This window comes from Adhaeribacter aerolatus (genome assembly GCF_007991635.1).
GTDB classification, from domain to species: domain Bacteria; phylum Bacteroidota; class Bacteroidia; order Cytophagales; family Hymenobacteraceae; genus Adhaeribacter; species Adhaeribacter aerolatus.
Genome location: NZ_BJYS01000022.1, coordinates 1 through 57671 on the forward strand (window position 1 = coordinate 1; position 57671 = coordinate 57671).

At 45.2% G+C, this 57671-nt stretch carries 41 protein-coding genes and 3 tRNA genes (1 of these 44 running past the window's edge); 10 read left to right on the top strand and 34 right to left on the bottom strand.

Annotation, left to right across the window (positions count from 1 at the left end; translation table 11 throughout):
* Positions 1-23: 23 nt before the first annotated feature.
* The 10 genes from AAE02nite_RS14780 to AAE02nite_RS14825 all read right to left on the bottom strand — a co-directional run bounded on the left by AAE02nite_RS14780 (position 24) and on the right by AAE02nite_RS14825 (position 10998).
* Positions 24-278: an acyl carrier protein gene (locus tag AAE02nite_RS14780; RefSeq protein WP_146898880.1), complete on the bottom strand. Its 255-nt coding sequence runs from the start codon at positions 276-278 to the stop codon at positions 24-26.
* Positions 279-291: 13 nt separating this feature from the next.
* Entirely contained in the window at positions 292-3708 is a 3417-nt protein-coding gene (locus AAE02nite_RS14785) for an efflux RND transporter permease subunit (RefSeq protein WP_170252610.1), read from the bottom strand.
* A gap of 54 nt (positions 3709-3762) precedes the next feature.
* The gene (locus AAE02nite_RS14790) at positions 3763-4905 is read right to left on the bottom strand and encodes an efflux RND transporter periplasmic adaptor subunit (RefSeq protein ID WP_146898883.1); all 1143 of its coding nucleotides are present in this window, start codon (positions 4903-4905) and stop codon (positions 3763-3765) included.
* 31 nt (positions 4906-4936) lie between these two features.
* Positions 4937-6433, bottom strand: coding sequence for a TolC family protein (locus AAE02nite_RS14795; protein WP_146898886.1), 1497 nt, complete (start codon positions 6431-6433; stop codon positions 4937-4939).
* A gap of 14 nt (positions 6434-6447) precedes the next feature.
* A complete protein-coding gene (locus tag AAE02nite_RS14800; RefSeq protein ID WP_246151061.1) occupies positions 6448-7041 on the bottom strand; it encodes a TetR/AcrR family transcriptional regulator in 594 nt (197 codons plus the stop codon).
* A gap of 640 nt (positions 7042-7681) precedes the next feature.
* Positions 7682-8716 carry a glycoside hydrolase family 5 protein gene (locus tag AAE02nite_RS14805; protein WP_146898892.1) on the bottom strand — a complete coding sequence of 345 codons (1035 nt, stop codon included), beginning with the start codon at positions 8714-8716 and terminating at the stop codon, positions 7682-7684.
* A gap of 75 nt (positions 8717-8791) precedes the next feature.
* Positions 8792-9178: a type II toxin-antitoxin system VapC family toxin gene (locus AAE02nite_RS14810; RefSeq protein WP_146898896.1), complete on the bottom strand. Its 387-nt coding sequence runs from the start codon at positions 9176-9178 to the stop codon at positions 8792-8794.
* Complete coding sequence (gene vapB, locus AAE02nite_RS14815) at positions 9178-9381, bottom strand: type II toxin-antitoxin system VapB family antitoxin (protein ID WP_146898899.1); 204 nt, start codon at positions 9379-9381, stop codon at positions 9178-9180. The genes AAE02nite_RS14810 and vapB overlap by 1 nt, the downstream gene beginning before the upstream one ends.
* 131 nt (positions 9382-9512) lie before the next feature.
* Positions 9513-9589, bottom strand: a tRNA-His gene (locus AAE02nite_RS14820).
* 74 nt (positions 9590-9663) lie between these two features.
* Positions 9664-10998 (bottom strand): dihydroorotase, encoded by a 1335-nt coding sequence (locus AAE02nite_RS14825; RefSeq protein WP_146898902.1) that lies wholly within the window; start codon positions 10996-10998, stop codon positions 9664-9666.
* A gap of 225 nt (positions 10999-11223) precedes the next feature.
* Between AAE02nite_RS14825 and AAE02nite_RS14830 the strand changes: the two genes are divergently transcribed.
* On the top strand, positions 11224-12705 hold the full coding sequence (locus AAE02nite_RS14830; protein WP_146898905.1) for an arylsulfatase: 1482 nt from the start codon (positions 11224-11226) through the stop codon (positions 12703-12705).
* Between the two features lie 409 nt (positions 12706-13114).
* Here the strand turns inward: AAE02nite_RS14830 and AAE02nite_RS14835 are convergent, their stop codons facing one another.
* The 9 genes from AAE02nite_RS14835 to AAE02nite_RS14875 all read right to left on the bottom strand — a co-directional run bounded on the left by AAE02nite_RS14835 (position 13115) and on the right by AAE02nite_RS14875 (position 29021).
* Complete coding sequence (locus AAE02nite_RS14835; protein WP_146898908.1) at positions 13115-13921, bottom strand: 3-keto-disaccharide hydrolase; 807 nt, start codon at positions 13919-13921, stop codon at positions 13115-13117.
* Positions 13922-14102: 181 nt separating this feature from the next.
* The gene (locus tag AAE02nite_RS14840; RefSeq protein WP_246151063.1) at positions 14103-15473 is read right to left on the bottom strand and encodes a vanadium-dependent haloperoxidase; all 1371 of its coding nucleotides are present in this window, start codon (positions 15471-15473) and stop codon (positions 14103-14105) included.
* Between the two features lie 60 nt (positions 15474-15533).
* Positions 15534-19001: a VCBS repeat-containing protein gene (locus AAE02nite_RS14845; protein ID WP_246151065.1), complete on the bottom strand. Its 3468-nt coding sequence runs from the start codon at positions 18999-19001 to the stop codon at positions 15534-15536.
* A 531-nt stretch (positions 19002-19532) separates the two neighbouring features.
* Complete coding sequence (locus tag AAE02nite_RS14850) at positions 19533-21014, bottom strand: RagB/SusD family nutrient uptake outer membrane protein (RefSeq protein WP_146898911.1); 1482 nt, start codon at positions 21012-21014, stop codon at positions 19533-19535.
* A 58-nt stretch (positions 21015-21072) separates the two neighbouring features.
* Positions 21073-24141 carry a SusC/RagA family TonB-linked outer membrane protein gene (locus AAE02nite_RS14855; RefSeq protein WP_146898914.1) on the bottom strand — a complete coding sequence of 1023 codons (3069 nt, stop codon included), beginning with the start codon at positions 24139-24141 and terminating at the stop codon, positions 21073-21075.
* Between the two features lie 1096 nt (positions 24142-25237).
* Positions 25238-26488: an FG-GAP-like repeat-containing protein gene (locus tag AAE02nite_RS14860; RefSeq protein ID WP_146898918.1), complete on the bottom strand. Its 1251-nt coding sequence runs from the start codon at positions 26486-26488 to the stop codon at positions 25238-25240.
* Positions 26489-26714: 226 nt separating this feature from the next.
* Positions 26715-27470: a DUF6503 family protein gene (locus AAE02nite_RS14865; RefSeq protein ID WP_246151066.1), complete on the bottom strand. Its 756-nt coding sequence runs from the start codon at positions 27468-27470 to the stop codon at positions 26715-26717.
* A 258-nt stretch (positions 27471-27728) separates the two neighbouring features.
* Positions 27729-27953 (bottom strand): hypothetical protein, encoded by a 225-nt coding sequence (locus AAE02nite_RS14870; RefSeq protein ID WP_146898922.1) that lies wholly within the window; start codon positions 27951-27953, stop codon positions 27729-27731.
* Between the two features lie 612 nt (positions 27954-28565).
* Positions 28566-29021, bottom strand: a complete 456-nt coding sequence (locus AAE02nite_RS14875) for a DUF1801 domain-containing protein (RefSeq protein ID WP_146898925.1) — start codon at positions 29019-29021, stop codon at positions 28566-28568.
* Positions 29022-29715: 694 nt separating this feature from the next.
* Here AAE02nite_RS14875 and AAE02nite_RS14880 point away from each other — a divergent pair.
* Both AAE02nite_RS14880 and AAE02nite_RS14885 read left to right on the top strand, forming a co-directional pair.
* On the top strand, positions 29716-30138 hold the full coding sequence (locus tag AAE02nite_RS14880) for a nuclear transport factor 2 family protein (protein WP_146898929.1): 423 nt from the start codon (positions 29716-29718) through the stop codon (positions 30136-30138).
* Between the two features lie 489 nt (positions 30139-30627).
* Positions 30628-32799 (top strand): polysaccharide lyase family 8 super-sandwich domain-containing protein, encoded by a 2172-nt coding sequence (locus AAE02nite_RS14885; RefSeq protein ID WP_146898933.1) that lies wholly within the window; start codon positions 30628-30630, stop codon positions 32797-32799.
* 146 nt (positions 32800-32945) lie between these two features.
* On the opposite strand, the gene AAE02nite_RS14890 is transcribed toward AAE02nite_RS14885, so the two are convergent.
* A complete protein-coding gene (locus AAE02nite_RS14890; RefSeq protein ID WP_146898937.1) occupies positions 32946-33149 on the bottom strand; it encodes a cyclic nucleotide-binding domain-containing protein in 204 nt (67 codons plus the stop codon).
* 735 nt (positions 33150-33884) lie between these two features.
* Between AAE02nite_RS14890 and AAE02nite_RS14895 the strand changes: the two genes are divergently transcribed.
* Entirely contained in the window at positions 33885-35066 is a 1182-nt protein-coding gene (locus AAE02nite_RS14895) for a parallel beta-helix domain-containing protein (protein WP_146898941.1), read from the top strand.
* 223 nt (positions 35067-35289) lie between these two features.
* On the opposite strand, the gene AAE02nite_RS14900 is transcribed toward AAE02nite_RS14895, so the two are convergent.
* Complete coding sequence (locus AAE02nite_RS14900) at positions 35290-35526, bottom strand: hypothetical protein (RefSeq protein WP_146898946.1); 237 nt, start codon at positions 35524-35526, stop codon at positions 35290-35292.
* Between the two features lie 289 nt (positions 35527-35815).
* Between AAE02nite_RS14900 and AAE02nite_RS14905 the strand changes: the two genes are divergently transcribed.
* A complete protein-coding gene (locus AAE02nite_RS14905; protein WP_146898949.1) occupies positions 35816-36622 on the top strand; it encodes a hypothetical protein in 807 nt (268 codons plus the stop codon).
* Positions 36623-36846: 224 nt separating this feature from the next.
* Here AAE02nite_RS14905 and AAE02nite_RS14910 read toward each other — a convergent pair whose 3' ends face one another.
* Entirely contained in the window at positions 36847-37590 is a 744-nt protein-coding gene (locus tag AAE02nite_RS14910; RefSeq protein ID WP_146898952.1) for a DUF4468 domain-containing protein, read from the bottom strand.
* A gap of 668 nt (positions 37591-38258) precedes the next feature.
* Here AAE02nite_RS14910 and AAE02nite_RS14915 point away from each other — a divergent pair.
* Positions 38259-39212, top strand: coding sequence for a hypothetical protein (locus AAE02nite_RS14915; protein ID WP_146898955.1), 954 nt, complete (start codon positions 38259-38261; stop codon positions 39210-39212).
* Between the two features lie 139 nt (positions 39213-39351).
* Here the strand turns inward: AAE02nite_RS14915 and AAE02nite_RS14920 are convergent.
* The 3 genes from AAE02nite_RS14920 to mutS form a co-directional block, all read right to left on the bottom strand.
* Positions 39352-39435 (bottom strand) — tRNA-Leu (locus AAE02nite_RS14920).
* Positions 39436-39505: 70 nt separating this feature from the next.
* Positions 39506-39581 (bottom strand) — tRNA-Gly (locus AAE02nite_RS14925).
* 382 nt (positions 39582-39963) lie between these two features.
* Positions 39964-42546 (bottom strand): DNA mismatch repair protein MutS, encoded by a 2583-nt coding sequence (gene mutS, locus AAE02nite_RS14930; RefSeq protein WP_146899168.1) that lies wholly within the window; start codon positions 42544-42546, stop codon positions 39964-39966.
* Positions 42547-42755: 209 nt separating this feature from the next.
* On the opposite strand from mutS, the gene AAE02nite_RS14935 reads away from it, so the two are divergent.
* Positions 42756-43289, top strand: coding sequence for an RNA methyltransferase (locus AAE02nite_RS14935; RefSeq protein ID WP_146898958.1), 534 nt, complete (start codon positions 42756-42758; stop codon positions 43287-43289).
* A 912-nt stretch (positions 43290-44201) separates the two neighbouring features.
* Here the strand turns inward: AAE02nite_RS14935 and AAE02nite_RS14940 are convergent.
* Together AAE02nite_RS14940 and AAE02nite_RS14945 are read right to left on the bottom strand one after the other, a co-directional pair.
* Positions 44202-44978 carry a TerC family protein gene (locus AAE02nite_RS14940; protein WP_146898962.1) on the bottom strand — a complete coding sequence of 259 codons (777 nt, stop codon included), beginning with the start codon at positions 44976-44978 and terminating at the stop codon, positions 44202-44204.
* A 101-nt stretch (positions 44979-45079) separates the two neighbouring features.
* Complete coding sequence (locus AAE02nite_RS14945; RefSeq protein WP_146898965.1) at positions 45080-45571, bottom strand: YajQ family cyclic di-GMP-binding protein; 492 nt, start codon at positions 45569-45571, stop codon at positions 45080-45082.
* Positions 45572-45818: 247 nt separating this feature from the next.
* Between AAE02nite_RS14945 and AAE02nite_RS14950 the strand changes: the two genes are divergently transcribed.
* Positions 45819-46256: a GNAT family N-acetyltransferase gene (locus tag AAE02nite_RS14950; protein ID WP_146898967.1), complete on the top strand. Its 438-nt coding sequence runs from the start codon at positions 45819-45821 to the stop codon at positions 46254-46256.
* Positions 46257-46261: 5 nt separating this feature from the next.
* Here AAE02nite_RS14950 and AAE02nite_RS14955 read toward each other — a convergent pair whose 3' ends face one another.
* Positions 46262-46732 carry a DUF4174 domain-containing protein gene (locus tag AAE02nite_RS14955; RefSeq protein WP_146898970.1) on the bottom strand — a complete coding sequence of 157 codons (471 nt, stop codon included), beginning with the start codon at positions 46730-46732 and terminating at the stop codon, positions 46262-46264.
* A 2-nt stretch (positions 46733-46734) separates the two neighbouring features.
* Complete coding sequence (locus tag AAE02nite_RS14960) at positions 46735-47343, bottom strand: hypothetical protein (RefSeq protein ID WP_146898973.1); 609 nt, start codon at positions 47341-47343, stop codon at positions 46735-46737.
* A 178-nt stretch (positions 47344-47521) separates the two neighbouring features.
* On the opposite strand from AAE02nite_RS14960, the gene mfd reads away from it, so the two are divergent.
* Positions 47522-50881 (top strand): transcription-repair coupling factor, encoded by a 3360-nt coding sequence (gene mfd / locus AAE02nite_RS14965; RefSeq protein WP_146898976.1) that lies wholly within the window; start codon positions 47522-47524, stop codon positions 50879-50881.
* 177 nt (positions 50882-51058) lie between these two features.
* On the opposite strand, the gene AAE02nite_RS14970 is transcribed toward mfd, so the two are convergent.
* Together AAE02nite_RS14970 and AAE02nite_RS14975 are read right to left on the bottom strand one after the other, a co-directional pair.
* Positions 51059-51448 carry a hypothetical protein gene (locus AAE02nite_RS14970; RefSeq protein WP_146898979.1) on the bottom strand — a complete coding sequence of 130 codons (390 nt, stop codon included), beginning with the start codon at positions 51446-51448 and terminating at the stop codon, positions 51059-51061.
* A gap of 126 nt (positions 51449-51574) precedes the next feature.
* A complete protein-coding gene (locus AAE02nite_RS14975) occupies positions 51575-51967 on the bottom strand; it encodes a hypothetical protein (protein WP_146898982.1) in 393 nt (130 codons plus the stop codon).
* A gap of 203 nt (positions 51968-52170) precedes the next feature.
* On the opposite strand from AAE02nite_RS14975, the gene AAE02nite_RS14980 reads away from it, so the two are divergent.
* Positions 52171-52710, top strand: coding sequence for an LEA/WHy family protein (locus AAE02nite_RS14980; protein WP_146898985.1), 540 nt, complete (start codon positions 52171-52173; stop codon positions 52708-52710).
* Positions 52711-52744: 34 nt separating this feature from the next.
* On the opposite strand, the gene AAE02nite_RS14985 is transcribed toward AAE02nite_RS14980, so the two are convergent.
* The 3 genes in view from AAE02nite_RS14985 to AAE02nite_RS14995 are tightly spaced (at most 25 nt apart) and all read right to left on the bottom strand, a layout consistent with a single transcriptional unit that may run on beyond the window.
* The gene (locus tag AAE02nite_RS14985) at positions 52745-54082 is read right to left on the bottom strand and encodes an OmpA family protein (protein ID WP_146898988.1); all 1338 of its coding nucleotides are present in this window, start codon (positions 54080-54082) and stop codon (positions 52745-52747) included.
* A 25-nt stretch (positions 54083-54107) separates the two neighbouring features.
* Complete coding sequence (locus AAE02nite_RS14990) at positions 54108-55139, bottom strand: PorP/SprF family type IX secretion system membrane protein (protein ID WP_146898991.1); 1032 nt, start codon at positions 55137-55139, stop codon at positions 54108-54110.
* A 12-nt stretch (positions 55140-55151) separates the two neighbouring features.
* Positions 55152-57671: the 3' portion of a PKD domain-containing protein gene (locus tag AAE02nite_RS14995; protein WP_146898994.1), read on the bottom strand. 1458 nt of this gene lie beyond the right edge of the window; 2520 of the gene's 3978 nt are visible here — the last part of the coding sequence; the start codon falls outside the window, past its right edge — the gene reads right to left on this strand; the stop codon is at positions 55152-55154.

Consider the following 57671-nt stretch of genomic DNA (forward strand, 5'->3'; position numbering starts at 1 on the left):
TTTGCTTACAAATTGAAGTTAAACTAACTGGCCGGTTCCGGGGTATGCGACGATACGTAATTCACAAAATCGCCTACGGTATCTATCTTTACTTCGTCGGGAATTACGATATGAAAGTTCTTCTCCAACTCCAGAATAATATCTACCACGTCTACGGTATCAAAGCCAAATTTGCTGAGGTTGGCATTGGTGTGTAAACGCGAAGGTTTAATTTCTTTGGTACGGCTGATTATTTTTATTACTTCGTTTTGTATAGCGGAGGCAGGTTGTGTTCTCATGGTATTCTTTGAATTAGGCAGGTTGTTCTTCATAAGTAGGATGCATAATTGGGCCAGAAGGTTGCATGGCTTTGTTACCTTTTAACTTTAATTTTATACTTTCACTAATCAGGTACATGGCTGGTACTACCAGCAAAGTTAAGAACGTAGCAAAAGCCAGGCCGAAAATAATGGTCCAGGCTAAAGGCCCCCAGAAAACGGCACTTTCGCCGCCCAGGAAGAAATGAGGTTCAAATTCGGAGAATAAAGTAAAGAAGTTAATATTTAAGCCAATGGCCAGTGGTATCAGGCCCAGTATAGCGGCAGTGGCCGTCAATATCACTGGTGTCAGACGGGTTTTACCCGCCATTACCACGGCTTCGTGCAACTCATAGCCTTCACGTTCGCGCAGTACATCGGCAAATTCTACGAGTAATATACCATTTTTCACCACAATACCGGCCAGCGCAATAATCCCCACGCCCGTCATTACCACCGAAATATTCATGCCGAAAATGGAGAAACCCAGCAATACTCCAATTAAGCTGAATATAATCTCCGACATAATAATTAATGGTTTAGAGATAGAGTTAAACTGCGTTACCAGAATTAAAAAGATTAAACCAACCGATGCAACCAGCGCAATACTTAAGAAGTCGCTGGTTTCCTGCTGATCTTCCTGCGCGCCGCCAATTTTTACTTCGTAGCCTTCGGGCGCTTTAAATTGCTGCAGGTTCTGCCGGATGGTTTCGTTTATTTCGTTGGCGTTAAAACCCGCCAGCACGTTCGACGACAAGGTAATTACCCGTTTCACGTTTTTGCGGCGAATACCACCGTACGTAGTAGAATAATCGATTTTAGCCACCGACGACAATGGAATTTGCTTAATCTGGCCCGAAACCATGTCGCGGAAAGTTAAACGCATATCCATCAGGGCATCAATATTAGAGCGGTAAGGCTCGGCGTAACGCACCTGAATCGGGTATTCGTCCTCGTCGCGCTTTAGTTTAGAAGCTTCGTAGCCAAAAATGGCCGTTCGAATTTCCGAACCAATTTGAGCGGTGCTGATACCTTCGCGGTTAGCCCGTACCCGATCAATTTCCACGCTTATCTGCGGATTTTTGTCTTGCAAGTCCGAACGCAAATCTTCAATGCCACCAACCTGCAACGAATCGATTAACTGCTCTACTTTGCGCGCCACTTTAATCAGGGTGCCAAAATCTTCGCCGGCTACTTCAATCTGTACGGGTTTGCCTACCGGCGGGCCGCCTTGCTCCTGATCGACGGTAATTTCTACACCCGGAATATTTTTAACTTTTTCCCGGATTTTATTCAGGTACGTGCGCGAACTCGGCCCGGTGCGGTACTGGAACTCCCGGAAAGCCACGGTTACTTTACCTTTGTTCGATTCGGCCTGGTAAGAAGCTTCCATGGGGTCGCCGGCACCAATCGCTACGTTCGAAATAATAGATTCCACATCCGGATTATTCTCCCCCACTACATCGTGCACCCGTTTTTCTACCAGCTTGGTAACCGAATCGGTAACGGCCTGGTCGGTACCCACCGGCATTACCAAATAGGTATAAATAAAGTTCGGATCGCCCTGCGGGAAAAAGTCTACTTTTGGCTGCCGCAAAATGGTGGCAAATATCGATAATACTAATAAACCCACCACGGCGGCTAACACCCCAAACGGACGCCGGCCCACTAACAGGCTGCGCAGCACCCGCTCGTAAACATTCATAAACCGCGGCAATACTTTTGTCTGGAAACTATGAATCCAGCGGGTAAACACGTATTTATTTAAAGCGATAAACAGCATAATAAATACAGTCAGGTTGGCCAGTCCTGTCCAGCCGGCCAGGTAGCAGATGCCGGCAAAAACGCCCAGGCCAATCATCCAGTACAGAAAAGTTTTGCGGGCTTTTGCCGGATTGGGGTTTTCATCTTTGCCCATAAACGACACCGCAAAAACCGGGTTAATAATAAAGGCTACCAGCAACGAAGCCATTAAAGTAAGAATAAGCGTTACGGGCAAAAAGTACATAAACTTACCAATAATGCCGGGCCAGAATAACAACGGCACAAAAGGCGCCACTGTGGTTAAGGTACCCGCCAGCACCGGTACAAACACCTCGCCAGCCGCTGCTTTGGCCGATTTTACAATATTCCAGCCAAACTGATGGTGAATGCGGTGCGTGTTTTCGATTACCACAATGGCATCGTCTACCACAATACCCAGGGCCAGCAAAAACGAGAACAGCACAATCATGTTTAAAGAGAACCCGAGCGCCGGCATTACCAAAAACGCCAGGAACGCCGAGATAGGCACCGACAAAGCCACGAAAATTGCGTTGGTGGTTCCCATAAAGAACATGAGAATAAAAGTTACCAGCACAAACCCGATAATAATGGTATTAATCAGGTCGTTTAGGGTATGGCGGGTCCGGTTCGACTGGTCGCCGGTAACGGTTACCTTTAAGTCTTTGGGTAAGGCCGTTCCTTCCATCTCCTTCAGAATATTGTTGATTTTATCTGAAGCTTCGATCAGGTTCTGGCCGCTGCGCTTAATAATATTTAAGGTAATTACCGGCTGGTTATCGAGGCGGGCGTAGCTTTCGCGTTCTTTAAAGCCATCGGTTACAGTAGCAATATCGCGCAGCGGAATATTACCGCCGGGCAAAGATTTAACCACAATGTTGCCAATCTGGCTGGCGTCGGTATACTGCCCCACCACGCGCACCGCCCGGCGCATTTCGCCTACTTTTAACAAACCACCCGAAATGGTCATGTTCTCGAGCTGAATGGCCCGTTGAATATCGCCAAAAGTAACCTGGGCGGCCTGCATTTTATACAAGTCCACGTCTATCTGTACTTCCTGTTCCAGCGCTCCCACAATATCTACCCGGTTAATTTCGGGCAAAGTTTCAATGCGATCCTGCACGGCTTCGGCGTAATTCTTCAGTTTATCGCCGCTGTAGTTACCCGACAGGTTCACGTACATAATCGGCATTTCCGAAAAGCTAACTTCCTGTACCTGGGGCTCGTTGGGCAGGTCGTTGGGTAAATCCGAACGGGCGCGGTCTACGGCATCTTTAATTTTCTGTTTGGCCGCATCTACGTCTACATCGGTCATAAACTCCACCGAAATAATACAGAAATCCTGCATGGAATTAGAAGTAACCCGCTTTACCCCCGAAATAGATTTGATTTCTTTCTCGATGGGCCGGGTAACGAGGTTCTCCATATCCGAAGGCGACGTACCCGGATAAATTACCCCGGTCATAATGGTGGGGATAACAATATCGGGGAAGTTTTCTTTCTGGAGCCGGTTGTAGGTAATAATACCTGCCAGCGTGATAATGACCGTTAGCACGTAAATGCTGGTTTTATTATCGATAGATAAGCTGGTCAGGAAAAACTCTTTGATTTTACCTTTGGTTTCTTTCATGATTGAAGCTTTTATTATCGGGCAGCCACCGCTAGCCCGAAAGCTGATAAAATATTACTTATTCAAAGCCACGGCCTGACCTTCGTTCAGATTCTGCTGGCCGGCCGTAACAACCTGGTCGTTGGGGTTCAGTCCGTTGGTTATTTCGGTATTGCCGGCGTAGGTCTGGCCCAGCGTAACTTTGCGTTTTTTTACCACGGTGCCGTTGCCGGCCTTTTCTATAACGTACACGTAGTCACCGGCCTCGTCTTTCTGGATGACGTTTACCGGCACCACCAGCGCATTCGGGTTGTTGTACTCCTGCACCTTTACCACTGCTACCATGTTGGGCCGGATGGGCGCATCTACCTGTCCTTTAATTCTAATCTCAATGGGGAAAGAACGGTTAGAAGAATTAATTCCCTGGCTAATGGCCGTAACGGTAGCGGGAAATTCCTGCCCGATATCCGGTAGAGAAACCTTGGCCACTACGCCCTTGTGCAACTTACCGGCATGGGCTTCCGGAATGTCCGCCACCACTTTCAGGCTGGTAGTATTTACAATGCGGGCCACCGGCAGCGGCGAGGCCGGGTTAACCGCTTCGCCCACTTTGGGGTTAAACTCATCTACCACGCCGCTAATAGGGGCTTTAATTACATACTGGGCTTGTTGTTCGCGCATCGTAGACAACCGGCGTTCCAGGGCCTCTTTGTTGTTCTTAGCCTGTAAATATTGAATTTCGGTGCCTATTTTCTGGTCCCAGAGGTTCTTTTGTTTTTCGTACACGGTGCGGGCCAAATCCAGGCTGGTGCGTAATTCGGCTACGCCTTGCTCCAGAATGGCGGCATCGATGGTAGCCAGCACCTGGCCCTTGCTTACCCGGTCACCCCGTTTAGCCCGTACGCTGGTGAGTACGCCCGGTACCCTGGCGCTTACGGTTACATTCTGGTCAAAATCTACCCGGCCCTGTACTTCTAAGTAATTGCTGAATTTCTGGGGCGTAACGGTTACCGTAGCTACCGGCACAGCCGCCGCTACCGGGGCAGCTAATTTACCTTCGGCCCGGAGCTGATCTTCCAGGCTGGCAATCTGGCTTTGGATTTCGGTTTGCTGCTTTTTGAGGGCGGCTAATTGTTCTTCTTTGGTGCCGGCTTCTTTGTTGCAGGCCGATACCGCAATTGCCAAAGACAGCACGAGTACTCCTATTTTATTTTTCATAATTCTATAGCTAATGGATAGGGAAATAATTTTATTTAGTTAAAGTGCCGTTCGCTTTTTGTAAATCTACCTTGGCAATAATAGCGTCGTACACGGCCCCGTAATAATTGGTCTGGGCCTGCCGCAATTCGGTTTCGGCGGTAACTACTTCCAGGTTAGAGCCAACGCCTTCCTGAAACTTGATATTAGCTACCCGGGCTACTTCCTGAGCCAGTTCCAGGCTTTGTTTCTGCGATTCCAGCACTTGTAAGGCATTTTGCAGGATGGTGTTGGATTGCCGCATTTGCAGGTCTATGCTTTGCTTTAATATTTTAAAACCGTTATTAGCTGTTTCTACCGCAATGCGGGCTTGCTGCACTTCGTACTTCTTGCGCAGACCATCAAATATGGGTACCTGCAAACTTAAACCTACCGACCCAAATGAGAACCAGTTCGGGAAATCGGGTCCGCGGTAATTAGGGCCCATATCTTTGGTGCGCAGCTCCATTAAATCGGAGAAATTGCGGCTGCCGCCGTTAATGCCGTAGCGGCCGGTGAGGAATAATTTGGGGTAGTAACCGGCTACTTTGTTTTTCACGTCCAGCAAGGCTAAATCGCGCTGGGTTTCGAGTATGGCATACTCAACCCGCTGGCCGTAGTCGAAATTGGTAACGGCTACCTGTTTGGCATCTACCACCACATTATCCAGCTTGTCGGTCAGTTCTATGGCCTGGTTCTGGTCCAGGCTCATCTGGAATTTTAATAAATCGATGCTCAAAGCCAGTAAGCGGTTGGCTTTGTCCTTCTCTACTTTCAGGTTGTTGTAGCTTACCTGCAGGCGATCCACATCTATCTTTTCGGCAAAGCCTTGTTTATTTATCTCGGTGGTTTCGCGCAAAATCCGCTCCAACCGCACCAGGTTCTGGTCCAGCAAGCCAATGCGTTCGCGGGTAACCAATACGCCGTAGTAGGCTTTGGAAACATTCTCGATTATATCGCGTTCGGTTTGCTCAACCTGCTTTCGGGCCAAATCGGTATAAACTTTAGCGGCCTTTAAACCAATCAGGTAAGATCCATCGAACAATAACTGGTTACCCGAAATAGCGGCAGCACCGGCATACTGCAAACCAAAAGCAAAAGCAGAATAAATGGGCTGCACCGGCTCGGTTGAGGGGACAAACTCCGGTACCAGCACTACGTTCTGGCCGTTATTTAACTGCCCTAAATTCTGCGGCGTAATGGTAACCTGTTGCTGACCACCGCCCCCAAAAGCCGAAACATCAACCAGGTTTTTCTGTATTTTAAAGTTATCGGTTACGTCTACGCCGGCGTTAACCTGGGGCAAGCCCATCGACCGGATTTGGCCTACCCGCGCTTTGGCGGCCTGGGTTTGCAGTTCGGCATTTTTCATGGCCGGCTGGTTTTCTAAAGCATATTGGATGGCCTCCTGGAGGCTGAATGGCTGGGTTCCGGTTGTTCCCTGGGCAGCTACCGGGTAAATACCGGCCGCGCTTAATACCCAGGTCAGGATTAGTAATTTTACTTTCATAGTTGTTTTATTATTTATTCTTCCTCGGTTACTTGTTTGTATTCATTAATGAGCTTGTGCCCTTTGAGGGTGGCAATGCCCAGCATAAAATGCTCCAGGCATTTCAGTTGCACCTCGCCAACGTTAAACTGATCAGGCGGGAAAATATTGGGGTTAAACACGAGTTCAATCTGGGCCAGCCGTAATCGGCTCATCACCTCTACATCCAGATCTGCGCGAAAAAGGCCTTCTTCCATGCCGCGCCGGATATTGGCCTTTACGGTAGCCAAAATAAAGTTCATTTTATGCGCGTTAAACAGGTTCCAGGCACCCGGGTGATATTTTTGCAAGTCATAAAACACGGAGGGATGCAGCTGCGAAAACAATTTTTTATTCAGGGTCATAATCCTAAAAAGTTCCTCTACCGCATTGGTCGCCGCTTTAGTGGTTTCTTCGCAGCCGCATTCATTGGCCTGCAGATGCAGCCTGATTACCGCTTGCACCAGTTCATCTTTGTTCTCAAACCATTTGTAAAGTGTTTTTTTCGACATTGCCAGTTGCAGGGCAATATCATCCATCGAAACACTTTTTATTCCCCGGCGACAAAATAGCCGGAACGCTTCGGTCAAAATCTTGTTTTTTACTTCCACTGTTTAGCCTAATGGGCACAAACCTAAAGGAAACTTTTATTGTTTCCAAAGTTTCCGGTAGAATATTTTTAATTTTCATTTTAACATTTTCAATAAGGCAGGTTGGCTAATTTTCTGGTGATTAAAGGCAGCACAAAGGTGCTCGTGGTGACCGGCAAACCAAAAAGATATTCGGTAAACAGGTGGTTTTTCCTGCTGAATGACAGAAAAACAGGTTTAAAGCGCTTGCGGTGGTATTAACCCGGATCGGATTTTTGCTTATTAATCGGCTGCTGGCGCTGGCAAGAACCGGTTAAACGGAAGGAATATTTAAGTTGAAACTTACGTGTGGTTGAAGCAGTTAGACCAGCAGTTTTTGATAAGCAAACGTTATATTCATCTTAACACTTCTAACAGACAGGCTATACCACCGGGAATAAAAGAGCAGCGTTAGCTGAAAATAATATTCATTCCTCTCCACCGGTTAGTCCGCAGAACTCTTCTTGCCTGACCAGAATTGCCGGAAAAATACCAGCGGTGGTGTCGGGTACCGGAGATTGCTGTTCGTGCGGATAACTGTACGGTGCTGAAGGGAGGCTTTGTGTTTGTTGTTTAATTGGGTGACAGACTAATTGCCGGTCTATTTTTTACTTCTAAGGGTAGACTCCTTTTGGCTGTATTTCTGCAAAGCACTTTTAAAATATCGGCCTTGCCGGGTTGGCGTAAACTGCCAGTCGCTGATGAGCATCGGCGACCATTGCGGGTCGAAAACCCAAACTGTGTAGGAAATGCCGTTTTCGTCGGCGTATTTGGTAATGGCGTCGCCGTAAGATTCGTCGCTGATGACCGGCACGTGGGCGCCTTTGTCGTCGGGGCCGCAGAAGCCAATTTCGGTTAAGATTACCGGGTATTTTTTAGCGACAAAGCCCCAGTCGGCGGTCCATTTGGGCTCCCAGGGTTTTTCGCGCTTCTGGGGGTACGGGTGGCTAACGTAGGCAATGCCTTCGGCCATAATCAGGTCCTGGGCTACCGGGGTAAGGTCGTAAGCCCAGTTAAAACCCGCTACCAGTGGCACCGCTTTCGAGCCGTTTGCCCGGATGATTACAATCATTTCTTCTACTATTTCTTTCCATTGCGGCCAGGTGCAGGTGCCGGCTGCCCCGCCCATTACGGTTGGCTCGTTAAACAGTTCGAACATAGCTACGGTGGTATTGCCTTTATAATATTGCGCCATGGTGCGCCAAAACTCGAAAGTTTCCTTTTTAGTGGTCTCGTAATTACCTCGCTGGTAAAGTTCTGAACGCAAGTTGCCAATGCTGTGCCAATCAATAATCACGTACATGCCCAGTTCGGTGGCCCATTGCACGCCCTGGTCCAGCAGTTTCAGGTAATTTTCCGGCCCGTGTTTGCGCCAGGCATTCGGGTGCACCGGGAACCGCACCACATTGGCACCCCAGCTTTTCATGGCCTGAAAATATTCTTTGTTCCAGTGTTTATCTCTATCGACTTTATCCGGGTCGCTGGTGTCTAGCCCCCGAAATACAATGGTTTTGCCGTCGCTGGTAACAAATTTATTGCCTTGTACGCTTATTTGGGGTAAGGTGGTAGTTTGGGCGTAGGAAGGCTTACAAGCGAGTAGGAAGAGGAAAATCAAAATTACAGGTAGTATTCTCATTAAGGCTTTATCCTACTTAATATTTCGGCAAGAAAGATAAGAAATTAAGTAAAATTGAATGCGACTTTTAAGCCCTTAATCCCACTTTATTTTCACCCGATATTTATTGAAGTTCTCATCCCTTGTCAGGATTAATAAATTTTCGGTAGCTCCTTGGGCTATAATTATTCTGTCGAATGGATCGCGATGGTGAAATTCCAATTTTAATAGTACCTGAATATGTGCAAAGGTAATAGGTAAGATTTCAATGTCGTTATCAGCCAGCAATCCTGCTATTTTATTAAAATCTGATTGGAGCTGGAGCTTATTGAGACTTAGCTTTATAGCCATTTCCCAAAGACTGGCAATACTGATAAAGCATCTATTATTGATATTTTTTATATCGCTTCGAACTTGCTCCGGTAAAGAACCATCGCCATTAATAAACCATATGAACGTATGCGTATCAAGCAATAAGTCCATTACATATATTCTTTAAAATCTTCTAATGGTTCATCAAAATCAGGGGCCATTTTAAAAAAACCCTTGGCATATCCGAACTGGCGCTCTGTAATTTTCTTCTTGGATTTTTCTTTTTGTTTAAGGAATTCCACGAAATCTGAAACTTCCTTTTTGAGCGCAGGCGGTAAGGACGATATCTGGGAAAATAATTGAATATCTGTCATAATGCTTTTCTGTTTAATACGATATCTCCGGAATAAAATGTTGTCTTTAATAATTAGAAGATAATAAATTTTATTAATGAAACCAGGATACGTTATAAAACAAAAAAGCCTCTGCTTTCACAGAGGCTTTCTGGGGTGGGAGACGGGGCTCGAACCCGCGACCCCCAGAATCACAATCTGGTGCTCTAACCAACTGAGCTACAACCACCGTATTATTTTAGTGAGGCAAAGGTAACATACTATCTTTAGTTTTTCAATAGCGGAGCCAAATTTTTTAATTTTTTATCGCGTAAATAATAATCGCTCGCCCATTTTACTTTCGTCGAAGCGGCCTTCGGCATATGCCAGGTGTCCCGATACAAAGGTATGCGTAATTACGCCCGTAAAGGTTTTGCCTTCCAGCGGCGACCAGCCACATTTATACAAAATATTTTCTTTGCTTACAGTCTGCTCCTGGTTTAAATCTACCAGCACCAAATCGGCCCAGTAGCCTTCCCGGATATAACCGCGATCCTCTACGTTAAAGCAAATAGCCGGGGCATGGCTCATTTTTTCTACTATTTTTTCCAGGGAAATTTCGCCGCGGTTATAAAAATCGAGCATCAGGGCCAGCGAGTGCTGCACCAGGGGCAAGCCCGAAGGCGCTTTCTTGTACAGGTTCTGCTTTTCTTCCCAGGTATGCGGTGCGTGGTCGGTGGCAATAATATCCAGTTGGTCGTTTAGCAGCGCTGGCAGCAAGGCAGCTTTGTGGTGCTTTTCTTTTATGGCGGGGTTACATTTAATCTGGGAGCCCAGCGTTTCGTAGTCGTCCTTATCGAAATACAAATGGTGCACGCACACCTCGGCGGTTATTCTTTTTTCGGCCAGCGGCATATCGTTCCGGAATAATTCCAGTTCATCGGCCGTAGAAATGTGAAGGATGTGCAAGCGGGTATTGTGCTTTTGCGCGAGCGCTACCGCCATCGCCGACGATTTATAACAGGCTTCGGCACTTCTTATTTCGGGGTGACACCGCATCGGAATATTTTCGCCGTACTGTTCGTCGTACTTTTGCTGATTGGCCCGAATGGTGGCTTCGTCTTCGCAGTGTACCGCTACGAGCATAGGCGCTTCTTTAAATATTTTTTCCAGCACGGCCTGGTTATCTACCAGCATATTGCCCGTAGAAGAGCCCATAAATATTTTAATGCCGCAGACGTTCTGCGGGTCGGTTTTCAACACTTCTTCCAGGTTATCGTTGGTGGCGCCCATAAAAAATGAATAATTGGCCAGCGAGGTTTGCGCACCAATCTCGTATTTCTGGGCGAGTAATTCCTGGGTGGTGGTGTTGGGCACCGTATTCGGCATTTCCATAAACGAGGTTACGCCGCCCGCCACGGCTGCCCTGGACTCCGTAAAAATATCGGCTTTGTGGGTTAAGCCCGGCTCCCGGAAATGCACCTGGTCATCAATTACGCCGGGCAATAAATATTTACCATTGGCCTCGATTATTGCATCGGCCGGTAAGGTAATATTTTCTGCCACCAGGTTAATCCGGCCCTCTTTCACGTACACATCGCTCCGGAAAATCCGGCCTTCGTTAACCAACTGGGCATTTTTGATGAGATAAGTTTTCATTTCTAAATCGTTAACTACTAAATATTACTCCGGCATTTAAATTATCGGCCAAAAATATCCGGCTGGCTGCACATTATTACTACTATATAAGCAATTTAATTTTCGCATCGCCCAAAAAAAGCTAGATCTGGCAACTCCATAAATATGGCTATTGCGAAGTACCTTTAAAAACAGCGCTATTTAATAATATTAAAATATTAACTTTTAGACCTGAAAATAAACCCTATGAAATATTTTTTCCGGCGCGGCTGCTGGCTACCCTTCTTAGTCCTACTATTGGCTTGCTCTGGTAAAACCCAGTCCAGGGAGGAAGCGGAAGCGCAAAACACAAAACCCAATATTATCTATATTTTAGCCGATGACCTGGGTTACGGCGACTTAAGCTGCTACGGCCAAACCAAATTTACCACCCCCCACCTGGATAAAATGGCCGCCGAAGGCATGCGTTTTACGCAGCACTACGCCGGCAGTCCGGTTTGCGCACCTTCCCGCGCTGCCCTCATGACCGGTTTACACACCGGCCACACGCGGGTACGCGGCAACTACGAGGTTGGTCCGCACGGTTTTGGGGCCGGGGTAGCACTAAAGCCCGAAGATATTACCGTAGCCGAAGTCTTGAAAAAAGCCGGCTATAAAACCGGTTTGGTGGGCAAATGGGGCTTGGGAGTAGCCGGCACTACCGGCGAACCGCAACAGAAAGGGTTCGATTACATGTTTGGTTTCCTGAACCAGGGCCATGCGCATTTTCATTACCCCGAATATTTGTACCGGAATGGCCAGAAAGTAGAACTACCCGGCAACCAGAACGGCAAACGCGAACAATATGCCCAGGATTTATTTCACCAGGAAGCGCTGCAATTCCTGGATAATAACAAAAACGGGCAAGCACCTTTTTTTCTGTATTTAGCCTTAACCGTGCCGCACGCCGAAATGCTGCACCCCGATGATGAAAACCTGGCCCGCTTTAAAGGTAAATTCCCCGAAAAACCATTTGTCAAAAAGACCCAGGGCAAACGCATCGACGATAGTTTGGGCACTTACAATTCGTCGGAAATGCCCCACGCCGCTTTCGCCGCTATGGTTACCCGCCTGGATGCCCAGGTTGGGCAACTTCTGACGCACCTGAAAAAACTGGGTCTGGATAAAAATACTATTGTATTATTCAGCAGCGACAATGGGCCGCACAAAGAGGCAGGAGCCGACCCGGTTTTCTTTAATAGTTCCGGTCCTTTGCGGGGCTTTAAACGCGATTTGTACGAAGGTGGTATCCGGGTGCCGCTGATCGTGCGCTGGCCCGGCAAAATTAAAGCCGGCTCCGAGAGCAATCATATTTCGGCGTTCTGGGATTTTATGCCGACCGCTGCTGCTTTGGCCGGAACCCCATCACCCGCTACCGATGGCATTTCTTTTCTGCCTACCCTGCTGGGCAACACCCAAGACCAACAGCAACACGACAACCTTTACTGGGAATTCCACGAAAATAAAACCTCTAACCAAGCCGTACGGCAAGGCGATTGGAAAGGTATTCGCCACCGCCCTTCCGGCCCGCTGGAGTTGTATAATTTAAAAACTGACTTGGCGGAGAAGAATAATGTAGCCGAGGCCCACCCGGAAATTGTCTCGCGACTGGAAACAATGCTTAGTAAGGTCCGGACACCTTCGGAAATATGGTCGCTGAAGGACGACAGAACGTCAGCACCGAAATAAATTCCTGATTACCCAGGTAGAACCAATATTTACAACTGTTTTTTATTTCCAGAAACGAAAATCCAGGTTTTTATTCCTCCCAAATGGTTAGGTTATCTGAGCAGCCCCGAAGTGGCGCCATATATCAGCGATGGGTGAAGCCCATCGAAAAGGTTAGCAATATAAAAGTCCTGAAAGGGCGAAATATTTCAGGCTAATTGTATCCGTGAAATATTTCGCCCTTTCAGGGCTTAACAAGATTGAAACTGTTAACCCAGGGCTGGCTGATTCCGCCCATTCAGGGCTTTGTTTAAAGGAAGAATATTGAAATGGTTGGCCTATTTGGATAATAGCCTAAGACAAAAAGAGCGGCAGCATTAAAATGCTGCCGCTCTTTTTGTCTTAAAACTCTTGTTAGCCGGCTAAATTCTTATAATTCCCGGATCCAGATGTTGCGGTAGCTGATGGGCTCGCTGGGGTCGCCGTGATCCTGGAGTTTGATGGGCGATTTGCCGTGGGCTTTGTATTGCGGCAGGCCAATGTAAACGGTAGGTCCTTTTAGCTCGGTATTGTTCTGTACGATTACGCCGTTGTGTATGACGGTTACGCGGGCCGGGGAAAACAAAGTACCGTTTTCTTTAAACCGGGGCGCGGTAAATACAATATCATACACGTTCCATTCGCCGGGTTTGCGCATGGCATTTACCAGTGGCGGCGTTTGCTTGTAAATACTGCCCGCTTGTCCGTTGGAATAAGTGCGGTTGTTATAGGAGTCGAGCACCTGCAGTTCGTAGCCGTCATCGCCTTTACCGGTTGAGGCCAGAAACAATCCACTGTTGCCCCGACCCTGGCCTTTGCCGTTAATTTTTTCCGGAATCTGCCATTCTATGTGCAGTTGATAATCCTGAAAAGCTTGCTTGGTTTGAATATTGCCGGTTCCTTTTTTAACGGTAAAAACGCCTTTATTAACCGTCCACTGGGCTGGCTTCGCAGGATCGCTGGTAGACACCCATTGGTCTAAATTCTTTCCGTCGAACAGAACAATAGCGTCGGACGGGGCTGTACTGGTACTGCCGGGTGTAATAACTTTTACTTCGGGCTCCCAAAACTCGGTCATGGCCGGTACCATTTTAGGCGGCGTGGGTACTTCCTGGGCCACGGCCGCGGTAAAGCTTAAACATCCGAATACAAAAACCGCGCAGGCGGCTTTCTTAAAGTTTAAAGAAGATTTTTGCATGTTGGTTAGGAATATTTATAGGTGGTTTATTACGTTGTAAAATTGGCAATTATTAATTTATCCATCTTAATCTGGTTGATTAATTTATTTTTTAAGTACGGCCGGATCCCCGCCGTTTGGCAGTTTTATTTTAGCCTAACCGGCAAATTTTACCGCTTCTCTAAGCCGAAGCTACCTTGTTCTACTTTTGCTGGTATGGGGTAACCGTAGCCACCACACCAGCCGGTTTGCGGGTTTTAAGCTTTGTTACCAGATATTTACCTACCTGTGCCCCTTCCGTTGCGCCATTTTCGATCGCCGACATAAAGTGGATACCGCCGTACAGCCGGCTAATGGCGGCTTCGTCGGCGGCGGCCTGAAAAGATTTAAAAGGCCGGGCCGGTAAGCCATAAGGCACTTCCGTAGAATCGGTATAGGCAAAAGCCGGACCAAATAATTCGGTAAGGACTACCGCCGCCGCATTAGAAATAACACTATGCCCGCTGGGATATTCCGGGAAAGGCGGCGTTTGCAGCAGGGGAACCCAATTATTATCCAGGTGCGCGTTAATCGCGGTTTCGGGCCTGATTCGGTCGCTGCGGTATTTTTCGTCCCAGCAACTAATAAAGCCATCGGCCAGCGAAAGGGAAACGCGGGTTAATGCTTCCAGGGTTTGCATCATATCGGAGCCGGCCTGGCGGGAAGCAATACTGGCAATACCCAACCAATGGCCACCCGGGGTTATTTTTTTGGTCGCGTACATCACGTGGCCGGTTACATGCATCACAAAAGGGTTACAATCCCAGAAACTGGCAATGGCCCGTTGCTCATCGGTTAGCTGGTTGGTGGTTTCGTAAACCTGTAGCATTTCCTGGTAAAACGGGCTGCCTTTAACCGGATTAAATGCCACGGGTTTAGCCGGGGTAAACTGGCTGCAGGAATCCATCACAAAAGGGCGCACTTTAAACCAGTTGGGCTCAATAGCATCCATATAAGCTGGGGGCGTGGGTACCCAATGGCCAGCTTGTTTTTTAACCTGGTGCCGGAAGCCGCGGGTTTGCTTGTAGCCGTCTTCGTTGGCGTAGGCCATTATTGCATTTGCCACTGCCTGCCCGTACCGCAACGAACGCACCTGCACCTCCCGGGGCACCCCCATTCCGGAATATTTATCGTGCAGTTGCTTTTCGTATTCATCCAGCATATCGCCGGAAAAGGTTAGGTTGCGGCCTACGGCTAGAAAGGCCTGCAGGCTGGCCAGCGGAAAGCAGTAAACGGAGTCTTTGGCCGGCTGCGGGACGCCCGTAAAGCCGTTCAGTTGCCCCTTCAGGGATTGGTACTGCGGATAATCATGAATTAATATTTCGTAAGCCGCAATGTGGGGATAAGCGTAGATGCGGCTGGCTACCGGCGGCGAAAAAATATCGTGCACAATAACGGCCGTTAATTTATTTACCGACTGGCGGAAAAACTCCGGGTTCGCGGCGGCGGCTTTATAATCTTTGGCCGGCTGCTCGCAGCCAACCATCAAGCTCCACAGCAACAGCAAAAAACCAACTTTAAAATAACTTTTCACTTTCTATTACCAATGCTTATCCACAATATACTCTAATATTTTTAAACCCCGAAACAGCCCTTACAGAGGCGCCTGCTTGCCGGATGGACTTTTACTTTTTACTACCAGTTTTAAATCTTCATTTTTAGCTTTCCGGAATATTTGCAGAGGCAAATCGTTCCGGGCAACCAATAATAATTCTTGGGCGGGGGTTCTGAGCGGCTTTATATCCCGGACCTGGCCTTCCAGCAGGAAGCCGGCTTCGGTGGGCAAAACCGGAGTAAATTTCCCCTGACCATTTCCCCGCAATACTAAACCGTAACTGGCATCGTAGCGGCCCTGATACGTGCTTACGCCATAAAAATTCCCGCCCAATAAAACATCCAGGTTACCGTCGTTATCCGTATCGGTTATATGCAGCGCAAATATTTTGGACACCTGGGCCTCGCGTGGCAGGGCGTATGGTTTAAACTTTTTGTTGCCCAGGTTTTCGAGGTATACCGACCGGAAATTATTTACTTCTAATAAGCGGGCATCCTGTAACTGGCTTTTATCAAATATTTGTTCAATGGTTTTGCCGGCAAAATCGCGGTAGTTCGTAAATCTTTTATTAATCAAAGGCATTTGCTTGCCCAGTTCATCTTTGGAGGCAACCGGATACCAGTTCTGCCCGGCCTGGTAGGTCAGGATTTGGTCGAGGGTATTATTGCCATCTATATCCTTCACGTACATTTTAAGCGCTCCATTTTCCTGTTTGCGCAATTTGGTGTTGGTGCCCAGGTTACCCACCACAAAATCAATATCGCCGTCTTTATCAAAATCGGCGCCTTTTATAACCTGCCAGAATCCTTTTGCGCTCTGCAGGCCGGTATTATTATCGGGTACCAGTTTATTATTCTGGTTTTGGAACACCTGCACGGGCATCCAATCTCCCACCACCAATAAATCCAGATCACCATCCTGGTCATAATCGGCCCACTGCCCGTCGGTAACCATACCGGCCTGTTGCAGGGCCGGCGCCATTTGCGCGGTAGCATCGGTAAAGCGCCCTTGGCCGTCGTTGCGTAATAAATAAGACCGCGGGCTGATGCCGTATTGGTAGCCCACTACCCGCCCCCCGACAAATAAATCCAAATCGCCGTCGCCGTCGAAATCAGCGGGCCGCACGCAACTTTTATTCGCATATAGGGCCGGCAGGTTCGGGCTGCGGGTAAAATTGCCTTGGCCATCGTTCAGGTATAGCCTATCAAACTGCTCGGGCATTTTATCATAAAACTCGTTGCCGCCTGATACCACGTACAAATCCAGGTCTTTGTCATTATCAGCATCAAAAAACACGGCATCCACGTCTTCGTAAGTCGAATCGGCCTGGAAAAGATCTTTGTTGGTGGCGGAAAATTTGCCATTAGCCCCCTGCACGAACAACGCACCGGGCTGCCATTTGGCACCGCCCACGTAAAAGTCGTCCAGGCCATCGCCGTTTACATCGCCCACCGCCAGTTTAGGACCTTCGGTAGATACCTGGAAAGGCATCAGGCTCTCGCGGTAATAATCCAGGTAATTATTCTCGGCGTGTTTGTACGGGATAGCGGTGGTAGTCGAAACATCGGTATACAGGTGCGGAGCGGAGGGGAATAATTGCGCGTAAAATAGCTGGCTATTCGCTTGCGCATCGACTTGCTTCAAGACCAGCGTGGTATTGGCTTGGAGATTCGTTTTTACTTCGGCCTGCTGATTTCCCCAGATTACAATTAAAGTATCTACTCCCGAAAGCTTGCCTAAGCCAAAAGTTAGCGTAGGTTCTACACTCGAAAGAAAGCCCCGGGTAGGCATTAAATGCTGGGTTTGCAGTTGCCCCTGGTGCTTCAGATACACCTTGGCACCCAAACCAAATTTATTCAGTTTATCACCTTCGAGCTTAATTTTGAGGTAATTATTTTTCAGGAGCTGGTTGCTTTGGTTGCGGTAAATGCCCGCCGGCTGGTTAATATTGTTAGTAATCAAATCCAGGTCACCGTCATTATCTAAATCGGCGTAAGCGGCTCCGTTGGAAATAGTAGGCTCTTTAAAACCCCAGGCCACGGATTTGTCCTGGAACTGCAAACTTTTAGTACCCCGGAATATATAATTAGGCACCTTGCCTTCCGGCATCAGGCTAATGGCTTTATTATCGAGGTTCTTTGACGTTTCCATAGCCTGGCGCATGGTTTCATCGTCGGCGAATTTAACGTAATCCAGGTTGTTAGGCCGATGAACGATACCATTGGAAATAAAAATATCTTTAATGCCGTCGTTATCATAATCGGCCAGTAAAGGGGCCCAGCTCCAATCCGTGGCAGCTACGCCGGCCATCAGGCCAATATCCGAAAACTTCTGGCCGCCCACACTTAACTGCAAACAGTTGCGGCTGTATTGATAAAAATACCCGTAGGCCAATTTATACTGGTAAATATCAAAAGGATCTTCTCCCAGCGAGGCCTTTTCTACCTTCTCATCGGCCGGATACATATCCAGGGTCATAATATCGGGGTAGCCATCGTTGTTCATATCGGCGGCATCATTACCCATGGAGAAACGGCTTAAATGCCGGAAATGCTCTTTTACACTTTCAGTAAAGGTGCCGTCCCCGTTGTTCAGGTAATAATAATCATCCTCATGAAAATCATTCGACACGAAAATATCGTCCCAGCCGTCGTTATTTAAATCCGCAATAGCTATTCCCAAGCCATACCCCATGGCTGCCTGGTAAATTTTGGCCTGCTTACTCACGTCTTTAAATTTAACAACTTTACCTTCAGGGGCGGCTCCCTTCGGGGTTATAAGCTGATTTTCCAGTAAATAATCCCCGGCTTCGTTGTTGCGCAGGTTGCGCGTAGAGACCTGATCGTAACTGCGGGAAGTATGCACAGCGTGGTTCAGCAGGTATACATCCAGGTCGCCATCGCGGTCGTAATCGAAAAAGGCAGCCTGGGTGGCAAAACCGGTAAAATCCAGGCCATAATCCGCCGCTTTTTCGGTAAAGGTTATGTTGCTGTCGGCGCCGGGACCATTATTTATATATAATTCATTTGAACCCTTAAGGCCCTTGAAATTACCTACAGCGCACACATAAATATCCAGAAAACCATCGCCGTTTACATCAGCCATGGTTACACCTGTTTTCCAGTCGGCCAATCCCTGAATTCCGGCTGCTTCCGAAATATCCCGAAACTGAAATTTGCCGGTGTTCAGGTATAGTTTATTCTTTCCCTGGTTCGAAACGAAGAACAGATCCACCAGGCCATCGTTATTTACATCGCCGGCCGCTATCCCTGCCCCATTGTAAAAATAGAGGTAATCCAGAATATTTAAATCTTTGGTGGCCTGCAGCTTGTTAACGAAAGCAATATTTGTCTGGGCAGAATTTGTCTGTTCGAAAAGCGGATTCCGGACGGCTGTAGTTTCCTTTTGGCCCGAACACGCGGAAGCCAGGAAAAGCAAAACCAGCATCAAACTATAAATATTTAGAAGCTTACTACTTTTAATAACCGAATATTTGTACTTGCACATCTTTCTTCGCTAAACTAATAAATGGTAGTCTGCCGGCACTTTCATGTACCCGTGGATTACCGCACCTGCTCTTTTGTAAAATAACTAAATTCCGGGAGTTTCCGCCTCAAATGCGATAAGAGAAATATCAAATAATTGATGTTAATTACCAGAGGCAGTAGCACCAACAAATTATAAAATTCGGACCAGCTAAATATTGACCAGCCTTTTTTTATTACTTGGGCAGTAAAATTGATATTGATGTCTAAAGGAGGTGAGATTAGAAAAGAAAATTATTCGGCGCAAAATCCGAATTGTTAGTACTTCTGTTTCGAACAGAATAAACTGCCGTTGGGGGTGTTATCACCGCCCATTCTAAAGCTTCTGCCCGACTACTTGCTGGTGAAAACACGCAGCAAGGGCAGTGGTTTCGTTCAATTTATAAAATGCTAAACAGCTTCAATATTTTAATCTTCATCACTTGCCTAAACAGGTAATTAGCTAAAAAAGCAAGCCCATTGCTGGACTTGCTTTTCTAACTGGTTTTAAATATTAGTACCCCGGATTTTGTTTTAATTTTGGATTTAAAGCTAACTGACTTTGTGGTATTGGGTACAGATTTCTAAATTCTGGGGATTGGTCTTTAAACTGGGCTGGACCAGTAAACTTTCCGAAACGAATCATATCCTGTCTGCGGTGGTATTCCCAAGCCATTTCGCGGCCCCGTTCTGCCAGAATATTATCCAAAGTAAGCGTTGTAAACGGATCTACCTGTCGTTGTGCGCGAATAAAATTTATATCTTCCAGTGCTTTAGGCAGGTTGCCGTTGCGAAAATAGGCTTCGCCCCGCATCAGGTACAAATCACCTAAACGAAAGATAACAAAATCATTGTCCTGGCTCGAATTCGGGTTGTTGCGCTGAATTTCATATTTCGCACTTCTTACCCCCGCTGCCCGGGCAACAGGGCCAGCGGGCATCTCAAAGGCCGGAATCTCGGGGGTAAAAGCCAGTGGCCGATCGCCGTCAATCAGCGGCGTGCCATCGGCGGCGTATTGCTGGCCCACCAGCCACATTTTTTTACGTACATCTTTATCCTCGAAAGATTTATAAAAATCAGTTTCCGTGGCATAACCATTATTCGGCGGGCTACCTAAATTATACGTGCGCTGATTTAAGTAATGCAGCGTCCTGGTTTGAATATCCATACCCGTCCGTTTTGTTTTATCCATAGGCGTGGCCAGAATAATTTCGGGGGACGATTGGTTATTGATGCTGAAATTGAACAGGAAATCTGGCGCTAACCGGTATTTACCCGAATTAATTATAACATCTGCATGCTCAATGGCTTTGGTCCACTGGGGAGTGCCGGTATACACCTGGGCGTTTAGATAAAGTTTGGCCAGGATCATATGGGCAACGTACTTGTTCATCCGCCCGTACTTTACACCGCCTACCGTTTCAGACAGATCGGGTAAAGCCGCAAGTAACTCCTTCTCCACCCAATTATAAACTTCTGTTCTGGTCTTCTGTTCGGGGCTTTCCGCACTTATTTTTTCCGCAATAATTACATTGCCAAAATTATCCATTGCCAGGTAATGATAGAAAGCCCGTAGCGTTTTCAGTTCCGCAATAAGCGTTTTATCGGTAATGGCTGGGTTTAATAACTGGCGGTTAATGGCCGTAATGTTGTTGTAAATCCAGGTCCATAAATTATTAAACGGGCTGTCGTCCAGCGTTGGGTTCCAGGTATGCTGTTGCATACGCCGCCAGCGGTCCCCATCTTTCCAGTCCCCGCCCCGGGTCGGAATTATTTGTTCGTCGGTGGTGGTATTAAGTCCCACAAAGCGGTTAAAATAATCGCCCAACCCACCATAAAGTGGCCCTACGAGCGCATCGAGCTGTTCCGGGTTATTGCCAAATGCATCCTGGGAGAGTTGATCGCTTACTTCTTCATCCAGATCTGTACAGGATTGAACCCATAATAATCCGATAGCTGAACCAGCAAAGAGCAAAGTTTTGAGGTATTTATTCATGTTGTTGTGATAATTTCGTTTGAATAATTTATTCCGGAATAGGATTCTCTAAACCTTATCAGAAAGTTAAGTTAACGCCTAACTGAAAGGAACGGGTTTTAGGATATATACCGGTGTTGTCTAGGCCAAGCGTATTCGGGCGCTGGCGGTTGGCCGCATCACCACTGGTCCGCAGATCGCCGCGTACTTCCAGTTCCGGGTCGATACCTTTGTATTTAGTGATAATAAATAAGTTGTTACCGCCTAAGTATACGCGCGCGTTCTTAAATACGCCCATAGGAGGAACATTATACCCAATCTGCCAGTTGTCTAACCGAACAAAAGAGCCATCTTCTAGCCATAAATCAGATAACTGGTTTGTGCTGTAGTTGGTCTGGTAGTTAGCTATGTCGGTAAGCTGATTACCTTCCAGGATACTACCGGGTATGGTGAAATTAGAGCGCAGGTTATTCAGGATTTTATTACCGAATACACCGCGTAACTGAAAGTTTAAATCGAAGTTGCCGTACTGGAAGCTGTTGATAAAGGAAGCGGATAATCGCGGCTGGGCAACGCCGGCTTCATATAATTTAGCTTTCGTATAATCGGTTGTCGTGGTTCCGTCGGCACCCTCCAACAAAACTTTGCCATCGGTACCGAACCCGGCGAAATGAGGTATTAAAAACTCGCCCAGCGGATGTCCTTCCCGTAATTGAGAAGCAAATACATCAGACAAACCACGACCACCAAATTCGTTATAACGGATAACCCCAACATCAAACTGGTCATTTTTAAGACTTACAATTTCATTTTTGTAAGCAGTACCAACTAAACGGGTATTCCAGGTAAGGTTTTCGGTTTTAATAATATCGGTACTTAAAGAGAGTTCAATACCTTTATTACTCATTTCGCCCACATTAGCGGTAATGGTGTTAACAAAATATTGCCCGTTAGCCGGCACATTGTAATTGTACAACATGTCTTTGGTACGTTTATCATACACATCTATGGTACCGTTTAACTGCTCGAACAAAGTAAAGTCGATACCCACATTCGCCTGCTGAATTATTTCCCATTTTAAGTCCGGGTTGCTATTCTGGATAACGGCATAACCGGGTACAAAATCACCAATACTCCCATCGTAATAAGTACCCTGGCGGCCATACAGGAATAAAGACTGGTAAGGACTTATACCTTCGGAGTTACCGGTCTGCCCCCAGCCGGCACGTAGTTTTAAATAACTCAGGGGTTTATTCCCTTGCAGAAAGCCTTCGTTCGAAATAGTCCAGCCGGCCGCAAAAGAAGGGAATATGGCCCATTTATTATTAGCTCCAAATTTTGAACTACCATCCTGCCGTACGGTAGCGGTAAGATTATACTTGTCCATCAGGTTTAAAGTACCTCTACCGAAGAAAGATACCAGGGTAGTGCGGTTGCGGTAAGAAGTAGCATAATCCTGCGCACCGGATAATAAAGTACCCCGGCCACCGGATAAGTTATTATAGCCAAACTGCTCGTATAACCCGTTGATGTAATTGTTGTTATAAGCGCCAAAACCATCATCAACGTTATCCTGATAAGAGTAACCACCTAAAATATTGAAATTATTGGTTCCGCCTAACTGGCGGGTATAGGAACCGGTAATCTCTAATAATTTATTGTTAGTCTGGTATAAGTTACGGGATGTACGGCCCTGGTTAGACCGGAAAGCCAACACATTACGGTTGTAAGCCTGACTATTTACCGTATTATCGTTCTTGAGCGCACCATTTACCCCAATTACAAAACCATCCAGAAGCTCGTATTTCAGGTTTATGCCCCCAATCATTACGCGTTTTAAATCATCATTCTGGTAGTTTTCGAGCATGGCCACCGGATTATACAAGGCATTCGATCCGGGAATTTCATAATAACTGCCGTCGGTATTACGGATGGGTAGCGTTGGCAAGAAAAAAGTAGCCCGGGTAATAACATCGTCGTTCCGGTTTTGCTGGTCTGTTTGGGTGTAGGCCAGGCTATACTGCACATTTAACCGGTTATTGAGCGCTTTCTGATCTAAATTAACCCGACCGGTCAATCGACCAAAGCCTGTATTTTTAACAATACCATCGCGCTTAATATAATTGAGTGAGCCCCGGTAGGTGAAAGCTTCGCTGCCGCCCATGATAGATAAATCGTGGTTGTTGGTAAATCCGGTTCTGGTAATTTGATCAAACCAATCGGTGTTGTACCCCTGCCCGTTAGCGTCTTTCGGAAACCGGATTACATCATTCAAAGAGGCATCGCCTTTTATTTTAGCAACTTGTGCCCGGTAGCCTTCCGCATCTAATAAATCAAGTTCGCTGGAGATTACATCTGCGGCCACATAATTATTGAAACTTACGCTGGTAGTACCGGCCTTACCTCTTTTGGTAGTAATAATAATTACCCCATTAGCCGCCCGGGAACCATAAATAGCCGCCGCCGAAGCATCTTTTAAAACGTCCATTGTTTCAATATCTGCCGGTGCAATGCTATTGATGGGTACGCCAATGATGCCGTCTACCACATAAAGCGGGTCGCTGCCACCAGCCAGGGAGGTATAACCCCGCAGCCGAATGGTAGGATTCTGATTGGGGTCGCCGTTGGGTTGCGTAATAACCAAACCGGCCACCTTACCTTGTATCGCCTGGAGCGGATTAGGATTTACACCGGAGTTAAATTCTTTAGCCGTAACCTGCGCTACCGAACCCGTAACATCTTTTCGCTGCTGGGTACCGTAACCTACTACCACTACTTCTTCCAAAGCTTTGGCGTCTTCGGCCAGGGTAATATTCATAGTGCCTGGCCCGGTAAAAGCCTTCTCCTGGGGAGTGTAACCGATGAAAGAAAAAGCCAGCACGCCGGCTGCTTCCGGCACACTTAAACTAAATGAGCCATCTACCCCAGTTGAGGTTCCATTAGTTGTTCCTTTTAAAACCACTGTAACACCCGGTAACGGGTTTCCAGTGGCGTCCACAACTTTACCGGTTATGGGCCAGACAACCGCTTTAACTTTTAAGGTGCTGGCAGGATGATAAGGAAAGGCTACACTACTGGTACCCATAACCATCATCAGTAAAATAAACAAGCAGGTTTTTGGCTGCCTCCAATGGGTAAATTTTTTCATAAAACTTGTTATTTGTCTGTTTGTCAAAATTTAAAGTCACTATGCTTTTTGCACTATTGAACGGCAGGTCTAAAATTGTATTATTCTATCATATCTCAAATAAAAACAGTTAAATTTCATTTTTTTACAAATCAATTTTGCTTTTTAGAGAAGAATTTCAAAATATTCTTTGCGATATTCTTTAAAAAATTTTCAACCATAATTCAGCTTGAAGACACGCTCATATTATGCTGCATGCCATTTAGAACAACCCATATTTACACCATTGGTTTACAAGCAGTTAATTTATAACAACACAAACACCGGCTTGTTTAGGGCGTTTCAAAAATATTACCGCATCCGGTAAATAATGTGAGTTATTATACTACCCAGAACTATCTTTAATTACTCCGATAATGTTGTTGGCAGACACCGAAGGCATGAACACCTATTAATTCTTTAATAATTTTTAATAAACTTATACTTACTTTAATATTTAGAATAAGTTGGGCCCATAATTATTTAAAATAAAAAAACAGGCAACTTTTAAACATTGTTTTTAAACTTAATTTAAAGAGCATTACACCCTAAATATTAATCTTTTAATAATGTTCTTAAAAATATCAAAATGAATTGAGTATAATTTTATTAAGTTAATCTTTGGATGAGCTTGTAAAAGGAGATTTGTAAATAAAGAGAAAGCTTTACTATTTACTTACGCTATTTAACCATGCTGGCTGATTAATTTTAAAACGGGCTATTTTAACCCAATACAGAAGTAATTATAGCGATGCTATAATAACTAAAAGGCTTGAAATTTGAGTGAATAGGCAAGTGAGGAGCTACTGTATTGCCAGGATTAGTCTACACCCTTGTTAAGCGTAATATCCATCAGCCAATCTCTTCACTACTTTCAAAATTATTCGCCCGCTTAAGAATAGAGTAATTTAAAAGAATAGGTAAACGGGCTGGTTTTAGGAACCAGATCCTGACGCGATAGGCAGCGGGCAAGGCTCAAACATTACTGGCCAAGTTAAATCTGCCGGAACCTTCATTTTATATAAGGCCAGATGCATGGAAATAAATTTCAGGGAAGATTAAGCTATTAGTACCAGTATTATTTTTTGGCTTGGGTAAAAACAAAAATCCCTTTTTTATTCGCTACAATAATATCGGTTAACTTATCGTGGTTCATGTCTTGGGTAACTACGTGCACCCCTACGCCGGAATTATCGTCGATCAGGTGCGGCTCCCAGGTGGGGATTTTGCCGGGTTTTAACGCATACCAATATAGCACCGGCGGCTCGTATTCGCCGGGGTCTTTGCCCATGTGGGCGAAATAGCGCTTGCCGGTTAAAAGGTCGGGGTGTCCATCCTGATTTATATCCAACAAAGCTAAACTGTGGGTTTGGGTAAATTTATCCGATATCAGGTGCCGGGTCCATTGGGAGATGCCCTGCTCGTTTTGGGTTTGCTCGTACCACCAGATACCGACGTTATGGGCCGAAGAAGAAACCACGTCCTGATCGCCATCCTGGTCGAAATCGTAGACGTACATCTGCGCGCAGGCTTCGCCTAAATTGGCCGGGTGAAATGTCCAGTCTGGCTGCGTGCGATCAACGGGTGCTTCCCACCAGCCTTCTTTTATAATCACATCGGGGCGGCCATCTTTATTCATGTCGCCTAGGCCTAAGCCGTGCGAAAAGGGTTCAGAACCGGGGCTTTTCTCTTTACTGATGGGATATTTTTGCCAGGTTAAATCGTTTTTAGAAACGGGTGCCTTAAACCAGGTCATCTGGCCGTTGGTGGAATTGCCTCCGAGTAAATCCATTTTGCCGTCGCCGTCTACATCGTAAAAACCGGCCGATTCGTTACCCACTGCATCATGGATTTTATGTACCGGCCAGTGCCCACCTTTTTTTTGGGGGTTCTCAAACCAAAGGGCTTCTTTTCCCGGAAAACCAATCCGTACAAAATCTACCCAGCCATCAAAGTTTACATCCATGGCGTGGCTTACAAAAGCATTGCTGTAGCCTTTATCGTAAAAGAACTTTTCGGGTTGGGCAATTTCGTGCTTCTGCCAGTCAGGGGCCTCAAACCAGTAAGCCCCGGCCAGTACATCCATTTTTCCATCGCGGTTTACATCGCCTACCGCTACGCCTTCGGCAATAAATTCTTCGTGCAATACTTGCTTTGTAAAAGATATTTCGGCAGCCGGTATGGCTTTCCCACCTTGTTTCGGGGTAGAACTGCCGGAGGAAGCGCAACTACCCGTCAATAGCAAAAGCCCAAAGCCAAAAGCAATAACTTTAAGCCTGGTATATTTTAGGTAAGATAGCGGGTTACCGGATACTGATTTATATTCCATAGCGATGAGGCGGTTTATTTATTAGCGGTTAAGAAAACCAAAGTATGCCAATGATAAATACCTTTTCAATGTTAGCTTTTTTCCTAAACATGTAAAACTAAAAACCCGGTAAAACTATTAATACCAGATAGTACCAAAGACCTGCTGTAGCAGAAGTTCTAAAGCCTTCCAGCCACAGTTATTCCGAAAGAATGTTCTGTTGGGAAGGTTTTACCGGCAATCAGTTTTAGTTATTAACCTGAATATTTTCGAGTTCTATGCGCGATAATTCTTTTAACTGCCCAGCCTCGAAGAGTTTGTCTAAATCGGTAAGCGGTACCTGTTTATTGGGGGGCTCGAAATTGATGTATTGCTGAAAACGAATGCCGCCTATCACCTGCGGATTATACGCCTGCCGAAAACGCAAGCCCCCGCCTTCGGTTTGGTAGCTGTAAGCAAAATAATCTACCACAAATGTTTTCTGGTGAATGTAATAAATAAATTCATCTTCGTGATCAACGCCGCCGCCTTCCGGGGCAAACGTAATTTTTACTTTATGGTAAGGCTGGCCCCGCAACGTAACTTCTCCCAAATACGCTTTTTGTACGGCTGGGTCGTTCAGGCCAAACGGCAGCAAAGCAAAGTAAATAACCGAATTTACCGAATTGGTAAAGGCTTGTTTTCTTTCTTCGGGCAGGTTTACCGGTTGTCCGTTCACTTCCCGTTTAAAACCATCGTTGTTTAAAAAATCTTTTACGCGGCCCGTAGAATCGGTAAAAGCGCGGGTGTAGGTAAACAGGCCATTATTACGGGTTGCGGTATAATGCCGATCGCGAAAGTCGAAAGCCAGGTTCAGATGCTCGTAATTTTTACCGCCGTGGGCCCTAATGGCTTTATCTACCACTTCCTGTGCTTGGGAGTCGGAAGCCAGGCTATTGGTTTTATCAGGCGAACAGCCCAGGGAAAAAAAGAGGAACAGAGAGCAAAATAACAGGTAGCGCATTTCCGGAATATTTAGCTCCTAAAGATAGGCAAAAATATCAGGCTATTCCTTTGGCTTCTATATTTCCCTTTGGTTTCGGGTATAATATCATCCACAGCAGCTAATTGCTACAAGTAACCAAATCTGTGGTAAGAGAACTCCAATAATAGAAGGCGAAATTAAGGAAACGGTTATATCCAAAACTTTATAGCAGATTAGCTGAAATAACCACCTACCGCGGACGAAAATAAAATAGGAATAAATAGCAACCGGCAAAAGCTATACCGGAACCGGAATAGATTGAAGATCTTCTTTAATAAAAACCCGAACAGTGCTTAAATCTATTTCCCCGTTCTGCTTAACCGGATAACAGGTAAACTTCTCGAACTGCTTAGCATTGTCGAAATCAACATTGCCGGCAACATCAAAAACAAAATACTCGTCGCTGTTTTTCAGCATTATCGGGCAGTATGTATTAAAATCTACCCATCCTAACTTTAACATGTAATTTAAAAAACGTGTTCTTATAACTTTAACATCGGTTGCCGGACTGCATTTACCGCTTTTCCACACCGGGAAAGCGTTCTTTTTAGCTTTTACTTTTGGTTAACAGCGTCTATTTACTGGGTAGCGCCTAAAAAGATTTTGCCAGATAACAGTCTCCGCTCTGGTACTGGATTATACTGAAATAAGCACTAGATGTTATGGTAATAAAAAAGCAAAATGTTGGCTGAAACCAACTTAATAATAATGGGGGACGTTCAAGTGTTTGAAACCTAGCAGCGAGGCAAAAAAAAGTTAGTTTGCTGTAAATCAGCTAAAACTCCCCAAGGGCAGATTTCGAAATACATAAAAGGACCCGCTCTTACTAAACTACCTGAAGATATTTAATACGGATATGGCGTGTAAACGCGCTTCCTTTAAAGGCGTCATTTTGCGCTCGTCGAAATAGCTGAATCTACGTTTTATAACGGTAATATTAAACCCAGGATGACCAAGCTATAGTACGCTTAAGCCCCTGGCCGGTTTTATAAGGGTATAAGGAGGGCTAAAAAGAACCCTAATTCCTAATAGTGCAGCAACCCGTTTCCTCTTTACTTCAGGAGGGAAATTGAATTATTTTTTAAGCTGGCTTTCGTATAGTGCAATCCATTGTTGCGGGCTTAACTTCGATGCTAATTGCCCGATTAATACGTACGGTATACCAGCCATCTTCTTAAACCGGATACAGCTTTTACCCATGTCCGGTTTGGTTTTAACATGTTTGGGATATTCCTGCGTAAACCAGGCTAACAAATCCGGCGCGGCATACAATCCCATGTGGTACAAGGCTACAAAATTTTTCTGAGAAGCAATATTGATGAAAGGCAAAGGTTCTTCCGGGTTACAGTGGTAGCCCGGCGCATAAAGTGTATGTGGCACCACGTAGCCAATCATGCCATAATTCATTACCTCAGCGAAGCCGGCCGGCAGGTTCTCCAGCAATATTTCCCGGAGTTGGCTCATGGCGTGCTTTCGGTCAGCGGGTAGGGTATCTAAATAGGCTTGCGGGGTAATTGCTGCTGAGCGCATGGGTTAAGTTTTGGTTTTAGCCGGAATTATCTGGTTTATGGTTGGTAAATCTAACCAATGTCTGCCTGGGCTTTATAATATTACTTAAAATTTAAGCTGTCGCGCCTCTCTTTTGTCCTCGCCACTCTAGACTTTGGCTAAGCGTCAGGTGATAAATATTGTCCCCGACGTAATCCAGCGGCATTATTTTAGCTTAAGACTTCCCTTATCCTTACCCAAGGAGATTTACCAACCAGGAAGCTTTGCATAAATAAATATAAACTGCTTACACCCACGCCAGACAGCCCTGAGATTTATTTTACTTAACTGCTCATAAATTTATCTAATTAAATTTGGATAAAATGCTATAAAAATTAACTTTAAAAATAATTATCAGGGCTATTCCAAAAAGCTGTAATTTATCGTTAATCTTCCCGCTTACCTAAAACCAACCAAATAAGTCTGGCAACAGGCTTTTATAGCGTATATTAACTATTCGGGGTGGCTGTTTTTTAGAATCAAATTGGCATTCTACACCTGTCGAGCCCGCATTGCTTAGTTTTCTTAAAATATTGAAGGAGTATTAGGCCTTTGCTTTTAAAAGCTGAAAGCAGTTATTCCTGATTCATCGGTATTTCTATTTGTTTCTGTTGCCTATGTGGTTGCGGCAACAGCTAATTAAGTTGCAACCGCTTACCTTTTAAACGCCATTATTATGAATGAACAGGAAAATGTAAAAGTAGTACAGGAAGGATACCGCCTTTTTTTATCCGGCGACATTGAAAATTTAATGCCACATTATACCGAAGACGTTGAGTACATTGTGCCCGGCCCCTCCGGTTTGAGTCCGATTGCGGGGCGCTATGTAGGAAAGGAAGCCGTTAAACAGTTCTACAGTAAAGTAGGTGCTAACTTTGAGTTTAGCGCGTTTCAGCCCCAGGAAATGATTCCGCAAGGCGACAAAGTAGTTGTGCTGGGCCATTATGAAGCTAAAGCAAAGGCTACCGGGCAACTATTGGCTATTGACTGGATACATTTATTTCAACTACGGGATGGTAAAGTAAACCGGTTTCAGATTTACGAAGATACCGCCACTGTGGTAGCGGCTTTAAGCAAAGCCAATGTTGAGGCAGTATAGTTGAGAACCAGAAACCATAACCAGACCAACCGAACCTGCTACTAAGGCAAATATTTACTTAACACCAGGCGGGTACAGCAATTACGCCCTGGCGGTATATGCCTTACAAAATGTTGTAATAAAAATGCAGCAGCGGTACCTGAGTAAACCTGTTAAAACAAACTGGTACACAAAAAGCCAAAGGCGTCCAGATCTTCCGCTGACAACCCCAACAGGAAATGCAAGAACTTGCACTTAATGTTAAATTGATTTAAGGTTATAAACTTCTAAACTTCTAAAAAGCCGTTCTTCTTACAAATGAGCGGCTTTTTTATTTTTAAAGATGTATTGCCTAAAAATGAGGTTATACAAAACTTATTGCCGGACAAGCCAGAATTTATCAACCGTCCCGGTGTGTTATTTAATATTTTCAGTATCTTACTGCATTTCAGGGCTATCAACTCCATCAAGATTTTTACTTCTTTAATTACAACATCATCTGATAAACCTATGAGTTCCACCATTAAATTAGTATTCTGCCTCCTCATCGCAGGCTTCGTAACCCTGTCCTTCAAGGCCCGACCTACGGATTTCGAAATCATCAAAGGAAAAGTAGTAGCGGAATTAATGGAAACCAAAATTGATGCCGGCAGGGTAACAGCTATATTAGACCGCATGAAACCGGATGGTAGCTTTAAAAATATTAACTATGCCGACCTGAGCCGAACAGCCGGTTTTCCGCATCGCTTTCACACATCTGATCTGCTCTATCTGGCAAAAGCCTATAAAAACAAAAAATCGAAATATTATAAAAGTAAACAATTAAAAGAGCGCATTATTGCCTCTTTAACCTATTGGGTAAACCACGATTTTGTGGGCGATAACTGGCACGATAGTCAGATAACGACCCCTACCAACCTGGGCGATTTTATGCTGGTAATCGGGGATGAATTACCGAAAGATTTAGTGGCGAAAGCGCAACCCATTATCCGCCGGGCCAACATGAATGCCTCGGGAGCCCGGCCCAGCGGCGACCGGATTGTAATTGCCGGCATTTTGGCTAAAAATATGCTTTTTGTGGGCGATAAGCCGGGTTTTGATGAGGTAATTAAAATAATTGCGGGCGAAATAAAATTTAATACCGGTAAGCGCGGCATGCAAAGCGATTACAGTTTTCACCACCGCGAAGACCGCGTAAATAACACCACGTCGTATGGCTACGGCAAATACGCGAATGAATTTGGCAATTGGTCGTATTACGTAGCGAACACCCAGTATGCTTTCGCTAAGGAAAAAATAAACCAACTCGTCGATTATTACCTCGATGGTATTTATAAGCAACTGGTATATGGTATTTACACCGATGTGAGTGTAAAAAACCGGAGTATTACGCAGGAAGAAGGGCCCTTTAAGCCGCACGGCGTAACCGAAATCGAAAGACTACTAATTAGTACCGACTACCGCCGCCCAGAATTGGAAGAAATAATGAAGCTACGGAAGGGCGAAGCCAAGCCTTCGCAGTCTTTCAGTAAATTCTTTTGGCAAACCGAACACTTTGTATTTCAGCGGCCCAACTTTTACACCACGGTACGCATGTTTTCTACCCGCAACCGTAACATGGAAGAGCCTTACAACGGCCCCGGCAAAACCACCCACCACCGCGCCGATGGCACCAATTATTTAATGCTGAAAGGCGACGAGTACCACAATATCTGGTCTGTATACGATTGGCAAAAAATATCCGGTACCACCATTCTGCAAAAACCCAGGCTGCACGGCCCCGAAAATATTCAACTGGATGGCCTCACCGATTTTGTAGGGGCCGTAACCGATGGCTTATACGGCGCCGTAGCCTTCGACTTTATCAGCCCGCACGACCAGGTAAAAGCTAAAAAAGCCTGGTTCTTTTTTGATGAGGAATACGTTTGTTTGGGCGCCGATATTAAATCGCAACCGAACCTGCCGGTAGCCACCACCATTAACCAGGCCCTGCTGCGCAGCGACATTACGGTTATGCAAAATAACCAGGTTAAAAAGCTGCCGCCGGGCAACCACGAGCTGCAAGATTTAAAGCTCGTGTACCACGATAAAGTTGGCTATATTTTACCCAATCCAGCAACGGTGCATCTCTCCAACCAAGCCGAACAAGGCCGCTGGTCCGATATTACCGACCAAAAAAATATTTCGAAAGAAGTAGTCCGTAAAGAGGTGTTTAAACTCTGGTTCGACCACGGTAAAAGCCCGGCCAATGCTTCTTATGCCTACATGGTAGTGCCGGCCGTAAGTGAACAGGCCTTTATTGCATCCAGCCAAAACAATCGCCAAGTCGAGATTATCGCCAACACCGCTGCTTTACAGGCGGTTAAAAACAATAAATCAGGAATAACCCAAATGGCGTTTTACCAGGCCGGCGAAGCTAAAATTTCGAAGGATTTAAAAATAAGCCTGGACAGCCAGGGGATGGCCATGCTTAAAATGCAGGGCAATAAAATACAGGAATTAACCCTCTCCGACCCTTCCCGGAAACTTAAAAGCGTATTGGTAACCTTGTCCGGCACCCATCAGGCCAAAGGCGATTTCTTTACCTCGTTGCCGCAAGCCGAACAAGGCAGCACCTCCATTTTAGTATATTTGCCCGATGGTGATTATGCCGGCAAGAGTGTAACGGTTAAGTTTGATTAAAAGCTAAATCGAATTTTTAAGCGGGTACGCAAAGGTTCCTTACCTGTACTAACCTTTGCTGGTATTTACCGAAACAGAGTTCCTCCAGTTTCATCTAAAGTTTTAAGTCTCCTTCGGAAGACTCAAAACAGCTGGTGTAAAAACTTTCATAATCGGTGAAAAACATGTTTTCGAGCGAAATGCCGCAGTTTTTTTTCTTCACCGTCTTTACAGAAAAAATGGCGGATAGCGCCTTGGGTTAGAAAGCCAATAACACTACAAATTTCGCCTTCTTTCCATAGAAAGGCTTTTTTACGGAGTTTTACCGGCTTAAAGTAAACATCAATTAAAGCCAGATTCTTCGCGGGCATGTTAATGGCTTTTATACAAAATTGTTTCAGCCCCTCAGTCATGGCTATCATTATTAAAGATTAGAACTTACCGTAATATTACAGAAGCAGAATGCAAGAAATTAGGATTTAATAATAGAAAGTTATAGAAAAAGCGGTTTTAATGCAAATAAATTTAACTCTGAGAAAATAAACCTTATAGAATTGTTACACGCCACTATTCAGGGTGAATCTTCAAGCAATACCAAACAAAATTCTTAACTTTTAGTCCTTGTTGCTATTCTTTTATAAAAATAATTTTATATATTTAAGGAATAGTTTTATTTACTATTCTCCGCCTAAATTATTTAAATAAATATCTCTTGTTTCAATTGGTAATCGAACATTAACAATCAGAACTTTTAGTACCTGAACATGCTGATTACATAACCGGATAAAGGATAATTTTCCGGAATAAACCAGCTTTGTTTTAGTACCATAACGCAAGCTTAAAAAATTACCTATTTTGGCCCGACCGGATAGTAGTTCGCATTATCCGGTTGCCGTTTATCAGCTTTCTCTTAACTATTTAGGACTAAATTGTAAGCAATTATTTGCCCCCCGTAACGGCCATTTTAGCGGCTGGCGTTTTTACTTCTCCAATTTTTAGGGGCCAAACCCATCAGGCAAGCCGCTTCATAACCGTCAGACATTGCCGGTAGATGGCCTATAAATTCTGGAACCATTATTCATAATTTACCTTTAAAAAGTAAGCGTATGAAAAATTACTTAACTCCTTTAAGTAAAAAGCTTGCCAGAACCACTTTGGTAAGTACATTGTTTTTTTCTTACATTTTTTTATTTGTTTCCTGCGAAGAAGCGTTGCAACCCGCCCCGGACGCAGCACTTGCCAAAGCCCAAAGCCAGGCCGATATGAAAGGTGGGAAACCCGATATAATTGTTTCGGCGGGTGGTTCTATTCAGGCGGCTGTAAATGCGGCACAGCCCGGCGATATAATTATGATAAAACCCGGCGTGTACAAAGAAGCAATTTTAGTAGACAAAGCAAATATCACGCTGAGAGGCAGTGAAGGCGTTATTATTCAAAATCCGGGTGACGCCGACGACGGCATCCGGGTAACCGCAAATGGCGATGGTTTTAAACTATACCATGTTACTATTCGGGATTTTGAAGAAAATGGTGTATTCATGATTCGGGCCGACGACTATGTGTTTAGCCATGTTACCACTATTAACTGCGGCGAGTACGGCTTATTTCCTATTGCCTCTAACGGGGGGCTTATAGAACATTGCGTAGCTTCCGGCCACACCGATAGCGGCATTTACATTGGGCAGTGCCAGGATACCGAACTGTACCACAACAAGACTTACGAAAATGTTATTGGCCTCGAAATTGAAAATTGCTCGAAGGTAGTGGCCAGCTTTAACCAGAGTTACAACAATTCCGCGGGTTTGTTGGTGGTATTACTGCCCGGATTACGGGTAACCACTTCTACCGATATTTTGCTTTCTCATAACCAGGTTAATAACAACAACCACGTAAACTTTTCTGAACCCGGCGGCGGGTTCGAGAATTTTGTACCCACCGGCTCCGGTATTTTAATAGTCGGAACCGATAATACCAGGGTGGTGCAAAACCACGTAATGAACAATAATTTCCTGGGAATTGCGGTAGTAAGTACCCGATTATTGGGCGGATTGGCGGGTTTGCCGCCCGAAGCCTTTTCGCTGATAGAACCCAACCCCGACTATACCCAGGTTATTAAGAACGTGGTAAAAAATAATGGTTCCGCCCCGCCAACGTTGCCCATTCCGATACCCGGCGTAGATTTACTCTGGGACGGTTCCGGTACGCATAACTGCTGGCGCGATAATATTTATAATACCAGTTACCCGGCCAATTTACCCACCTGTGCTGTAAGTTTTGCAAAAAAATAAAAGATGAAAAAGCCGCACCTGGTAAGTGCGGCTTTTCTTCGTTGGTTAAGGAATCCTCATTCTAACCTCGTAATCAAAATAGAATTATCTTTATAGGTAAACAGCTGAAAAGCTAAGAGCAAGTCCTGATTGGTGCGCGTTTATAAAACGTAATCCACCATGCTCACCTGCGTCTCTGCCACAACTGGTATTTCGTGTTTTGCTACTCTTTTTGCCGGCTGTTTTAAAATGCCACCACATCCAATAACACCAGTTTTCCGGCGGATGCTATCCTTTTTCTTTCTGGCAGTACTGCAAACTTTCCACCACTAGTTATCAGGCGGTCGTAATCTTTCCAAGTAAACACATCCACCCACGCCACCACCGCAAACCCAATTAAATAAATGCCTTTCTGGGTTCTGATTTTGTCGGCCCGTTGCCTGTAGTAGCTTTTGCTGGTACAAACCCGAAATGCGTTCATTTAAAGCTTTAAATTTCCCTCCGGAAAGCCTTCGAAAACCCAGGCAATCCACCAGAAGAATTTTTACAACAGTATAAAGTAAAAATATATGTTGTAAATATTCAATAATTTATCTACATTCATCTAATATTCCGCTTCCCTTGTTTCACTCTCCCGGCTTTATTCGACTATCATAGTTATTGCCACTAGCTTTTCTTTTTAAGTAATCCCTTTTCGCCTGGCAATGGCTTCCCCGCGCAAGAATTATTTATTAATCCATCTGCTTTCAAACCCTTTTATCCCAATAATTATGAAAACAAAAATCCTGTTAAGCTTATTAATAATGGCTTTGCATTTGCCGCTCCTGGCGCAAACAAAAGCCACCAATCTCTCAGGTTCCATAGCCGGTACCTGGAAAATGACCTCTCAAACGGCTAAGGATCCCAAAGGCCAATCTTTTACCACTGATTTAACTAAAAATACCCAATATAAAATTATTACCCCTACTCATTGGATGTATGTAGGTTATAACAGCGATTCGCTGAAAGGCGGCGGAGATGGCGGTGTTTATACCTTAAAAGGAAATAAATATATTGAAACCCTGGATGGGGCTAAAACTGATTTTACTGTAAAAGTAGCCGGCGATAAATATTACCAGGATGGTTTCATCATCTATCCGGATGGGGAAAAACTGGAACTGCATGAAATATACCAGCGCGTACCAGAACCCAAAGGTAAAAATGCAGATATAGCAGGAACCTGGAACTTTGTGTCGGGAAATGATTTAAGTAACGGAAAAAAAACACCTGAAAAGGATATGCAGGAACTGATGATTATCACCCCGCAGCATTTAATGTGGGTGCACAAAACAATTGCCGGCAAGTTTAAAGAAGCATTAGTAGCCTCTTATACCAGAGAAGGTAATACAATTACTCCCAATGGCATTATAGCTTCCTGGCCCTTGGGCAAAGAAAAAGTAAAAGTAACCGCGACGGTAAAAGGGGATCAAATGTTCTCCCATGTGACGGTAACCATGCCCGATGGCAAAAAAGAAGAATTTGAAGCAATCCATCAAAACGTAAGTAAACCAAAACTGGCCAAAACAGCTTCTAAATAAAATATATACCACAAAGGCGCGGAAGTCTCTTTCGCGCTTTAAGGGCTTAACCGAAAATATTAGGAGGAATAGTATTTATTATAGATTATTTGAAAGGCACTGAAGTAACTTTTGCGCCATAATGGGACGTCATCCTGCGGAAGACTATAAACAGCAGAGGGAAATATCTTTGGAGCTTACTTTAGCCGTTTTCCAGATACATAGTGTTATATTACTAAAATATTTTACCAGTCAGATTTACCTGATACTGGTTTAGCCATATCTTTATTAAGACTTAAGGTTAAGTCTTCAATAGTTCTTATTAATTGGTTTGAGATACTTCTTTTAGAGCTTGACCCAGCTAATTTGCTTGATAGCAAACTTTCAAATGGCACATCATTTGACCCAATATTATTATCTTGTAATGCTGGTTCTTGGTATAGTATATTTGTGAAAGAATATTTATATTTATTATCTTTGACATAAATTTTTATAGTAAAACCAAAAGTATGAATTGTGGGAACTAATGCTTCAAAGTTTGTTCTTACTTCATAAAAACCTTTCCCTATAATAACACCCTCTTCTTTATCTTCCATCTGGATAATAGCATTGGCAGAATTAAAATTGGTTACTATCCATTGTTTAGCTCGGATATGTAATTCAGGTTTAAATGCACCCGCAATCTCAACTACTTCTGTAAAATCAACCTTTCTGGTTTCTTGGTCAATAGGTAAGGAGTAAGATTCTTTTAAATGAGCAGCCCTCATAAACCCAATTTGTCCTTTATAATCAACCTTATAAATATCTCCAGAAACTTTTTCTAATAAGGTCACAGATTCTCCATTTTTTAACTCGGCAAGGGTTTCATTAGGTATATTACTACTTTTGTGCAACATACTATTGAGGGTCTTAACCTCATATGTGATTTTTTGAGCCTGTATGGAAAAGCCAACTATAAGTAATATTAACATTAAATATATTTTTTTCATGGGCGTTATTTTATGTAATACTGCCTTTTAGATTTGGATATGAACGTATTTAATTATAAATAAATTAAGTGGAGAAACCAATTTTAAAACATAATATTATTTTAATATTCAATCACAAAACTTTGGTGATAAAATAAATCCCGTTCTGGTCTCTGATTTGGCAACCGCCTTGCACGTAGTAATCTTTGCTGGTATTTACCAGAACAGCGTTCCTCCGGTTTCATTAAAAGTTTGCAGTCATCCTGCGGAAGACTTCAAACAGCGGGGTCTTTGGCTCTAAGCTAAAAGAAGGACTTAAAGAGATAAAGAAAATAAAGATAAAAGGGCGGATGTCGGATAAAACTAAAATGGCTTTTATCTGCCTTGAACACATAAGGTAAGAGGAAAAATACTCCCTTCAAGCAAAGGGTTAATATTAGTAATTACAACAATCAAGGAGTTGGGATATGGATACCAATTAAGGTGTTCTTATTTCAACACTTTTTTTTGTTTTTAAAGGTGAATTTTTTAAATAATAACTAAATTGTTTAGGGCATAAAACAAGCCTTTGGTGGCTTACTATTATTAAGTTTAGGGTGATAAAAGTTTGAATTTCTATAATAATTATAGATAAATACTTCCTCCAGTACTAATTAATGTAACATATAATTTTAACAATAGCCATACATATGGAACAAGAAAATATTTCTTTTACAACATCATTAAATGTTGATGATTGGGATAATAATTTAGGAGGTTGGAGATGTCCGTCATTGAAGATTCCAGGTGCAGAGATAGACGCAATCTTTTCAGGTGGACAAAAGATAGATGATGGTAAGTATCAGATATTAAAAAAGCATCATATAATTAGATGGGCTGATAATACCCCACCTGCTAAAGTTCTTGCTTCCATTACTTTGACTAAAGAACTTACCACAAAAGAACTATCTTCTAAATGGAAAAAGCTAGCAATTGTTCTTCCTTTCCTTGCTACAGTATTAACAGCAATCATTTCAAACTATTCTCCAAAAGGTTTATTAAAAAACACACAAACAGTAGATACGAATGAAAATACCGCCCGAAAGCCAATCACTACTAGTATAGATACTTTTAGAATTATGTTTCCTCGAGGATTACGAGCAGTTGTGTCATCTACTAATTTGTCTCAAGATAGTGTTGTAAAAGATAATCCATCGAAATATTTACGAAATAAAGGAATTGCGCTTGGTAGGGTTGATGAAGGATTAAAGAAAGCATATGCAGGACTTGTACAAAAAAGCCCTGAAGAAATAAAATTTGTTCCTTGGATTGTTGATGGTAAACCAATAAAGATAGGTTATTCATATGCAATTCAAAATGCAGGACCAATTTCAACTGCTCAGTATAATGAAGTTCAATTATTCCAAGGAGACTACTATTTTACAATTTATATTCATAAAACATCTGATGGAGAACCTCAAGGCCCTATTATTGAACCAACAAAAAGTGGAATAAATTGGGATTTTGTGAAAAGCGGAATATCCCAAGCCTTAGAAGAACTTTACTTAAGAAAAAAATACGTAGAATTTGGTGATTTAGGTGTTTTTCAAGAACCTGGAGGCGAATGGGAATATCGCTTAGAATACACCGTTCGTACCAGGTAAAATAAAGGATGACTAACACTAGCTTATAAGAAAAAACGGTTTAGCTATACCATATTCACAGATATATGATTATGACACAAAATTTGACACCTAAAAAAGCAAAAACCCGTGCAAATCAGGGATTTACAAGGGTTTTAAGTACCAGGGGCGGGACTTGAACCCGCACTTCCTAATGGAAACAAGATTTTAAGTCTTGCGTGTCTACCAGTTTCACCACCCCGGCATGAAGGCTGGCGCCTTCAGTATTTTAGATAAAGAAAAGACGTTGCGGGTGCAACGTCTTTTCTCGTTAGTGGAGCGAAAGACGGGGTTCGAACCCGCGACCTCGACCTTGGCAAGGTCGCGCTCTACCAACTGAGCTACTTTCGCGTTTTGTTATCGCCACACCGTGTTACTGTGTTTTGATGATGCAAATGTACGCAACTTCTGTTTATTGTCAAGTACTAGCAGCAAAAAATTTTTATCTTTTTCTTTTCTTCCTGAGTTTCAAGGAAATATTTTTTATCCTTCCCTCCTAGTAAACCGAGTTCTATGCCCACGCTTTTGGATAAACTGCAGCTACGTAATACTTCCTTGAAAACAGTTTATATTATACGTCCAAGGTGCCCACGCCTGTCCTCCAGGAGGGACCTATTTAGCAGGTAGCCAAAAAGTTTCTTCCTGAATGACACCAATGGGTTAATAAGAACTCTTTTTATTAATCTTTGGTATTAAATAACTTATAGCCATTAACTGGGCCATCACCGTACCGCTATTTCTTCGCTTCGTTGGCCAGCATTTTTAGCTCGTTTAGCTTCAGCAAAGCTTCTACGGGCGTAATGGTGTTTATATCTAGTTTATCGAACAAGTCCCGGATTTTCATCATCAGTGGGTCGTTCAGCTCAAACATGTTGAGTTGAAACTTTTGCTTGGGCACCTGCTGCAACGATCTTTTATCGCCTTCCCGAATTTTGTCCTGCTCCAGGTGGTGCATAATTTCGTTCGCCCGGATTACCACGTTGTTGGGCATACCCGCCAATTGCGCCACGTGTATCCCGAAGCTGTGTTCGCTGCCGCCCGGCACCAGCTTGCGCATAAACAATATTTTGTCGCCGGCTTCCTTTACCGATACGTTAAAGTTACGCACGCGCGGCAAATCGTCGGCCAGTTGGTTGAGCTCGTGGTAGTGGGTAGCAAACAAAGTTTTAGCCCGCGCTTTGGGGTGGTTGTGCAAATGCTCCACAATGGCCCAGGCAATAGAAATACCATCGTAAGTACTCGTACCCCGGCCAATTTCATCCATCAGCACCAAACTCCTATCCGATAAATTATTCAGGATGCTGGCCGTTTCGGTCATTTCCACCATAAACGTACTTTCGCCACGCGCTAAATTATCCGAAGCCCCTACCCGGGTAAATATTTTATCGATAATCCCAATTTCGGCGGCTTCGGCGGGTACAAACGAACCAATCTGGGCCATGAGCACAATCAGAGCGGTTTGGCGCAATAAGGCACTTTTACCGGCCATGTTCGGACCGGTTATCACCATTAGTTGCTGCTCGTCGGTATCCAGGAAAATATCGTTCGGAATGTAGCTCTCACCCAGGGGCAGTTGGCGCTCGATAACCGGGTGCCGGCCTTTTTTAATATTCAGCGCCTTGCTGTCGTTTACCGCCGGTTTAACGTAGTTAAACTGGGTAGCCGTAGTCGCAAAAGAGGCTAAACAGTCAATCATGCCCAACACCTTGGCGTTCTGCTGTATCTGCACCACGTAATCACCCACCGACAGCACCAGCTCATTAAATAATTGCTGCTCGATGGTGTAGATGCGGTCTTCGGCGTTTAATATTTTTTCTTCGTAGGTTTTGAGTTCTTCGGTAATGTAGCGCTCGGCGTTTACCAGGGTTTGCTTCCGAATCCAGGTGGTGGGTACTTTATCTTTATGGGCGTGGGTTACCTCCAGGTAATAGCCAAACACTTTGTTATAGGCAATTTTCAGCGAGGAAATACCCGTGTTTTTAGCTTCGCGCTGCTGTAGTTGCAACAAATAATCCTTACCCGAAAAAGCAATTTTCCGCAGCTCGTCCAGTTCCGCGTGAATACCCGGATTAATAATATTACCCAGGTTGGTAAGCATGGGCGCATCGGGCTTTACCTTGGTTTTTATTTCTTCCCGGATGCTTTCGCAGGAGGTTAGCTGGTCCGATAACTTTTGCAAGGCCGGAATATTACTGTAAGCCATTAGCTCTTTAATAGGCAGCATGGCTTCCAGGGCCCGGCTCAGTTGCAGCAACTCGCGGGGGTTAATCCGTTTTACCGCTACTTTCGAAATCAGCCTTTCCAGGTCATTTATTTGCTTCAGGTAGTGCACAATGTCCTGTAGCAATTCCGAGTTTTGGATTAAAGCTTCTACCGTGTTCAGGCGACGCTGAATCTGGCTAACTTCCTTTAGGGGCAGCAGCACCCATTTTTTAAGCAAGCGGGCGCCCATCGGGGTTACCGTCTGATCCAGAATATTAATGAGCGGCACCCCTTCGGCGTGCTGCGGAAATACCAGTTCCAGGTTGCGCACCGTAAATTTATCGAGCCACACGTAGCGGTCTTCTTCCAGCCGCGAAATTGTTTTAATATGGCTTATCTCGTGGTGCTGGGTTTCGGCGAGGTAGTGCAAAATGCAGCCGGCGGCAATAATGGCCTCTTGCATGCCTTCAATGCCAAAGCCTTTGAGCGAGGTAGTACCAAACTGCCGGGTTAGCGATTCGTAGGCAAAGTCGTAGCCGAATACCCATTCGTCAAGGGCATAATGACAATAATCCTGGCCAAACGAAAGCTGAAATTCTTCCTTTTTGCGCTTACAGAACAGCACCTCCGCCGGGTTAAAATTCTGGAGTAGTTTCCGGATATATTCCTGGTCGCCTTGGGCCGTAATAAACTCGCCGGTCGAAATATCCAGGAAAGAGATGCCGGTTTGTTCTTTGCCCAGGTGCAGGGCCGCCAGGTAATTATTGCTTTTCTTTTCGAGTACCTGGTCGTTAAAAGACACGCCCGGCGTTACCAGTTCAGTTACCCCCCTCTTTACAATTCCCTTCACCATTTTGGGGTCTTCGAGCTGGTCGCAGATGGCTACGCGCAGGCCGGCCCGCACGAGTTTGGGCAAATACGTATCGAGGGAGTGGTGCGGGAAACCCGCCAGGGCTACTTCGGAAGCGGTACCGTTGCCCCGTTTCGTCAAAACAATATCTAATATTTTGGCTGCTTTCACGGCATCTTCGCCGAAGGTTTCGTAAAAGTCACCGACCCGGAAAAGCAGCAAAGCGCCGGGATGTTTGGTTTTAATGGCGTTGTACTGCTTCATGAGCGGCGTCACACTTACCTCGGTGGCGTTGCCGGTTTTTACCGCTTTGCCTTTCTTGCTGGTTGGCAAATCCAGTATATCCTGTTCTTCTCTGGTTATTTCCACTAATCGTCCCTTTTCCAAAATAATAAAGGCAAGATACAGCCAATCTGTATAATTTTGCAGCCCCTTACCGTATTTTTTAGAGAACACGCTTAAACACAGGAACCATGCGCAAGCTTAAAATGGAAGAACTGAACCGGGTATCAGTGGAAGAATTTAAAGGATTACCCAAGCTACCGGTGGTGTTGGTGCTGGATAACGTGCGCAGTTTGCACAACGTAGGCTCGGCCTTCCGGACCGGCGATGCGTTCCGGGTGGAAAAAATATACCTCTGTGGCATAACCGGTACGCCGCCCAATAAAGAAATAAATAAAACGGCTCTGGGCGCCACCGAATCGGTGAACTGGGAGCACATAGCTGATACCGCTGAACTGGCGCTAAAACTAAAGGCTGATGGCTATACCTTAATTGCGTTGGAACAGGCCGAAAGCACTACCCTTTTACAGGACTTTATACCGGACCCAGAGGCTAAATACGCTTTTATTTTTGGGAATGAGGTATTTGGGGTAGCCGATGAGGTGATGTCCTTGGTAGATACGGTGGTAGAGATTCCGCAGTTCGGCACGAAGCATTCGTTGAATATTTCGGTAACGGTTGGGGTAGTGGTTTGGGATTATTTGTGTAAAACAGAGTTGAAGTAATGGCTTACTGTTGATACCAATTTGATTTTAATATGTATTTAATAAATGAAAAGTAATCGTCTTCCTTTTGAAAGATTCCATTTTTCAAGGCTGAGGTGCTAATTATATTTGTAAGTCTAAGAAGCCTCCCGGCCGGCGGGCCCGTTTGGCCACTCGGGCTGTCTAAGCTTGTTTTCCTCCTTCGTCGGAATGCTAAAGCACCACAACCTTTGAAGGCCCTTGCTGTCCAAACTGCTGTAGTTTGCTGCGTAGCTACTGCCGTTTGAATTACCAATTTTCACCTTGTTATGCGTAGAGTTAGCGCAGCGCTCTACGCATTTTATGGACAGCCAATCTCTGATTGGCGTATTCAGCTTCAGCTACTACTAAATAAATACCAGGCCAATAATGCCGTTTCTAAAATAAGGCAAAATAACCAACCTTTTAATTGGAAGAACTTTTGCATCTGCTGCAAAGACTTGGTTAACTTCAGTAGCAGTTTTTAGTAATAAGTTGGTTTTATTCAATAGGCCAATCAGAGATTGGTTTTCCTAATAATGCGTAGAGCGCTGCGCTAACTCTACGCATAACAACATTGAAAACACCTTTATAAGAAGCTATAAAATATTAAGAAATATTCTAAAGCTGGAGAGGCAGTAGCTACTGGCAACTGACAGCAGTTTGGGCGATGAGGGCCTTTAGGGATTCCGGTGCGCAGCATTCTGAAGCAGGAGGAAAGGAAGACATAACTGCCCAAACGAGCCCCGCGGCCGGGAGCAAACTTAGGAAGATGCTGCCAGTTAGCACCAGACCATTGAAAGATGGAATCTTTCAAAAGATATGCAAATGCGTATTATTCCAAAATAAAAAACGCCGGTTTAAATTAAACCGGCGTTTTCCTTATCATCATTTGCTTCTTAAGCAGACCGAATATTAATCCAACGTTGAATCGCGCAACTGTACAGGCTCACTTTTCTTACGCAGGCGCATATTCAGCATTTCTACCAGCAGCGAGAAGAACATCGCAAAGTAAATATAACCTTTTGGTACGTGCGTGTGCAACGATTCCAGGACCAGCATAAAGCCAATCATAATCAGGAACGACAGGGCCAGCATTTTGATGGTTGGGTGCTTGTTCACAAAATCGGCAATATATTTGGCAAAGGCCAGCATAATACCCATCGAAATAATAACCGCGACAATCATAATAATTACATTATCTACTAAGCCTACCGCCGTTAAAATGGAGTCGAATGAGAATACAATATCAACGAGTATGATCTGAACGATAACTTTCACCAGGCTCTGCGGTGCTTTTATAGCGCCTGTGTGCTCTTCTTCGCCTTCCAGTTTATGGTGAATCTCGGTAGTACTTTTAGCAATTAAAAACAAGCCGCCGCCTAATAAAATCAAATCGCGGCCGGTTACACCAAAATCTTCGCCGTTCCAGGGCAGCACCACCGAAAACAAAGGATCTTTCAAGCTTACAATCCAGGAGATAGAAAGGAGCAGCAAAATGCGAAAAACCAGCGCCAGCATTAACCCAATGGTACGGGCTCGACCTTGCTCCGAGGCAGGCAATTTACCCGCCACAATGGAAATAAATATAATGTTATCAATGCCCAGCACAATTTCCATGAAGGTCAGGGTTAGTAAACTAATCCAAAGGTCCAGGCTGGTCCAGTCTATGCTATTAAAAGCTTCTATCATTGTTGGGGGTTACAGATAAATTATGTAAATAAAATTTATTAACGTGAACACAACTATTTTAAACTTTCAAAATAAAAGCAAATCAATCTGCAGCCTTCAGGCTAAGATTTCATGTTTACGTATTGCAGCGGCAGCCCCAGGTCTGCCCGCCGGAGTAGCGCAATAACGTCTTGCAGGTCATCTATTTTTTTGCCGGTAACCCGCACCTGATCGTCCATGATAGCCGCCTGCACTTTCAGCTTGCTGTCTTTAATCAGCTTTACTATTTTTTTAGAGCTTTCTTTATCAATGCCGGCCTTCACTTTAATATCTTTTTTAATCATGGGTCCCGACGGATATTCGGCTTCCGAAAAATCCAGGGCCGTGGCATCCAGCCCCTGTTTTACCATTTTGCTTAAGATAATATCTTCTATTTGCCCCACGCGCATGGAGTTTTCGGAAGAAACATGAATAATATTGGTTTTCTTATCCAGTTCCACGCCGCCTTTGGTATCCTTAAAATCGTAACGGTTCTGAATTTCTTTCTTTACCGTATTAATGGCATTTTCCAGCGTTTGCGGGTCTACTTTACTTACAATATCAAAAGAGGCCATATGACTGAGTTAAAAACTTTAGTTTATAAGAAATGTATACACGTGCAATACGGCATAAAGTTAATATTTTAGGAGCACAAAATTGAAGGAGACCGGTTGCCGGCTAAAAATATACGGTGTTTTAAGGTTAGGACTGCTACCGGAAGGGTTCTGCTACGGATTAAAAATGATCTTTCGATTGCTTTTTTACCCGGCATAGAAGCTGGTAAATTGTTTAGCCGGAGTAAATTTATTTTTATTTGCAGGTATGAAAATCATTACCCCCGCTACCGAAACCGATTTTGATAAATATTACCGTTTACGCTACGACGTATTACGGGCGCCCTGGCAACAGCCTCGGGGCAGCGAAATAGCCCCGGACGATGCCACCGCCACCCATGCTTTAATGCTGAACGAAGCCGACGACCCCATTGGCGTTTGCCGCCTGCACCTGCCCACACCCGCCGAAGCGCAAATCCGGTTTATGGCCATTCATCCGCAATACCAGGGTCAGGGGTTAGGTAAAAAAATATTAACTTATGTAGAAGAGAAAGCCCGGGAACAAGGGGCCCAGTACATTACCTTACAGGCCCGCGAGCAGGCGGTTCCTTTTTACCAGCGGGCCGGTTACCGGGTAGTGGCTAAAACGCACCTGTTATTCGGCGAAATCCAACATTACCAGATGCGAAAAGATTTGATTAAGTAAAATTACTAGGGTTCCTGCCGGCGCATTTCCTGTTGCCGCATGGGCATGGCATCTATAATATTAAAGATAGTGCCGGGTTTAATTACTTCCTGGGCCCGGTATTTTTCGGTGCCGTCCTTGCCCACCAATATTACCGTAAACTGGTCCGGCTTTATATTATATTGTTCGCGTAAAATCTCGGGGCCGGGCAGCTTTACTGTTTTTGAACTACTGGTATTTACCTGGTTGCCCAGCACGCCCAGCACCACCAAATCGCGGGCAGTTAATTCCTGGTTGGCTTGCAATAATAATTCCTGCTGCCGTTGCCAGCGGGCATCGGCCGCCGTGGCGGCAAAAACCAGTACCACCCGCTTTTGCGATTTAGCCGTGGGCATAAGTGAGTGCATCATGGGTTTGGTTTGTGCCTGTAATTTTAGCGGTGGTAAACCTAAAAATAATATTACGACAGCACCGATAATAAAAGCTATATTTTTCACAGTTACAAATTAAAATACCGGGTAAACTTTTCCGGGTTACCGGCAAATCCCAGGGGAGCCTGCCAGACCACCCGCCTTTCTCTATTCTCGCGAACTTCGTGCCGAATTATAAAAGCCAACCACAAAAGGAAAATAAAAAGGTAAGGCAGTAAAATATTAATGTATATAAACTTACGATGGGTGGTATGCCGGTGCTCACCCGATAAAAAATACCCTCCTAAAATTAACAAAGAAATAAACAGCAACGGCCCCGTCAGCAACACCATCAGGTAAGTGCCCCACCAGTCTTCGTACACAAACACTAGCGTCATGCACGAGAGCGCTACGCTTAAACTACTGAAAGCGCCCAAAAAGGCTAGTTTAACGTGCGCAAACACAAATACAAACGACAAACCGGTTTGCAGCAAAAACAAAAAAGCCAGAAAACTCATGGCCACTACAAACACCACTTGCTCGCCGGGCAGGTGCGTAAATTTTAACAGTAAGCCCACCAGCACCAGCATCCCGGTCAGGAACAGAGCCGACCTGAAAGCATCCAGGAATAATGCCAGTTTTGTATTGATGGCGGATTTAAAGCTTTGCTTATCCGGCGCCAGAACAAGTTGTTTCATCGGGTTGGGGCTGCCCACCAGCTGGTAAAAGTTTTTACATAGATTAATTTACATAATAAACTGCTGTTTTGTACGTAATAAACCCGATAATGATTTTACCCCATAACCCGCAGGCAAAGTAAGTAGTAAAGCACAAAAAGCTTTATCTTTGCATTTTATTTAGCGAACGCCAATACCCTTGAAAATTAAAGATTTCCTGGAGCTTTACCGCCGCGACGCCCTGGTAAATACCGTGGCCGAACGGTTAAAATCCGCTCCTGCTTTTCATATCCAACTGAAAGGTTTGGTGGGCAGCCTCGATGCTGTTTTAACGGCGGCCGTAGCCGGCCTGCTCGACGAGACCCACCACCTGGTAGTACTCCACGACAAAGAAGAAGCCGCTTATTTCCATTCGGATTTACAGAACTTGTTCGATGGCGAAAAGGACACTTTGCTGTTTCCGTCGTCGTACAAGCGCCCTTATTCTTTCGACGAGACCGAGAACGCAAATATTCTGATGCGGGCCGAGGTGCTGAATTTGCTGAACAGCAAAACCGGCAACGGCCTGGTAATCGTAACCTACCCCGAAGCCCTCACCGAGAAAGTAATAAATAAAAAATCGCTCGTTGCCAATACCTTTGGGGCCAAAGTGGGCGAAAAACTCGACACCAATTTTCTGAACGAGGTTTTAACCGAGTATGACTTCGAACGGACTGATTTTGTGTACGAGCCCGGCCAGTTTGCTATCCGGGGTGGCATTGTCGATATTTTTTCTTACGCCAACGATCTGCCTTACCGCATCGAATTATTCGGCGACGAAATAGAAAGTATCCGGACGTTTAACCCGCACACGCAGCTTTCCGTGGAAACCAAAACGCAGGTTTCGATTGTGCCCAACGTGCAAACCAAGCTGTTGCAGGAAACCCGCGAACCGTTCCTGGAATTTATTCCGGCTAATACCAAAATCTGGTTTAAAGATGCGCGGCAGGCCTTTGATGTTATCGACGAATCATTCGATAAAGCCGTACAGGCCTTTGAATATTTATTGCTGACCAGTGGCGGCACCCAGGTAGTTTCCAAGCCCGAAGATTTATTCGAAAATGCCAAATCGGTTAAGAAGCTGCTCGATAATTTTGTAACGGTGGAGTTTGGCAAGCGCTTTCATTTTAAAACCCCGGAAATAATTCAGTTTGAAGTAAAGCCGCAGCCTTCTTTTAACAAAGACTTTGGCTTGCTGGTCAGCAACCTCCACGAAAACCAGTCGCATAACCTCGTCAATATTATTGCGGCCGATTCACCGCGCCAGATTGATCGCCTTACCACTATTTTCGATGAACTCGACCACGACGTAAAATTCCAGCATTTGGGTATTTCGCTGCGCGAAGGTTTTATCGACGAAAACGCCAAGGTAGCGTTGTACACCGATCACCAATTATTCGAGCGGTATTACAAATACAAAACCAAGGAAAAATTCTCAAAGAGCAAGGCCTTAACTTTAAAAGAACTGCGGGCCCTGCACCCCGGCGATTACGTCACGCACGTCGATTACGGCATCGGGCGATTTGCGGGCCTCGAAAAAGTAGATGTAGGCGGCCGCATGCAGGAAGCCATCCGCTTAGTTTACCGCGACGACGATTTACTGTACGTGAGTATCCACGCGCTGCACAAAATCAGCAAATATACCGGCAAAGAAGGCACCCCGCCCACCATGAGCAAACTGGGTTCGCCGGAATGGGAAAACAAAAAATCGCGCGTAAAGAAAAAGGTTAAAGATATTGCCGAGGAGCTGATTAAACTTTACGCCAAGCGCAAAAGTGCGCCCGGCTACGCCTACACCCGCGACGGCTTTTTGCAGGCCGAACTGGAATCGTCGTTTATTTACGAAGACACTCCCGACCAGGGCAAAGCCACCGAAGACGTAAAAGCCGACATGGAGCAACCGCACCCCATGGACCGCCTGGTGTGCGGCGACGTGGGTTTTGGTAAAACCGAAGTAGCCATCCGGGCCGCGTTTAAAGCTGCCTGCGACGGCAAGCAGGTAGCCGTACTGGTGCCCACTACCATCCTGGCCATGCAGCACTACAAAACCTTCCGTGATCGCCTCGAAAAATTTCCGGTGAATGTAGAATTTATCAACCGCTTTAAAACGGCCAAGGATATAAAAGAAACCCTACAGCGCGTAGCCGAAGGCAAAACCGATATATTAATTGGCACACACCGCATCGTGAGCAAAGACGTCAAGTTTAAAGACTTGGGTTTGATGATTATTGATGAGGAGCAGAAATTTGGCGTTAAAACCAAAGAGCGATTGAAAGAAATGCGTGTCAACGTCGATTCGCTCACGCTTACGGCTACGCCTATTCCGCGTACGCTGCACTTCTCGATGATGGGTGCCCGCGATTTATCGGTAATTGCCACGCCACCGCCCAACCGCCAACCCGTACAAACGGAGCTGCACGTTTTTGACCAGAGTATTATCCGGGATGCGGTAATGCAGGAACTGAAGCGCGGCGGCCAGGTATTTTTTGTGCACAATCGGGTGAGCGACATTGAAGAAATGGCCAACCTCATTTTAAAACTGGTACCCGACGCCCGCGTTACCTACGCTCACGGCCAGATGGACGGCGAAAAGCTGGAAAAGCGCATGATGAAATTTGTGGAAGGCGAATACGATGTGCTAGTATCCACCAATATTATTGAATCGGGTTTGGATATTCCGAATGCCAATACCATTATTATTAACCGGGCGCATATGTTTGGCCTCTCCGATTTGCACCAGATGCGGGGCCGCGTAGGCCGCTCGAATAAAAAAGCTTATTGCCTGCTGCTGACGCCGCCGGTATCGGGTTTGCCATCGGATGCCCGCAAGCGCCTGAGTACTTTAGAAGAGTTCTCGGATTTGGGCGATGGCTTTAAAGTGGCCATGCGGGATTTAGATATTAGAGGTGCCGGTAATTTATTGGGCGGTGAGCAAAGCGGCTTTATCAATGACCTCGGTTTTGAAATGTACCACCAAATATTAGATGATGCGGTGAAGGAACTGAAAGAAACCGAATTCCGCGATTTATTCCTGAAAGGCCCTGACTTAAAAGATTTGGTAGACCAGGTGCGCGAATGTTCCATCGAGACCGATATGGAAATATTAATTCCGGATACCTACGTGAGCAATATTTCGGAACGTTTAAACCTGTACAGCAAACTCGACAGTGTAAAGGACAAAGAAAGCTTAGAGAAAATCCAGAGCAGCATTACCGATAGGTTCGGACCTTTGCCACCGGAAGTGGTGCAATTGATTGATATTGTAAAACTCCGCTGGGAAGCTCAGAAGTTAGGATTCGAAAAACTATCGATAAAGAAGGAAATTATGCGGGGCTATTTGCCGGCCGAAAACAACGACCGGTATTTCCAGGGCGAAACCTTTGGCAAAATATTAAAATACGTGCAACAGCATTCCCGCACTTCGCGCCTGAAAGAAAGCAAAGACAAGCTACAGGTAATATTCGATAATGTTAATTCGGTAGAGAAAGCCAAAGCCATTTTTGAAGCGATGCTGCATTAACTTTATGGCGTTAACTGAACGAAACAAAAGATAGAAGAAATATTAAAATAAGAGCTTATCGAATCCGTTTTCCGGGAAAATGCGTTAGTCTGAGGCTGAACTGTTTTCCGGCGAATGGCTCCGGTGGCCTAATAAAATCAAGAAGAACTTACTGGTGGGTAAAACAGGGAAATACCTTTAGGAACGCAGCCAAGTTTTGGCTTCTTCTATATTATAAAAAACCCGCACAAAGCTCTCTTTGGTGTGGTTCAGGACTTTGTCGGTCGATAACTGGCTAAAAGTACTGGGCGAATATACCCAGGCAAAACACTTTATTCCGGCGTTGCTCAGGCGCGGAAACCACTCGGTCCCTACCCACGCGGCTGCGCCCGACCAGATGCCTTCTACGTGGGTATTATCGTTTAAAACTTTGTGGCAGGATTCATCAATTAAAGCCTGTAATATTTGTTCGCAACCTTCTTTCACCGATTTCACCGTCTGGAAACCGATCCAATTAGCATAAACCCAATTTTCTTCTGCGTTGTAACTAATCTGTATAAAAGATTCACTAAATAAAAGTACTGGCATTATAAATAAGTTTGTTTCGCATACGTAAACAACGCAGTTACGTTCCGGATTATCCGTTTTTATACTTAATTATATTTCTGAACATCCAGATAAAACCAGCCAGATAAAACGCCCACACGCAATTGTTTATCTCGTCCGGAGCCAGATGCGGGCTTCCTCTAAATCATAAAAGGTTTTGATATAATCCGGCTCCATTAAGCTCAGCGTTTTATTTGTAGATAATTGGCTTAGTTTGCTGGGCGAATACACCCAAGCAAACCATTCTAAGCCAGCGTCGCGCATCCGCGGAAACCAGTTGTCGGCGCCCCAGCGGGCTGCTCCCGACCAAATACCGTCTACCAACGAATTATCGTTCAGTACTTTGCTGCACTTGTATTCTTTTAAGTATGTCAGTATTTTTTCGCAGCCGGCCATTACCGAAGTAGTTGTCTGAAATCCTAACCAGTTTACATACAGCCACGCTTCTTGCTGGTCGTAATAAATTTGAATATTGTTTTCTGCAAAAATGAGATATTCCATAACGCTTCAGACTGTCGATAAAAGGGCTACTTCGGCTGGTAACCAGTTCCTGCACTCGGCCAAGGTGCAATTACTGCGGCCGGAAATAAAATAAAACCAGCGTCAGCGGGTTTATGCCAAATAGTTTTATCTGCTTAGCATTCAAAGTAATTAAACCCCTTTTTATCCCTACGTATAACCAAAAAGAAAAATTAAGCTGACTAATGAAAAAAGCATTAAAAGTAATAGGTGTCGTGCTGGCAATATTACTGCTGGCCGGGGTGGCTGCTTTGCTGCTAATCCCGCGCGAAAAAATAATAGCTTACGTGACGCCGGAAGTTAAATACGTAACCGTTACCAACGCCGTCATTAACGATTCTACGGCCTTTATGGATGTAGAACTGCACGTTACCTCCCGTATTCTGCCGGTTTTTGTAGATAGCCTGGCTTACAACTTTTTATTGTATAATCAGAGTTTAGCGAAGGGCCACCAGAAATTTACCCCCGCATCTAAAAGTGGCAACCTGCAGCGGCTTATTGTTCCGGTTACGGTGGCGCATGGAAAAGCCCGGGAACTGGTTAAGCGCCAGGTGGCCGAAGGGGAAAAGTTAGAAGCCCGCGTAGAAGCTTATTGCCGCTTCCCGTTCATTGGCATTCGGCGGATAGATATAAACCGAAAAGTAGACATGACCATACCCGTACTGCCCGGCGCTGATATTATTTCAGGAATATCCAATTCCCCTTTAAATATACCCGTTAAATAGCGGGGCGGAGGGCTGGTACTGGCCTTTCAGAATTTTATTCAATCCTGATTTCTACCCGCCGGTTTCTCGCCCGGTTCTCGGCCGATTGATTAGGCATCAGGGGCTGACTACTGCCAAACCCTTCTATCTTTATGAATGCTGCCGGCGAGTAAAATAATTTTAAATAATTAGCTACCGCCTGCGCTCTTTTCTCCGATAAAATTTTATTCTTGGTTTCAGTACCCGTATCATCCGCATGTCCCCGGATTATTACCGAACCGCTGGAATCCTTTAGTTGCGTTACAAGGTTCTGTATAGTTTTTTGGGCGGGCGCATTTAATTCGGCTGAATTTACTTCGAAGTAAACCAACATGGGCAGCATGGGTTTACTTACGCTGATCTCCGCTGCCCCTTTTGTTTCTGTTAATGGTTCGGCTGCTTGTGGAAGTTCCGCCGTAATATTGTCAGTAGGTTTAATATCGTCCAGCCTTATAAAATAAATATCGGTGTTGCCTTCCTGATTCTCCCGGGTAAAATAAGCCAGGCCGCTGGTTGCATCTAATGTAAAATAACCATCGAAGCCCGCCGTATTTACCGCTGCGCCCAGATTCACCGGCTCCGACCAGTTGAGCCAGGTATTATCCAGCCGGCGGCTCATGAAGATATCGGCATCGCCTAAACCGCCGTGGCCATTGCTGGTAAAATACAAGGTTCTGCCATCGGGCGCCAGCACCGGCGCAATTTCAAAACCAGTGGTGTTAATATTCTTTTTTATTCGTTCGGGTGCCGACCATTCTTTCTCCCCGACCCGCCGGCAAATAAATATATCTTCCATTTGGGTAGTATCGGTTTGCGCAGATAAAAACAGAATACTGTCGTTGGCCTGGAAACAATTTAAAAAGCCACCTTCGGGCGTAAAATTTTGGATGGTAATAGCTTCGGGTTTAGACCACCCGGCACTGGTTCTGGTCGCCAACGATAAGCCGGGGGCCATGCGATTACGGGCCAGGTATACATTATTTAACCAGTTTCCTTTTCCATCGGGGCTCAGGCTGCTAATGGCATTGTTGTAAATATTGTTCAGGGGCGCCCCCGGATTTTCCGGTGGTTGCCATTCATCTTCAATTTTTTGGCTAAACCAGATATCCTGCCCGGCCTTTTCGCCACCGGTGTTTTCAGGATGGCTGGTCCGGACAAAATACAAAGTTTTGCCATCGGGCGCTATTACGGGCATCAACTCATCGTATTCCGAATTAAGGTTGGGCACCGATAATGCTTTGCCCTGGGCCCAGGCTATTCCGGGTAAGCTGAAAAACAGCAAACCGGTGCATAAAAAGATTAACAAAACTCTAAAAATATTCATCCTGCCCTTCCCCATCAGCCACTCCGGCATATTACTTTACTAACCGGTTCAAAAACTACCAACGGTAATACATCGGTGATTTAATCCGGTAAGTATTGCCCATTACAAACCCAATCATGAGTTCGTGGCTGCCGTGGGTATAATTATTCAGGTTAGAAGTGGCCATTTCGTAGGCGTAACCCACATTTAGAACAGCATTTAAATTAAAACCGGCCAAAGCGGCCACCGCATTCTGGTGCCGGTACGATACGCCGCCCCACAACCGCCGCAGGTAGGATGCTTTCAGGTTAAAATCAACCGAAACCGGGCTGGGTTGTACGTATTTTACCAGCACCGAAGGCATTAAAGCTAATTCGCGGCCCAGCCGGATTTCGTAACCGCCCGATAAAAAATAATGATTCGAGAACCGTTGCTGTACCCCTTCGTTCATGCCGCTCAGGTCGAGTGCATTCTGAAACAACTGGGCCACCGAGGCGCCTACAAAAAAATGACTGCCGTACAGAGTGGTGCCCAAACTAATCTCGGGCAGCAGGCGGGCATTTTCGTACTGGCTAATAACCGGGTCGGCCTGCGGGCCAAAATCCAGCTCCGTAATATTCAGGCTGTAGCGGGTAAGGCCGGCGGTAATGCCCGTCGATAGTTTCATCCGGCGATTCATCACCGGCAAATGATACGCGTACGATACTGCCGCACTCAGCCGTTTGTTCGGCCCCATCTTATCCGAAATGATCATGCCGCCCAAACCCTGGTGCGGTTTCAGAAATTTAAAATCGTTTTCTTCTTTGTAGCGCAGCTTGTTAATGATATTGCTTTTGCCCCGCGCCGGTAACGAAATAATAGAGCTGCTCCGATCGTCTTTGCGTAAAGGCCCGTGCACCGACAGGTAAAAAGAAGAAGGCGCTCCTGCCAATCCCGACCATTGGTTGCGGTAGCTCATTTTTAAATCGGTATAATTTTCGATGCCCGCCAAAGCCGGATTTACCAGGTAGCCGTTGAGCATATATTGGCTGTACTGCGGCTTTTGTTGGGCCCAGGTTACCGGAACGAAGCTTAAAGAAATTAAAAACAGTAAGTAAAGCTTTTTCACAACCGCTCCTCCTTATTTAACTATGGAAACATTGCCCACCACTGGTTTATGGCCGTTGTTGGGGTTAATAATATAATAATAGGTAGCCATGGGTAAGGATTTGCCGTTGCGCATACCATCCCAGCGTTTATTGTAGCTGCCTTCATAAACCTGGCTGCCCCACCGGTCGAACACCTGAATAGTGGCGCGCTGGTACTCCTCTATCCCGCCAATTACCCACGTATCGTTGGTGCCGTCATCGTTCGGCGAAAAAGCATTGGGTACTTTTAACTTGGGCAATACGGTTACTTTCATCTCATCGAAACTGGTGCAGCCGGCCTCGGTGGTGGCGGTTATGCGGTAAACCGTGGTTTCGAGCGGCGTTACCACAGCATTACCTGTGTTGGCGTTGTTCAGGCCGGTAACCGGCGACCAGGACAAATTACCCTGGCCGGTACCTTTCATGGTATAAGACTGGCCTTCGATAATTTCCACATCTGGCCCGGCGGCTACCGTCGGAATAGAATTAAATTTAACCTGCACTTCATCGGTTACTTCGGCGCAAGGGGCATTGCTCACCGTCCAGCGCAGGGTATACAACTCCTCGGGCCGACCCGAAAAAGTAGTATTGGTTTGGCTTACATTGCTAATACTGCCGCCCGTACCACTCACAATGCTCCAGCGGCCGGTACCCACCTGCGGCACGGTGGCGGCTAAGGTGGTAGTGGTTACCCCGCATAAATTAATTTGATCGGGTCCGGCAGCGGCCTGGGGTCTTACGGCAATGGTTAAAGTTTTAGAAATTACATCCTGGCAACCAGCGGCCGTTATAACGGTCAGTTTTACGGTATAAGTACCGGCGGCATTGTAAGAATGATTAGGGCTTTGCTGACTGGCGGTGGTGCCATCGCCAAACTCCCAGCGCCATGTATTAATGCTGCCACTGCTCACGGTAGAAGCATCGGTAAAAGTAATGGCCTCTTTCTCGCACAGGTTGCCCGTGTTAAAGGTGGCCACCGGTTTGGGGCTAACTACTATTTGCCGGGTAATCTGGTCGCTGCAATTATTAGCTCCGGCTACGGTTAGCTTTATGTTGTAGGTACCCGGCGTGCGGTACGTATAAGCAGGCTGCCGCCCGGTAGCAGTATTGCCATCGCCAAAATCCCAGGTATAAGCCGTAATGCTGCCCCCGTCGTTAGTCGAAGCCTCTGTCAATACAATAGGTTCGCCCACGCAGACATTTGCAGTGGTAAAAGCCGCGGTCGGGCTGGCAAATATGGTAATATTCTTGCTGATGACTTCCTGACACGAAATACCGGAAGCCACAGTTAGTTTAACCGTATAAGCGCCGGCCCGGGCATACACGTGCGTAGGATTTTGTTCGGTAGAAGTAGCGCCATCACCAAAATCCCACTGCCAGCTTAATATTTTACCAAAAGGAATGGTAGAGGTATCGGTAAATTTAACTCCGTCTTTCTGGCAATAATTCTGGGAAGTAAAATCGGGTTTGGGCACCGCTGAATTAATGGTAACATCGCTGGTAAGGCTTTCCTGGCAGCCGCTGGCCGACGTAACCACCAGTTTTACTTTATAAAGGCCGGCAGCGGTATATTTGTGGGTTGGGTTTTGGTCCGTAGAAGTGCCGCCATCCCCGAAATCCCATTGATAAGTCATGCTGCCGCCTCCTGGTACAGCCGACGTATTCGTAAAAAGTGCGGCGTCGTTCACGCAAATATCGGGCAGGGTAAAGGCAACTTTAGGCTTTGGAAAAATGGTAATAACCTGCGACAGTGTATCGGTACAGGTTTGGTTAGAAGTTACGGTTAAGCGCACCCGGTACCGGCCCGCCTGCTGGTAGGTATGCGAGGGGTTCTGAGCCGCAGACGTACCGCCATCGCCAAAACTCCATTGCCAGGCGGTAATATTCCCTTCCGGAATCGTGCTGCTCTCCGTAAAAGTTGCTACCGCACCTTCGCAGACGGAGGTTAAACTAAATATTGCTTTGGGTTTCGGATAAATAATTACTTTTTGCGAAGTAGTATCCGTACAGCCACCCACGTTGGTAATGGCAAGTTTTACCCGGTATTTGCCCGGTGCTGAAAATAAATGCTGCGGACTTTTATCGGCCGAGGTATTATTCGCACCCGATGCCGGATCGCCAAAATCCCAGCTCCAGCTTTTTAAAGTATTGCCGGTCTTGGGCTCTGAAGTATCGGTAAAAACGGTCGCATCGAGGTAGCAGGGCGTAGTAAAGGTAAAGGCTGCTACCGGGTTTGGGTTAACGGTAAAGTCGTAAGTAATTTCGTCTTGCGCATCGCAATCTATGTCGTTGGAGCGGGTAACAATTAACTTCACTTTGTATTTACCCGGATTCGGATAAATGTGCTCCGGCGATTTTATAGCAAAAAGGTTTTCTGAAATCTGCTCTATACTATTTAAATCTTTTTCCTCGTACACAGGCGTACCGTCGCCATAATCCCATAATATTCGAATAGGCCGGTAAGGGAAATTACCGGTAAAATTCAGGGCTAACCCCGCGCACCCGGTTTCGGT

Coding starts and splice junctions, on each gene's coding strand:
- AAE02nite_RS14905 (WP_146898949.1), top strand. CDS start 35,816: ATGAAAACAAAAATCCTGTTAAGCTTATTAATAATGGCTTTGCATTTG.
- AAE02nite_RS14960 (WP_146898973.1), bottom strand. CDS start 47,343: ATGAAACAACTTGTTCTGGCGCCGGATAAGCAAAGCTTTAAATCCGCC.
- mutS (WP_146899168.1), bottom strand. CDS start 42,546: ATGAAGCAGTACAACGCCATTAAAACCAAACATCCCGGCGCTTTGCTG.
- AAE02nite_RS14805 (WP_146898892.1), bottom strand. CDS start 8,716: ATGAGAATACTACCTGTAATTTTGATTTTCCTCTTCCTACTCGCTTGT.
- AAE02nite_RS14915 (WP_146898955.1), top strand. CDS start 38,259: ATGGAACAAGAAAATATTTCTTTTACAACATCATTAAATGTTGATGAT.
- vapB (WP_146898899.1), bottom strand. CDS start 9,381: ATGACAGATATTCAATTATTTTCCCAGATATCGTCCTTACCGCCTGCG.
- AAE02nite_RS14845 (WP_246151065.1), bottom strand. CDS start 19,001: ATGTGCAAGTACAAATATTCGGTTATTAAAAGTAGTAAGCTTCTAAAT.
- AAE02nite_RS14865 (WP_246151066.1), bottom strand. CDS start 27,470: ATGCGCTACCTGTTATTTTGCTCTCTGTTCCTCTTTTTTTCCCTGGGC.
- AAE02nite_RS14985 (WP_146898988.1), bottom strand. CDS start 54,082: ATGCCGGAGTGGCTGATGGGGAAGGGCAGGATGAATATTTTTAGAGTT.
- AAE02nite_RS14910 (WP_146898952.1), bottom strand. CDS start 37,590: ATGAAAAAAATATATTTAATGTTAATATTACTTATAGTTGGCTTTTCC.
- AAE02nite_RS14970 (WP_146898979.1), bottom strand. CDS start 51,448: ATGCCAGTACTTTTATTTAGTGAATCTTTTATACAGATTAGTTACAAC.
- AAE02nite_RS14855 (WP_146898914.1), bottom strand. CDS start 24,141: ATGAAAAAATTTACCCATTGGAGGCAGCCAAAAACCTGCTTGTTTATT.
- AAE02nite_RS14875 (WP_146898925.1), bottom strand. CDS start 29,021: ATGCGCTCAGCAGCAATTACCCCGCAAGCCTATTTAGATACCCTACCC.
- AAE02nite_RS14795 (WP_146898886.1), bottom strand. CDS start 6,433: ATGAAAGTAAAATTACTAATCCTGACCTGGGTATTAAGCGCGGCCGGT.
- AAE02nite_RS14835 (WP_146898908.1), bottom strand. CDS start 13,921: ATGCAAAAATCTTCTTTAAACTTTAAGAAAGCCGCCTGCGCGGTTTTT.
- AAE02nite_RS14780 (WP_146898880.1), bottom strand. CDS start 278: ATGAGAACACAACCTGCCTCCGCTATACAAAACGAAGTAATAAAAATA.
- AAE02nite_RS14980 (WP_146898985.1), top strand. CDS start 52,171: ATGAAAAAAGCATTAAAAGTAATAGGTGTCGTGCTGGCAATATTACTG.
- AAE02nite_RS14860 (WP_146898918.1), bottom strand. CDS start 26,488: ATGGAATATAAATCAGTATCCGGTAACCCGCTATCTTACCTAAAATAT.
- AAE02nite_RS14975 (WP_146898982.1), bottom strand. CDS start 51,967: ATGGAATATCTCATTTTTGCAGAAAACAATATTCAAATTTATTACGAC.
- AAE02nite_RS14935 (WP_146898958.1), top strand. CDS start 42,756: ATGCGCAAGCTTAAAATGGAAGAACTGAACCGGGTATCAGTGGAAGAA.
- AAE02nite_RS14950 (WP_146898967.1), top strand. CDS start 45,819: ATGAAAATCATTACCCCCGCTACCGAAACCGATTTTGATAAATATTAC.
- AAE02nite_RS14810 (WP_146898896.1), bottom strand. CDS start 9,178: ATGGACTTATTGCTTGATACGCATACGTTCATATGGTTTATTAATGGC.
- AAE02nite_RS14880 (WP_146898929.1), top strand. CDS start 29,716: ATGAATGAACAGGAAAATGTAAAAGTAGTACAGGAAGGATACCGCCTT.
- AAE02nite_RS14885 (WP_146898933.1), top strand. CDS start 30,628: ATGAGTTCCACCATTAAATTAGTATTCTGCCTCCTCATCGCAGGCTTC.
- AAE02nite_RS14900 (WP_146898946.1), bottom strand. CDS start 35,526: ATGAACGCATTTCGGGTTTGTACCAGCAAAAGCTACTACAGGCAACGG.
- AAE02nite_RS14790 (WP_146898883.1), bottom strand. CDS start 4,905: ATGAAAAATAAAATAGGAGTACTCGTGCTGTCTTTGGCAATTGCGGTA.
- AAE02nite_RS14870 (WP_146898922.1), bottom strand. CDS start 27,953: ATGTTAAAGTTAGGATGGGTAGATTTTAATACATACTGCCCGATAATG.
- AAE02nite_RS14785 (WP_170252610.1), bottom strand. CDS start 3,708: ATGAAAGAAACCAAAGGTAAAATCAAAGAGTTTTTCCTGACCAGCTTA.
- AAE02nite_RS14940 (WP_146898962.1), bottom strand. CDS start 44,978: ATGATAGAAGCTTTTAATAGCATAGACTGGACCAGCCTGGACCTTTGG.
- AAE02nite_RS14945 (WP_146898965.1), bottom strand. CDS start 45,571: ATGGCCTCTTTTGATATTGTAAGTAAAGTAGACCCGCAAACGCTGGAA.
- AAE02nite_RS14895 (WP_146898941.1), top strand. CDS start 33,885: ATGAAAAATTACTTAACTCCTTTAAGTAAAAAGCTTGCCAGAACCACT.
- AAE02nite_RS14850 (WP_146898911.1), bottom strand. CDS start 21,014: ATGAATAAATACCTCAAAACTTTGCTCTTTGCTGGTTCAGCTATCGGA.
- AAE02nite_RS14890 (WP_146898937.1), bottom strand. CDS start 33,149: ATGCCCGCGAAGAATCTGGCTTTAATTGATGTTTACTTTAAGCCGGTA.
- AAE02nite_RS14830 (WP_146898905.1), top strand. CDS start 11,224: ATGAAATATTTTTTCCGGCGCGGCTGCTGGCTACCCTTCTTAGTCCTA.
- AAE02nite_RS14825 (WP_146898902.1), bottom strand. CDS start 10,998: ATGAAAACTTATCTCATCAAAAATGCCCAGTTGGTTAACGAAGGCCGG.